The organism is Arthrobacter sp. NyZ413 (genome assembly GCF_049390645.1).
Lineage (GTDB): Bacteria > Actinomycetota > Actinomycetes > Actinomycetales > Micrococcaceae > Arthrobacter.
Window position 1 is genome coordinate 3148827 of sequence record NZ_CP155434.1, and the last position, 56296, is coordinate 3205122.

A 56296-nucleotide genomic window follows, 5' to 3' on the forward strand; every position below is an offset into this window, starting at 1 on the left:
TCCCACCCCCGAGGCCCTCCACGGCGCCCTGGCCACCGTCATCGATCCCGAATTGCGGCGTCCCATCACTGAACTCGGGATGCTGGATTCGGTTGAAGCCAAGACCGACGGAACGGTCCGGGTCACCGTGTTGTTGACCATCGCGGGGTGCCCCCTCCGTGAAACCATCACGGCGGATGCGACGGCGGCCCTCGCCAAACTGCCGGGGGTTACCGGCGTCGACGTTGAACTGAAGGTGATGACTCAGGCGCAGCGCGACGCCCTCAAGGAGCGCCTCCGCGGTCCGGGCGGCCAGCGCGGCATCCCGTTCAATGAACCCGGTTCACTCACCAAGGTCTTTGCCGTTGCCAGCGGCAAGGGCGGGGTGGGGAAATCATCCGTGACCGTCAATCTGGCGTGCGCCCTCGCGGCGCAGGGCCTCAGGGTGGGAATCGTCGACGCCGACGTCCATGGCTTCTCGGTCCCGGCCCTCATGGGCATCACGCAAAAGCCGACGCCCGTGGACGACATGATCCTCCCGCCGGTGGCATTCGGCGTCAAAGTGATTTCCGTCGGCATGTTCGTCGCCGGCAACAAAGCGGTCGCGTGGCGGGGTCCGATGCTGCACCGCGCATTGGAGCAGTTCCTCACCGACGTCTATTTCGGCGATCTTGACGCACTCTTCCTCGACCTCCCGCCGGGCACGGGCGACATCGCGATCTCCGTGGCCCAGTTGCTCCCCAAAGCCGAAATCCTCGTGGTGACCACTCCGCAAGCGGCTGCCGCCGATGTTGCCGAGCGCGCCGGCACCATCGCTACGCAGACCGGCCAGCACCTCGCCGGGGTCGTGGAGAACATGTCCTTCCTGGAAATGCCCGACGGCGGCAAGATGGAATTGTTCGGAAGCGGCGGCGGGCAGGTGCTCGCCGAGAGGCTGAGCGCGGCCGTGGGAACCGAAGTGCCGCTGCTTGGCCAAATACCACTCGATATCCGCCTACGCGAAGGCGGAGACGCCGGCCGGCCGGTAGTGTTGGGCGCTCCGGAGACTGCAGCCGCCCAAGCGCTTCAGGCGATCGCGGATAAGTTGAGCGCGAAACCGCGCGGCTTGGCCGGTATGTCGCTGGGGATACAGCCTAAATAGCCTCCAGGTGGCTAGGTGGCCTCGGAATCGAATGGAGCCAGCTCTCCGGCCGCGAGCCGTTCGACCACGCGTTCAGGCGCTTTGGGGGCCGGCTCCCCCACGGCCGACGCAGCAACGGGAGCGCCCGGGCTGACGGGCTTCGCGTCCTCCTCGAGCAACGCCTCCCGGATGATCCGGCGGGGATCGTACTGGCGGGGATCGTATTTCTTCCAGTCGACTTCGTCGATGTCGATGCCGACTTCTTCCCTGATCTGGTCCCGGGCGCCTGACGCCATGCGCCGCAATTCCTTGACCAGGTTAGCCAGTTTCCGGGTGTATTCGGGCAAGCGGCTGGGACCGATCACGATGACGCCAATGATCAGCAGGATCAGAAATTCCGGGCCGTTGATTCCAAGCACGTATCGAAGATTACCTTGTCCTTTGGCCCGCTCAGAAACCTGCGAGCCCGGCAAGGGTACGCAGCCCGCGCTGTACGCGCTCGTTCCATGATTCGCTTGTGTCCTGTGCGGGCCGGGCGAGCAAGCCGTCCCCTGCCTTGACGAGCTCAGGAAGGGCGCTTGCGGCTTGTTCGGGAGGCATGTCCGAGGAGTAACGCAGGACAGCCACTGGCGAGGTATACACGGCCTGCCACGGCGTTCCGGGGCTGGTGGAAAGCCGTGTGCCTGTTGATCCGCTGCCCTCCAAGTGTTCCTCAGTCAGTGTGGCGTGATGCGCTCCGTTGTCGAGCTGCAATTCCACTGCCGGATGGCCGTCCTGCATCATGGCCCGAGCCCCGACTACGTGGAACCCCATGCTGTCCAGCTCGGGACATGCCCATCCTTCCTTGCGGAGCTCGGACAGCTGTTGCGGGTTGAGCGCGACAGATGCGGAAACGGTGACGGGCAGGTTCGCTTGTGGGCTTGTCATCGGCAACTGGTCCGGCAAATTGGCGGCGGACGTTGAACTGACGAGGGTCCGGACTTCTTGCTCGCCGGCATTCGACGCTTGCGGAGTGGCCTCGCCGCCGAGGACGTAGGCCGCGACCGCCAGGATCCCGGCACTCACCGCGAGTCCGCCCGCAGCCGCACCGGCAATCCGCATGTTTTGCCAAGGCCGCCGCTCCGACGCCGGTTGGCCAGCGTCATCCGACTCGGCCAGCCTTCGGGTGTGCTCGATCAAGCGATTCGTGAAATCCTGGCTTGCTTCAGGCACGGAGGCACGCCGAAGACGCTCCAGGTATTGCCGTTCCCGGAGAACTGCCGCCTGGCACTCCGAGCACTCCTCCACATGGCCTTCGGCACGGCTATGCCGGAAGTTCACCCTCTGCAAACCGCCACGACGTCCGTTCAACAGACCCATCGGCGAACTAGAGAAGCCCGGCGATCCGCGGCATCTTGAGGCGCGGCTTGCGGGATTGGACCGGGCGGGGGTCGCGGTGCGCCAGCTTTTCACGCAGCATGGTCCGGCCGCGGTGGATACGGGACCGGACGGTCCCCAGTTTTACGTCGAGCGCTTCAGCAACTTCGTCGTAGGAGAGGCCTTCGAGGTCGCAAAGAACGACGGCGGCACGAAAGTCCGGGGGAAGTTCCTCCAAGGCGCGCTGAACGTCGAGGTCCAGGTTGTTTAGCTCGAAGCTCTGTTCAGGGCCTGGCTCGTGCCCGGGCAAACGGGATTCGGCGTCTTCGGCGAGCGCATCGAAACGGATGCGGCTCTTCCTGCGGGCCTGGTCGAGGAAGAGGTTGGTGGTGATGCGGTGCAGCCAGCCGTCGAGGGTGCCGGGCTTGAAGTTGTCGAGCGACCGGAAGACCCGGACGAAGACTTCCTGCGTGAGGTCCTCCGCGTCGAACTTGTTGCCGGTCAGGCGGTAAGCAAGGCGGAAGACCTTCGCCGAGTGGTTTTCCACCACTTCTTCCCAGCTGGGCCTGACCCATTCTTCCGCAGGCGGAGCCGCGTCGGTGGAACCCAGGACTGCTGCCGTTGACTGGACTGGCGCAGCACTTGATGCCCGCATCGTCCGCTCCCCTCAAACTGGTGGTCGTCCTGCCTGTTACTCAGGACTTCGATGCCGGCCGCCGCTTGGATGGCCGGATCTACATCATCCCAGTGTTGCCTGTGTTTTTGCTGGTCGAGGGCTTCCTGTTCCCCCAGAGCGAACAATGGCGGAAGGACGGCGGCGGACAGTGCTCCGGGACACAGAATTCCGCGGGCCCGGGCGTCCGTTCCCGGTGGTCCGGAACCAGTAGTCTGGAACCATCACCCCTCTGTCTGGAAAGCGAACCCCCATGAGTGCCGACAAGTCAACAAGCTGGTCCTACGCAGAAGGTCTTCCTGCCGAGGACGACGTGTTGCTTCGTGCCCGTGAACGGTCCTTCGACCTGGGCGTTACTCCTGTCAGCGCCGGCGTCGGCGCGGTCCTCACCGTGCTGGCCGCAGCCTCGAAGGCCCAGACAGTTGTTGAGGTAGGTTCCGGAGCCGGCGTCTCCGGCGTTTGCCTTCTGCGTGGGCTGGGTCCGCAGGCGGTCCTCACCACCATCGATGTCGACGTCGAACACCTCAAGGCCGCCCGGGAAGCCTTCCTGGAATCCGGCAGCCCTGCCAACCGTACGCGGACCATTTCCGGCCGCGCGGCCGATGTCTTGCCCCGCCTCACGGATTCCGCGTACGACCTCGTTTTCATCGATGCGGACAAGCCGAATTTCCCGGGTTACGTTGAGCAGGCGATCCGCCTTCTGAAGTCAGGCGGAACCCTGGTCATCAACGACGCCTTGGACAAGGACAAAGTGTCCAATCCTGCTGCCCGGGACACCACCACGGTGGTGCTGCGCCAGATCGGCAAGGCCATCCGGGACGACGAGCGGCTCTCCTCGGCAATGCTTCCGACCGGCGATGGCTTGTTGGTGGCGGTCAAGAAGTAGCTTAAACATGAAAGCAGGGCACCGGCTCTCTTGCCGGGCCCTGCCCAGTGAATCTATTCGGTAACGCCTACGAGGCATTCCTTGAGGTTCGCCGCTTCTGCTGCGTTGAGCTCGACCACAAGCCGTCCTCCGCCTTCGAGCGGCACACGCATGATCAGGCTGCGTCCCTCTTTGGTTACTTCCATAGGGCCGTCGCCAGTACGTGGTTTCATAGCCGCCATTAGGAAAATCCCCTCCAGTTTGTCCCAGATCCCGCCAACCCGGCCGGGCTGGCTCCGCGTGGAATGTACGGCGTTGACAGTTCGGGCTTCCAGCCGTCTTCACCGAGCACCCGGGGGTGCCGTCTAGTCCTTGCTTACATCTATTATCCCGTAATTACCCGCCCGTAGCTAATTGATGGATTTTTTCCCGTGCCCCGCGATCCCGCGCCAATAGGCGGCAGAGCCGCGGCGTCACGGTGGATAGTCGCCCCCGCCGGGCAGGGGTGCCCACGCCCACAACCAGACGATCCACACGATCTGGAGCAAGAGGAACATCACCACGACGGTGCCCCGATACGCCCTGGACCGCGAGAGCCACGCGGCACTGAGCGCCAGCGGGAACAACGGCAAGAGCATCCGGAAGGTGCTCGTTTGCGGTTGCAGGAAGACCAGGAGATAGCCCATGTAGCACGCACACCACAGCCTCAACTCCGTACCCAGCGCCCGGACCGGCTTGCTGAACATGAGCAGTGCGAACAGGACCACAAACACCAACGGCGCGAACGGTCCGATGACCGGCCCGAAAAGCATCGTCCCGGTATCGAACCACGGCTTGAACGGAACGAGGTCGTCGCCGCGCCACACTGTTTCGGTCTTCGTGTAGGCCGACGGATCACCGGTCACCGCCCAGGCAATGGCCGGCCAAGCGAGGGCTCCCGCTGCGCTGACCACAACCAGGGCGGCAAGGGAGGCAAGTTGGCGGATGGTGGGCGCTATGCCGTCCACGCCCAGCCCGGGCCGGCGCCGCCGGCCGAACCTTTGCCAGAGGTGGACCAGGAAGAGGATGCCGGTCATTGCCGAGAATGGAACGCCTGTGGGCCGGGAAAGGCACATGAGCACGACGACGGGCATCGCCAGGAGATATTTTCGACGTAGGACAAGCAGGAGCGACGCCGCGATCAGCAGGATGTTAAGGGACTCCGCGTAGGGCACCTGCAGCACGGGCGAGACCGGGAACGTGGAGAAAAGGACTACAGCCCACAGTGCGGTGTGGCGCCCTGAAAGTTCGCGGAACAGCTTATAGGAAAGCAGTGCCGCCCCGAGTCCTGCCACCATGGCAAGGGTTGTCAGGGCCGGAAGGGTCGCCATTCCCGTGAATGTGCTGAGGGCCCGGGCCAGGAACGGGAACAACGCGTAGAACGCCCACGTATTTTCGGCAACGCCGCCGCCTGAGTTGAGCGGAAGCGCCGAGGGATACCCGTTATCGGCCGCGTTGGCGTACCACCGGCCGTCCCAAATGGTGATGAAATTCCAGTAGTCGGGGGCCGGCGGAAACCACGGATTCACGCCTTGCTGCAAGGCAGCGGCCATGAAGATGCAGGCGCTGACCAGCCGTGCGGCGAGGTAGATGAGGAATACGTGGACCCACCATGGCCACCCCGCGGCATGCCTTGCGAGGCGGCCAAGCGCCAGCCTTGGCGATCGCGATTCGACTGACTGGGTCACGCGTCCGGTTCCGGTTCTTCCGATTTCGCAGACTCCACAGACGATCCGGGATTCGCAGGTTCCTCCTGCTTCCCCGGAGATCCTTGCACCTCCAAGGCCCGTTTCAGCTGCTCGATCTCGGCTTCCCGCGCGGTCAACTGGTCCCTCAGATCATCAAGCACCTCGTCAACCTGGTCCATCCGGTAGCCCCTCAGGCCGAGCGCGAACCTGACGTGATCGACGTCGGACGCTTTCGCTCCGGCAGGCAGCAGAACCGGCGGGAGGTTCGGCACCGGATCATCGAGACCGGCCCCGGGGTTTCGCCCGGAGCGGGTCATCCCGCTACCGATGAACAGGACGACCCCGACGACGACGATCGCGAGGAAAACCAGAAAGAAGCTCACAAACCCATCGTGCCAGACTGGGACGCGAGCCTGGCACGGAAGCTACTCCGGGCGCTGGTCTCCGTTGGGCTCGGGCGGAAGCGGGACGCCGTGGAGCACCCGGTGCACCGCATCCGCGGGGTCGTCCACCAACTGGATGAGGTCCAGGTCCTTCGCGGACACCATTCCTTCGGCCACCAGCGTCCCCTTGATCCACTCGATCATAGGGCTCCAGAAAGCAACGCCCAGGAGGACGATCGGGAACGAGGTGACCTTCCGGGTCTGCACAAGGACCATTGCTTCAAAGAGCTCGTCCAGCGTTCCTAGGCCACCCGGGAGGACGATGAATCCCTGCGCGTACTTTACGAACATCGTCTTGCGGGCGAAGAAATACCTGAAGTTGATGCCGAGGTCCACCCAACGGTTCAATCCCTGCTCAAAAGGCAACTCGATGCCCAGGCCGACGGACACTCCGTTGCCTTCGACCGCGCCCCTGTTTGCCGCTTCCATCGATCCCGGTCCGCCGCCGGTGATGACGGCGACCCCGGCTTCGGCGAGGTGCCGGCCGACGCGGACCGCCATGTCGTAAAAATCGGAACCTGGTTTGGTGCGGGCAGAGCCGAAGACGCTCACTGCCGGGCCGAGTTCCGCGAGCGCGCCGAAGCCTTCGACGAACTCGCTCTGGATGCGCAGGACGCGCCAAGGATCCGTGTGGATGAAATGTTCGGCCCCGCGGGTGTCGAGGAGCCGTTGATCGGACATCGGTACGGCAGCCTGTTTACGCCGGAGTTCCAACGGTCCTTTGTGCTTGGCGGGCGCTTCCGCGGTGATCGCGGAGGTGGACGTCGCTGCTCCGTTGCTGGAGGCATCGCCATGGGCGTCTGGACGTGGAACGTCGGGCTGGCTGGTACTCATTGACCTAGGCTAACGCGGATAACGGGACTTACATTCGCAAGGTGCCAGTGTTGTTTCTGATGTTGACGTGATTGAAGTGTCGGGCCGCGCGTGGACATCAGCACATTTAGCTGACTGTCAACTGCAAGTCAGGTTTCTGTTGAATCACGATCTGCCCAAGTTCCTGTGATCGCCGTCATCTTGAGTCGTTTCTTCGCTAGATTCGACCCATGACTATTCAAGCCTCCAGCGATGCCCTCGTTTCACTGAATGGCGTCAACAAGCATTATGGTCAACTGCATGTCCTGAAGGACATCAACTTGCAGGTCAAGAAGGGTGAGGTCGTGGTGGTGATCGGGCCTTCGGGCTCGGGCAAGTCAACCCTCTGCCGGGCCATCAACCGGCTGGAGACCATCGATACCGGAGTGATCTCGATCGACGGCAGGAAGCTCCCCGAAGAAGGCAAGGAACTCGCTACCCTCCGTGCCGACGTCGGGATGGTCTTCCAGTCTTTCAACCTGTTTGCCCACAAGACGATCCTCGAGAACGTCACCCTGGGCCCCATCAAGGTCAAGAAGATGGACAAGGCAACCGCGGACAAAGACGCAATGGCGTTGCTGGAGCGGGTGGGGGTAGGGCAGCAAGCGCCCAAAATGCCCGCCCAGTTGTCCGGCGGCCAACAGCAGCGCGTGGCCATCGCGCGCGCCCTGGCCATGAAGCCGAAGGTCATGCTGTTCGACGAGCCGACCTCCGCGTTGGACCCCGAAATGATCAACGAAGTCCTTGATGTCATGGTTCAGCTGGCCAGGGAAGGCATGACCATGATCGTGGTGACACACGAAATGGGGTTCGCCCGAAAGGCCGCGGACCGCGTGGTCTTCATGGCGGACGGCCAAATCGTCGAGGACGCCAAACCCGAGGAGTTCTTCACGAACCCCCAGAGCAACCGTGCCAAGGACTTCCTCTCCAAACTCCTGACCCACTAGTACGCCCGCACCCAAGCCGCGGGGGGGCGGCCGCACAATGAAAGGAATGTCATGAAGGCTTTTATCACCCGGAGGAAATCCCTCTTGGTCGCCGCCAGCGCCGCGATTGCGCTTTCGCTCAGCGCGTGCGGCGGCAGCGGGGGCGGCGGTGCAGGCGCTCCGAGCACCGACGCAGCACCCTTCACCGTTGCGCAGAACGTGTCCATCACGGGCAGCCCGACGTTCGACACGATCAAGTCGAACGGAAAAGTCCGGATCGGCGTAAAGCAGGACCAGCCCGGCCTTGGATTCAAGGATGCCGCCACCGGCGAGTACAGCGGCTTCGACATCCAGATCGCGGAATGGATCGCGGCATCCCTCGGATACTCGAAGGACAAAATCGAGTACAAGCCGATCCCGTCGGCCAACCGCGAGTCGGCGATCACCAACGGCGACATCGACTACTACGTGGGCACCTATTCCATTACCGACAAGCGCAAGCAGCTCATTGACTTCGCGGGACCCTACTTCGTGACCGGCCAGGGCCTGCTCGTCAAGAAGGACAACAGCACGATCAACAGCGAGAAGGACCTTTCCGGAAAGAACGTCTGCTCGGCAACCGGATCCACCCCCATCCAGAACATCAAGGCCAATTTCCCGGGTACCAAGACCACCGAATTCGACACCTACTCCCAGTGCGTCGAAGCCCTCAAGAGCGGCCAGGTGGACGCAGTTACCACCGACCAGGCAATCCTCATCGGCTACGCCTCACAGGACACGGACAACCTCAAGGTGGTCGGCCAACCGTTCACGGTTGAGAAGTACGGCGTAGGCCTGAAGAAGGGCGACACCGCCCTGCGCACCTTCGTCAACAAGATGTTCACCGACGGCGGCTCCACGTGGCAGAAGATCTACGACTCCACGCTGGGGCAGTCCGGCACCAAGGTCACCCAGCCCGCAGTAGACAACTACTAAATCGCTGGTGAGGGGGCGGCCTACTGCCGCCCCCTCAAACATCGGCTGAAAGCGACCATTCCATGAATACGCTGCTGAACAACCTGGACCTCTTCACGACGGGGTTCCGGAACACCCTCATCCTTTTCGTTGTCTCGGGAATCTTCGCCCTGATCCTGGGGACCATAGTGGCAACGCTCCGGGTTTCCCCCGTCCCCGCCATGCGGGGTGCTGCCACGCTGTACATCAACGTCGTCCGCAATACGCCCCTGACGCTCGTCCTGTTCTTCTTCGCGCTCGGCTATCCAAAGCTGGGGCTCGTGGAAATCGACTTCACCACCGCCGCGATCATCGGACTTAGCCTCTACACCGCAACCTACGTGGCCGAGGCCGTGCGATCCGGAATCAACACCGTTCCGGTCGGCCAAGCCGAGGCGGCGCGCGCAATCGGGCTTCCGTTCACGCAGACCCTGACCTTGGTGGTCCTCCCTCAAGCGTTCCGCGCGGTCATCCCGCCGATGTTCAGCGTGTTCATCGCGCTGCTGAAGAACACTACGGTTGCAGCGGGTTTCTCGGTCCTCGAAGCCGGTGCCATCCGTTCGAACCTGTCCGAACGCGGCGAACCTGCGATGGCCGGCCTGTTGTGGGTCGCTTTGGTGTTTGTCCTGCTTGTTTTCATCCTTTCCTTCGTGCAGCGCAAGCTTGAGAAGAAATGGAAGGTGGCTCGATGACTTCGGTCCTCTTTGACTCCCCGGGGCCAAAGGCCCGCGCACGCTACAGGATCCTTGGCGTGGTCACCGCGTTGGTCATCATTGCCATCGTCGGCTTCATTGTCCTGCGGTTCGCCGAAAGCGGCCAGTTCGATGCGAAGAAATGGCGTTTGTTCACGTTTCCGCTGGTGCAGCAGACCATCGTCCAATCGGTCGGCGCCACGCTTTCCGCATTCGCCACGGCCGCGGTCCTGAGCTTGGCGCTGGGCATCCTCCTGGCCTTCGGACGTCTTTCCGACCGCCGCTGGATCAGCCTGCCGTGCTACGGATTCACGGAGCTTTTCCGTGCCGTTCCGCTGCTGATCCTGATGATGATCTTCTACTACGGCCTCCCTCCGCTGGGCGTCCAAGGCATCACGCCCTTCACCGCCGTCGTGGCTGGCTTGGTTCTGTATAACGGCTCTGTCCTCGCGGAGGTCTTCCGTGCCGGCATTGAATCGCTTCCACGCGGACAAAGCGAAGCAGGCTACGCGATCGGCCTTCGAAAGGGCGCGGTCATGACCAACATCCTGCTCCCCCAGGCGATCCGCTCCATGCTTCCGGTCATCATCTCGCAGCTCGTCGTGATCCTTAAGGACACCGCGTTGGGCTTCATCGTGACCTACAACGAGATCCTGTTCCAGGCGAAGTACTTCGGAAGCCAGGCCCAGTATGGTTCACCGATCATCCCGTCGGCGATCATCGCAGGCGTGCTGTACGTGGGCATGTGCTTGATCCTCGCAGGCATCGCAAAATGGCTTGAGAGCCGGATGCGCCGCAGCCCGAAAGTGGTGAAGGTCGCCAAATCGGACATCATCGCCGCGGAAGCCTGAGCTGACGTCGCATGACTGAGGGCCTGCAAGCCACGGCTTGCAGGCCCTCAGTCATACCCGGCTTCAGTCGGCCGTTTCAGTCAGCCAGCCACAGGCGCAGTACCCGCAGGCACTCACGGATGGCGTCGGCGTCGACATGTTCGTTGTCCTTGTGCGCCAGCAACGGGTCTCCCGGGCCGAAGTTGACGGCTGGAACTCCCAGCTCGCTGAAGCGCGCGACGTCGGTCCACCCGTATTTGGGTTTGGGTTCCGCGCCGACCGCCGCAACGAAGGACGCGGCGGCAGGGTGCTTCAGTCCGGGACGCGCTCCGGCAGCAGCGTCAGTGCGGACGACGTCGAAGCCTTCGAGCAATTCGCGGACGTGGGCCTCCGCCTGGTCCGGAGACTTGTCCGGAGCAAAGCGGTAATTGATCTCGACGACGCAGCGGTCCGGGATCACGTTGCCCGCGGTTCCGCCATTGATCCTGACGGCGTTCAGGCTCTCGCGATAGTCCAGCCCGTCCACATTGATCGTCTTGGGCTCATATGCTGCCAAACGGCCCAGGATCGGTGCCGCCGCGTGGATCGCGTTGCTTCCCATCCATGCCCGGGCCGAATGGGCGGCCTCCCCCACGGTGGTCGCTTCGAAACGGCTCGTGCCATTGCAGCCGCCTTCAACGGTGCCGTCGGTTGGTTCGAGCAGGATCGCGAAGTCACCCTCGAGGAGGTGCCCGTGGTTCCGGACCAGGCGACCGAGGCCGCTCTTGGCCGCTTCCACTTCCTCGTGGTCGTAAAAGACGAACGTGACATCCTTGCCCGGCTCCGCACCGCCGTCGAACATTGTTGCCGCGAGCGCCAGCTGCACCGCGAGGCCGCCCTTCATATCGGTAGCGCCGCGCCCGTAGAGGACGCCCTCGCCCGGGACGCCGGACTCCCACGTGGAGGGCACCGTGCCAAGTGATCCCTCAACAGTGGGCAGCGGCACAGTATCAAGGTGGCCCGCCAGGATCACCCGTTCCGGGCGGCCGAGTTCGGTACGGGCGATGATGGCGTCGCCGTCGCGCACGAGGTTCAGGCCGGGGATGGTCCGAAGGGCTGACTCGACGGCGTCGGCCAAGGGGGTTTCGTTGCCGGACACGCTGTCGATGTCCATAATTGCGGCGGTGAGCAAGGCGACGTCTTGCCGGAGGTCGAGGGGAATCGGGGAGGGTTCAACGGTCACCCGTCCACTGTATCCGAGCCGAATGCGACCTTCCGGGCCCATTCCCGGTTTCAAAGGAGCCAATTGCTCTCGATAGAATTGCGCTATGACTGAAACCGCTGCTTCTGCCGTGCTCTCCGGCGCATCCTCAAACCATCGTTCCGCCTTCGGCTTCGGCCTGGCAACCATCGCTACCTCCGACTCCGGTGAAGCGACGGTTCTCGACGCATGGTTTCCGGCACCGGCCCTGGGGGTAGCGGCCGAATCCCTGCGGGCGGTGGAAAACGCGGACGAGTCCCTCACCGCGATTGCCGCCGATAGCCGCGACGCCGACCGCGGTACCGAGCAGAAGGTGGTCTTCGCGCAGATCAACCTTGACGAAGCGCCCGCGGACACCGTGGACGCCTACTTGCGCCTGCACTTGCTCTCCCACCGCTTGGTCCAGCCGAACAGCATTAACCTGGACGGCATCTTCGGCAAGCTCCCCAACGTCGTATGGACCAACTTCGGGCCGGCGGCAGTCGAAGGCTTCGAGCTGACCCGCGCCCGCCTGCGCAAGCGCGGCGCGGTGACCGTCTACGGCGTGGACAAGTTCCCCCGCATGGTGGACTACGTGGTTCCCACCGGTGTCCGGATCGCCGACGCCGACCGCGTCCGCCTGGGTGCCTACCTCTCCGAAGGCACCACGGTCATGCACGAAGGCTTTGTGAACTTCAACGCAGGCACCCTTGGCACCTCCATGGTCGAGGGCCGCATTTCCGCCGGCGTCGTGGCCGGGGACGGTACCGACGTCGGAGGTGGCGCCTCGATCATGGGCACCCTGTCCGGTGGCGGTAAGGAGAAGATCGCGCTCGGTGAGCGCGTGCTCCTCGGTGCCAACTCCGGCGTTGGCATCAGCATCGGCGACGACTCCGTGGTGGAGGCCGGCCTGTACGTGACGGCGGGAACCCGCGTGCGCGTCCCCGGCCCCAAGGACGAGAACGGCGAGGACACCAGCAACATCATCAAGGCCGTTGAGCTCTCGGGTGTCCCCAACCTGCTGTTCCGCCGCAATTCAACCACCGGCGAAGTCGAGGTCCTTCCGCGCAAGGGCCAGACGGTAGAGCTTAACGAAGCCCTCCACGCCAACTAGCCCGACCATCTGGATGCGCCGTCTCCGACGCACCATCATCCTGTCGCTGGCGCTTGCCTTGGTGGCCGGCGCCATCGTTACCGTGGTGACTGTACTGCAGCGCTCCGAAACCCTGGTTACGGAGCGCTGCGTCGCCGTCGTCGGCTCCGATTCATACGAGTTGGCGACGGACCAGGCAGCGAATGCCGCCCTCATTACCGCAATCTCGGTCCAGCGCGGCCTGCCGCCGCGGGCGGCTACGATCGCCGTGGCCACGGCGATGCAGGAGTCGAAGCTGCGCAACATCGGCCATGGCGACGAGGTCGGCCCTGATTCACGTGGCCTGTTCCAGCAGCGGCCCTCGCAAGGTTGGGGCACCGAGGCGCAGGTCTCGGATCCCGTGTATGCCACGAATGCGTTCTACGACCATCTGGTGAAAGTGCCCGGCTACGAAACCATGGCGATCACGGACGCCGCACAGGCGGTCCAGCACTCGGCCTACCCGGAGGCGTACGCGCAGCACGAACCAATGGCCCGGGCATACGCCTCGGCCCTGACGGGGAACTCCCAGAGGGCTTTGGACTGCACCCTCCGCCAAGCGGATACTGCCGGCGATCCGAACGCAGTGATGGACGCAATGACGGCAGTGTTCGGTTCGCTCCCGGCCGACACCCAAGGCCGCGCTGTGGAATTGAACCTCACCGGGACCCAAGCCTGGGCCGTCGCCCAATGGGCGGTCGCGAACGCCAAGGCCCTTTCCATCACCGAGGTGGACGTCGCGGGATCGAAGTGGAACAGGCAGGACCGGAATGGCTGGCAGGAAACCGGGGGCACATCCGGACCCGTGACCATCACGGTTTCCGCACCGAAGACGTAGCGCAATTCCCGACGGCGGTCGGCCGCCGGTCCGGGCCCGCGACGGCTGGGCGCGCTGGGCCGGTTTTCGGCCGCCGGTCCGGTTTTCGGCCGTCCCCCTAGGGCCCGGCCGTTAGACGAGCAGCTCCACCACAGGCTGCACGTAGCTCCGGAAAATCTCGGGCTGGGACAAAAGCCTGTGGCTCATGATCATCTTGTCCGGCTCCAGGTACCACGCCCGGGGTTCGTTGAGGGGCAGTTCGATAATGCTCAGTTTGAAGTCCCGTGAACTCCGGCCGACTTCGAGCAATCGATCCTCCACCATGTCCCCCAGGAGCAAGGTGGCCCCGCTGGCCTCGCGCTCGGCTTCGAGTTTCTCGTACTCCTCAAGCCGCTCGCGAGCCCACGTCAGGGCAGCCCCGAAGTGTGCTTGGAGCACCTTGCGGAGGGCGGGCGAGTTGCCAAAGGCGTTGAAGCCCGGGGGCGAAAGCTCGGGGGCCGCATCCGGGTAAGCCTTCAACAGCTTCTCCCACCACGCTTCCCACTCCGTTTTAAGCGCCGTTACCCCGCCCACTTCGGCGGTGAGGTGCGTATGGTCCGCATGCCTGACTTTGGGGGCCGCATGGGACAGGGTGGGTGTTCCGGCTCCGTCCAATCCAGCGACGTCTCTGAGATACAAGGCAATAAGCATTGGTCCTGAGGTGTCCATGGTAATCCGCCACCCCTGGCCGCCTGTGTCATGCATCCGAATGCCTCCCTTTGCAGGTGCCCGCTCAGAGTTCCAGTCTATTCCCGATGGGCCGCGACGTTAACGGTTACTCGGGAGTCGTCCAAGCGTGGCCAAATGGGCCTGCAGGACATCTCCGCACACCTCGGCCGTCATCCATTCCGGTTGAAGGAGCGCATGCATGCAGAGCCCGTCCATCGTCGCCAACAGCCGCTCCGCTTCGGTGACGAGGCGCTCCTGGCTCGTTCCGCCGTCGGGCATCATCCGCATCACCAAGCGGCCGACGACGGCGGCCACCGCGCGGTGGCTGCGCCCGGCCTCCTCGGCGAGCACGGGCTTGATCCGGGCGGCATGGCGGAAGGCCATCCACACGCAAGAGTCGACGGCGAGTTCCTCGTCCAAGGGCAGGAATTGGCCCAGAAGAGTTAACACGGCACGGTCGTGATCCGGCGAGTCCCGTTCCACGGATTCGACCGTCGCGAACGCGTCCTCGAGCCGCCCGACAATCCGGTCGATGACCACGGCGAAGGAATGGACCAGCAAGTCATCGCTGCTGGCGAAATAGTGCCGGACCGAACCGACGGCAAGGTCCGCCTCCTCGGCCACTTCCCGCAACGAAGCGCGCTCCAAGCCATCGCTTGCAATGATCCTGAAGACGGCGTCGACGACGTCCTGGCGCCGGGCTTCGGCATCAACAATCTTGGGCACAGATCTTTTTAGCACGAACGTGCTTGAACGGCGCCGGCGGCGCACCCGAGCCGCACGGTTGTGGTCAATGCAACACACAGCGTGGCTCCACAAAAGTTCGCTAGCGTTGGTCCCATGAGAATTCTTGTCACGGGTGGCACCGGCTACATCGGCTCGCACACCGTTCTGTCCTTGTTGGAAAGTGGACACGAAGTGGTGGTGGTGGACAACCTCGTGAACTCCAGCGAAGAATCGCTGCGCAGGGTGGGGGAACTTGCCGGCAGGACGGCGGCTTTCCATGAGGTGGACCTGGTCGATGAATCTGCGCTCGAGTCCGTGTTCGATCAGCACAGCATCGACGCCGTCATCCATTTCGCCGGCCTCAAGGCGGTGGGTGAGTCAGTGCAGGAACCGCTCAGCTATTACTACAACAACATCGTGGGCACCTTGAACCTGCTCCGGGCCATGGACAAGCACGGCGTCCGATCCATCGTGTTCAGTTCCTCGGCGACCGTGTACGGGGAGCACAATCCGATCCCCTACGTCGAGAAGATGGAGATCGGTGCGAACAACCCCTACGGGCGCACGAAGGAACAGATCGAGGACATCCTTACGGATCTGGGGGCCGCCGACGAGCGCTGGCATATCGCCCTGCTCCGGTACTTCAACCCGGTCGGCGCGCACCCCTCGGGGAAGATCGGCGAGGATCCACAGGGCATTCCCAACAACCTCGTGCCATTCATCGCCCAAGTGGCGGTCGGTCGACGCGAAAAGCTCATGGTGTTCGGCGGCGATTACGACACGCCTGACGGGACCTGCCTGCGCGACTACATCCACGTCGTCGATCTCGCCCAAGGGCACGTGGCCGCCCTCGACTACGTCTCAGCCCGCCCGGGCGTGCACCGCTGGAACCTTGGCTCGGGGAAGGGCACCTCCGTGCTCGAGATGCTCCATGCCTTCGAACGCGCCGTGGGCCGCCCCTTGCCCTACGAGATCACCGGGCGCCGCTCCGGAGACCTTCCCGCATTCTGGGCCGACGCGTCATCGGCCCTCGCCGACCTCAGCTGGTCCACCACGAAATCGGTGGAGCAGATGTGCGAAGACCACTGGCGTTGGCAAAAGAACAACCCGTTCGGCTACAGGCAGTCCTGACAGCAACGCGGGGTCATTTACGGCCCATTGTGTCGCCGCAGAATCATACGGTCGTTGCAACATTCTGAGTTTTGGAGGTTGCCATGCCGAGTGGTTATCGGGCGCCCGATGCGCTGAAGGATGAGTTCTTTTCTCTTCTGCGGCAGGGGGTGTCGGTCAAGGAAGCCTCTGCCCGGATTGGGGTGTGGCGCAGTAATACGCAGCGGTGGTTGGGCAAGACTGGCGGCATGCGGATGCGTAGGGGTGTTGACGGCGGTGTTGAGGCGGGCCCGGTGCCGGCTGTCCGGGCCGGGTCGAACCGGCTCAATCTGGTGGACCGGGCGGTGATCATGATCCGGGTCCGCGGGGGCGCCAGGGTCGCGGCGATCGCCCGGGAAATCGGCCGGGACCGGTCGGTGGTGTGGCGGGAAATCCGTCGGAACCGGGGAGCTGACGGGTCGTATCAGGCCGATGTGGCGCAGATACTCACCCATCAGCGCGCCCGGCGCCCCAAGGCGTTCCGGCTTCAGAACCCGGAGCTGGTCAAGTACGTCGAGGACGCGATGGATGATGGCTGGTCCCCGAAGCTGGTCTCCTTGGTTCTGAGGGAGACCTTCGGTCACGATGAGAGCATGCAGATCAGCCACGAAACGATCTATCAGAGCCTCTACGTCCAGGGCCGGGGCGAGCTGCGCAAGGATCTTTACCGGTGCCTGAGCACCAGCCGGAGCAAACGAACGCCCCGCGGTGAGCGACCCCGCGGAAACGCAGGCCAGCACTACAAGGATGCTCCGAAGATCTCCGAACGCCCCGCCGAGGCCGCTGACCGTGCCGTGCCCGGGCACTGGGAAGGCGACCTCATCGTGGGCAAGGACGGCCGCAGCGCCGTCGGCACCCTGGTCGAACGCAGCACCCGGTACACGATCCTGCTGCACCTGCCCGGCCGGCACACCGCCCAGGAAGTCGCCGATGCGATGATCGCCCAGATGCGCCGGCTCCCGGATCAGCTGATCAAAACCGTGACCTGGGACCGCGGCTCCGAAATGGTCCAGTACCCCCGCATCCAGATGGCATTGGACGCGGGGGTGTACTTCTGCGACCCGCACTCACCCTGGCAGCGCGGAACCAACGAGAACACCAACCGGCTGCTGCGCCACTGGTTCGAGAAAGGCACAGACCTCTCGGTTTTCACCGCCGACGACCTCGAGACCATCGCCGAGAAACTCAACAACCGGCCCCGCCCAACACTGAACCTCGAGACCCCAAAGCAACGCATGCGCCAACTCATCGCCACCGCAGCCTAAACCCCATTGTTGCAACGACCAGTTGACTTTGAGCGCCCGGGACGGGCCGTAAATGACCCCGCGTTGGAAACGACGGCGGCCGCTCACCTCGCGAGGTGAGCGGCCGCCGTCGTCATGTCAGTTGGTGCGCACGGCGTTAGACCGCCGGGTAGTTGCGCTCAGGTTCCCCTGTGTAGAGCTGCCGCGGACGGCCGATCTTGGTCTGGGGATCGTTGATCATTTCGCGCCACTGGGCGATCCAGCCGGGGAGGCGGCCAATCGCGAACAGGACGGTGAACATCTTCTCCGGGAAGCCCATGGCCTTGTAGATCAGGCCCGTGTAGAAGTCGACGTTCGGGTAGAGCTTGCGCTGGATGAAGTAATCGTCCGCCAGGGCCTTCTCTTCGAGCCGCAGCGCGATGTCCAGGAGTTCGTCGTTGCCGCCAAGCTTGCCAAGGATCTCGTGCGCGGTGGCCTTGATGATCTTCGCCCGGGGGTCGTAGTTCTTGTAGACACGGTGCCCGAAGCCCATGAGCCGGACGCCGTCTTCCTTCTTCTTGACCTTCTCCATGTAGTCCTCCGGCTTGATGCCCTCGGCCTGGATTTGGCGCAGCATCTTCAACACAGCTTCGTTGGCGCCACCGTGCGCGGGACCGAAGAGTGCATTGATGCCGGCCGAAACCGAAGCGAAGAGGTTCGCGTTGGACGAGCCCACCAGGCGGACGGTGGACGTGGAGCAGTTCTGCTCGTGGTCTGCGTGCAGGATCAGGAGGAGATCCAAGGCCTTGACCACAACCGGATCGAGTTCGTACTGCTCTGCCGGCAGGCCGAAGCTCAAGCGCAGGAAGTTCTCCACCAGGTTCATGGAGTTGTCCGGGTACAGCATCGGCTGGCCGATGGACTTCTTGTGCGCGTAGGCCGCGATGACCGGAAGCTTGGCCATGAGGCGGATCGTGGACACTTCCACGTGTTCCGGGTTGAACGGATCCAACGAGTCCTGGTAGAAGGTGGACAGCGCGGAAACGGCCGAAGAAAGCACGGGCATCGGGTGCGCGTCACGCGGGAAGCCGCCGAAGAAGCCCTTGAGCTCTTCGTGCAACAGGGTGTGGCGGCGGATCTTCCGGTCGAACTCTTCCAGCTCCACGGGGGTGGGAAGGTCGCCGTAGATCAGCAGGTAGGAAACTTCCAGGAAGCTGGAGTGCTGGGCAAGCTGCTCGATCGGGTAGCCGCGGTAGCGCAGGATGCCGGCGTCGCCATCGATGTAAGTGATTGCCGACGTGGTGGCGGCGGTGTTCATGAAGCCGGGGTCATAGGCGACGGCGCCCGTCTGCTTCAGCAGCTTGGAAACGTCGTATCCTTCGTTCCCTTCTACAACCTTGATCCGCGGGAGCTCGAGCTCTCCGCCGGCATGGCGCAGGGTAGCGCTGGTGGTCTCAGTCATGGAGTCCCCTTCATGAGGCTCTTGGCCTCGGTCGAAAGCTTGATCCAACCACCATCTGGTGACACCGCCCTTGGCCTGCGGGTCCGCAGGAGTGATGGGCGGGACTGCTTTCGCGGGGAAAGCCACCATTGATAGTCAGTTAAAAGCTACCGCCAGTAAGCGGGACAAACTAATTCACTAGCTCCGATTACTGGCGGAATGACGCGCCCTGTGCCACAAGTCACAGGATTGTTACTGAGCGGCGTTGAGGCGCTCGACGGCGGCATCGATGCGTTCGTCGGTACCCGTGAGCGCCACCCTGATGAAGCCGTTGCCGGCTTCGCCGTAGAACACGCCCGGGCCGACCACTATGCCGAGATCAGCGAAACGCTGGACGGTATCCCAGGTCTGCTCCCCCGCTGTGGACCACAGGTAGAGGCCGGCTTTGGATTCCTGAATCACCAAGCCGAACTTTTGGAGCGCCGGCAGGAGCCGTTCGCGGCGGCCCCGGTAGAGATCCTTCTGGTCCAGGACGTGCCCGGCGTCACCGAGTGCGACGCGCATGGCTTCTTGGACCGGGAACGGAACGATCATGCCGGCGTGCTTGCGACTGTTGACCAGATTCGCCACGATCGACGAGTCACCGGCAACGAAAGCCGCCCGGTATCCTGCGAGGTTCGATTGCTTGCTCAACGAATAGACGCACAGCAAGCCGTCCGTGGAACCGCCTGAAACGCGGGGGTCCAGCACACTGGGGACGGCTTCGCCGCCACGCTGGGCGTCCCATTCGCCCCAGCCGAGTTCGGCGTAACATTCATCCGAGGCCACCACCGCACCGACTTCCCGGGCCTGGGCGACGATCTCCCGAAGGGACTCAACGTCCCGGACGCTTCCGGTGGGGTTGCCCGGAGAGTTGATCCAGACCAGACGAACCTTCGCGCGGGTCGCGGCATCCAGCTCGTCCAGATTGTCCGCTGCTACCGGCGTAGCCCCTGCGAGCATGGCCCCGATGTCGTAGGTCGGGTACGCCACAGTGGGCCGGACGACGACGTCTCCCGCGCCGAGTCCCAGGAGGAACGGCAGCCAGGCCACCAGTTCCTTGGATCCGACGGTCGGCATGATGTCCCGCGGGTCAAGGCCAGGGACACCGCGGCGGCTGGCAAACCAGCCGGACACGGCTTCGCGCAAGGCCTCCGTGCCGTGAACCGTCGGGTAACCGTGGGCATCAGCGGCCCCGGCGAGCGCGGCCCTGATCAACGCCGGCGTAGGGTCCACGGGCGTGCCGATGGAAAGGTTCACCACGCCGTCCGGATGTTCCGCAGCTTTGGCCACATAAGGTGCCATGGCTTCCCACGGGTAATCGGGCAGGTTGAGTCCAAAGGCGGGGGCCGCGGAAATCAAGAGGGGCAACCGTCCTTAGTGGTCTTGGTTCTGCGGGGGCAGGGCCGCGATGAACGGGTGGTCCTTCCCGGTGTTGCCGATCTTGGCTGCTCCGCCAGGGGAACCGAGGTCATCGAAGAACTCGACGTTGGCCTTGTAGTAGTCTGCCCATTCCTCAGGAGTGTCATCTTCGTAGTAGATGGCTTCCACGGGGCAAACGGGCTCGCACGCACCACAGTCGACGCATTCGTCCGGGTGGATGTACAGGGACCGTTCACCTTCGTAGATGCAGTCGACAGGGCATTCTTCAATACACGCCTTGTCCTTGACGTCCACACATGGCTGCGCGATTACGTAGGTCACGTCCCTTGCCTCTCCACAGTTGCCCCGGAAATCCCCGGGTAGTACCACCGGCGTTGTTGCCGGTACATCGAATTCTGAGCCTATTATCCACCAGCCCGAACTCGCCAACCTACTCGGGCGTCCTACTATGAACTGGTGACCTTCCTCCATCCCCAGGATTTCCTGCTCAACGCTGCCTCCGGGACCCGGGTAGTCGTGCGTTACCGGGTAGATGGCGGCTTCACCGACGCCCTCGGCTACTTGTTATCCGCCACCGCTGTTTCCTGCACCGTCCGCACCCGTCAGTCCGACGTCGAGATCCCCCTGGCGCTCGTGGTAGCGGCCAAAGAAGTCCCGCCCCCGCCCCCACGCCGCGAAGCCCGGACTAGTCGAGCGTAGGCCCCCCCTCCCAATGGACATGCGCCCCCGCCCACACCCCAAGGGAGCATGCGCCTCCTTCAGGCCAAGGAATGCGCATATTCCCCATATGTCCATTCCTTGCGCCTAGCAATGAGCATGCTCCTCGGCGGCAAACGCTCCGCTAAGGAGCATGTCCATTTTTCGCGGACAGAGCTGGGCATGTCCTTTGCCAGCCCGACTCGTTTCGCTCATCCGGGCCAACACATTTCTATAGCCCGACGCTCGCTCTAATCCGGGATGCGTACGCTAATCCGGCTCGACGCTGTTCTTTACTCGACGCGAATCTATAGACGCGATGCTTTAGTGGAGTCGAGTTTTGTATCTAATCCCGGCCATTACCTCGAAATCCCCAGTGCTCCCGTCATGCCCGTGGGCTAAGCCGCTTGTGTCGTAAGGCCGCGATCGAGGGATTTCAACGTTTCCCTGACCATCCACACAAACTCTCGAGGCCTTTGGACCAATAGGGCATGGCTCACCACCAATGTGGGTACGCCGAGCCTGGTGGTGACGTTCCAGCGGCGTCGGTCTTCTTCGAAACTCGCCTTGTCCATGTGGAAGCCGGTTCCGTCGGTTTCAATTCCCAGCCTCCCATCCACCATGAGATCCAGATGCCCCATGCCTGGAATGTTCACTTGCGACTCGACGTGAAATCCGGCTTGACGCAGCAGGAACCTCGCAATGCACTCAATGATCGACTGGGATTGCGGCACGATCATTGACACCAGCCGGCGCTCGCGCGCATCGTTCCGTCCGGTAAGTCGGGTGCGCAATGCGGACAGCTCGACTTTGCCTAGCGCCACTGCGGACTCGGCTATGACGAGGCCGTCCAAATCCGGCATGCATCGCAACGCTTGGACAACCGAATCCAGCAGTGTGGGAGGAGCCGCAGATCTGTGGCATATGAATCCGGGATATTTTCGGCTATGCGGGGCGGCAACATGCGGCACGCGTGGCCTTTCGACGACCCACAATCCTGCAAATTCAGCGGCCGAGATACAGGCTGGTTCGGCCGGGAGGGAACGGATAGCTACCAGGGTGGGATTCGCTCCCTGCCTCGCATAAACTCCGCGGGCCACCCGGCTGACCTGTCCCGTGGCCAGCGCTGCCCTCAGCTGAAAATCGGAGATTCCAGCCGCCGCAAAATGTTTGGCGCGTGCAACGCCGTCGAACTTCGAAAGTACGCCATCGATCTTGTGCATGCCGCCATCGTCTCCCGCCTCGGGAAGTCGGCAGAAGGCACGTTTTGCCGTATGTGGACAACGCGGAAGTCCATTCCTGGGCATCGGCAATGAGCATGCTCCGCGATGACCAATGAGCATGCGCGGCGCGGAGGCCAAGGAATGCGCATATTGCCAATATGTCCACTGTTGAGCACCAAGAATGGGCATGCTCCGGGGGTCAGGGGTGGTGGACGGCGTCGGGGAGCGTACGCATTCGCGTCAGCGGGGAGAACAACACCGGCACCACGCTGAGCACGCTGCCGGCCAAGGCAATCCAGAGCGTGGGGACGAGTCCCAAGTTCTCCGCGAGCAGGCCCGAGGCAAGCGCCGAAACGGGCATGACACCCCACACCACGAATCGGATGGAAGCATTCATTCGCCCGAGGAGGCGGGGCGGGCACACGCGCTGCCGCATGCTGAGCTGCATGATGTTGTACACCAGGACACCGAAGCCGAAACCGAAGTCGGAAACGATGAGCATCACCAGCGACATCCAACGCTCCGGGGCGAATACGCTCAGCGGGACAAGGAGGACGAAGGCCGAGCTGATGATGGATGCCACCGGGATGGCGGTGCCTTCGCCGATCCAGGCGGCGAAACGCGGCGCGGCAACAGCTCCGATCAATCCACCGACGGCACCCACCGCCATGATGAGGCCCATGCCTTGCGGTCCCAATTCCAATTCCCGCAACACCAGGATCGGCATCAGCGTGAAGGCAATGGTCGTGAAGAAGTTGACTCCGCCGGTGCACGCGGCGATCCTGCTGATCAACGGGTGCTTGGCAACAAAGACGAGGCCCTCCTTGATCTCGCTGCCCAACGGACACCGATCCGCCGTCGGGATCCGCTGTTCGGCATCCCGTGTCCGGAACAGGAAAACGGCGGACAAGAGATAACCGGCGGCTTCTCCGACAAAAAGCACGGGTGCCGAGACAACTGCCAGGAGTGCGCCACCGGCTGCGGGACCGCCGATGCGTGCAATCTGCGAGGTAGCCTCAAGCTTCGAGTTGGCTTGTGGCACCCGTGCGGCGTCAACAAGCACCGGGACGTAGCTCTGGTAGGAGACATCGAAGAAGACGGTCGCTGCCCCCACCACGGCGGACACCGCGTAGAGGTGCCACATCTGGAGCGCACCCGACCACCACAGGACAGGGACGCTTGCCATCGCAACGGCACGGACGAGGTCGGCCAGCATCATGGTCCGGCGCTTCAACCAGCGGTCAACCCATGCCCCGGCCGGAAGTCCGATCACAAGGAACGCCGCCAACCCCGCAGCATTGAGCGCCCCGACTTCGAATTCGCTTGCCGACAGCAGCGCCACGGCAAGGACGGGAAAGGCGAGTTGCCCCAGTTGCGCACCCAACTGGCTGACCGCCTGGCCCGACCAGAAAGTTACGAAGTTCCTGTCTCGCCAGAGTGATGCGGCGAACTGGTCTGTGCGCGTGGTCCCGGCAGTCACGCGCCCAGTTTCACGCACTGATTGGGATATGTCAATCACTTATGGATGGCTACACTGGCGTCCATGACCGAACAAGGGCGGACCGATGCCGATCTTGTCGCCAAGGGGCGGGCCCTCAGCTCACCCCTGCGCTTGAGGATCCTTCGGCTGTGCCTGCACCAAGCACGTACCAACAAGGAAATTGCCGGTTTGCTGGGTATCAATCCGGCGTCCAGCCTGCACCACGTCCGGACCTTGGTCCGTACCGGTTTCCTCGCTCCGCAGGAGGGCCGCAAAGGAAAACGCGGCGCTAAGGAGGTACCGTATATCGCCACGCGAACGTCGTGGAGCACTCCTGTAGACAACATTTCGCCGGTCCTGATTGAGACTTTCGTTCAGGAAACCCGCGGGCTCGCTCCGGAGGATATCGACGTCTGGCGGCTCGGGGTGAAGTTCAACGCCGCCCGCCAACAGGAGATGATGGCAAAGTTGCGCGCCGTGGTGGAGGAATACATGCAACTGCCCGCGGACGACGACGGCGAGGCCACCTCGCTGCTGATCGCCCACCACCGGGATCCGACGGCGGATTAGCTACTCACGTCGGCGGCGGTACCGGTGGCACCACAAGAGCATGACGACAGTCACTGCCGCGATCCCGAAGACCCACACATTTCCGGGCAGGTCCGCGACGATCAGCTGCTTGCCCGTCCCGCCGGTCGACAAGAACCCGACCGTTGCGTAGCAGCCAATCCCGACCACCGCCGTCGGGATCAAAGAACGCGACCATGCACCCAACAGCAGTTGGAGCGCCGCCAGCAAGAGCAGCGCGGCAGCGCAACCCCAGAAGATGTCGACGCCGGATGCCTTAACGGATTGCCTGTGCAACGCCGTGCCGGCCAAGGCAGCAAAAAGAGCCGCCGGAACAGCTACGGCAATTCCACGTAGTGTTCCAGCGGCTCTTCTATTCATTTCATTTATCCGTGTGATGCGTCAGGCTGCAGGCAGGGCCTGATTAGGCCTTGGCGCGCGCACGGGTCGCCTTGGCACGCTCGTTGGCGTCCAGGATCACCTTGCGGATGCGGATGTCTTCCGGGGTGACCTCCACGCACTCGTCTTCGCGGGCGAATTCGAGGGACTCTTCGAGGGTCAGCTCGCGCGGCGGGGTCAGGTTCTCGAAGGAATCCGAAGACGCCGCACGCATGTTGGTGAGCTTCTTTTCCTTCGTGATGTTGACGTCCATGTCGTCGGCGCGGGAGTTCTCGCCGACGATCATGCCTTCGTAGACCTCGGACGTGGGCTTCACGAAGAAGGAACCGCGCTCCTGAAGGTTGATCATGGCGAACGGGGTGACCACACCGGCACGGTCGGCGACCATCGAACCGTTGGTGCGGTATTCGATGGGGCCGGCCCACGGCTCGTAGCCCTCGGAGATCGAGGACGCGATACCGGCGCCGCGGGTGTCCGTGAGGAACTTGGTACGGAAGCCGATGAGGCCACGGGCAGGAACGATGAATTCCATGCGGCACCAGCCGGTTCCGTGGTTGGCCATGTTGGTCATGCGGCCCTTGCGGGCAGCCATGAGCTGCGTGACGGCGCCGAGGTATTCCTCAGGAACGTCGATGGTCATGTGTTCCATCGGCTCGTGGAGCTTGCCGTCGATGGTGCGGGTGACCACCTGCGGCTTGCCGACCGTCAACTCAAAGCCTTCGCGGCGCATCTGCTCGACGAGGATGGCCAGCGCGAGCTCGCCACGGCCCTGGACTTCCCAGGCGTCGGGACGCTCGGTGGGCAGAACCTTGATGGAGACGTTACCGATCAGTTCCTTGTCCAGGCGGTCCTTCACCTGGCGGGCCGTGACCTTGGCGCCCTTGACCTTGCCGGCCAGCGGCGAGGTGTTGATACCAATGGTCATGGAGATCGCGGGGTCGTCAACCGTGATGAGCGGAAGCGGCTGCGGGTTCTCGACGTCGGTGAGGGTCTCGCCGATGGTGATTTCCTCGATACCGGCGACAGCCACGATCTCGCCCGGGCCGGCGGACTCTGCCGGGACACGGTCCAGGGCCTTGGTGGCGAGGAGTTCGGTGATCTTGACGTTCTTCAACTCACCGTTGGCGCGCGCCCAAGCGACGGTCTGGCCCTTGCGGAGCGTGCCGTTGTAGATACGCAGGAGGGCAAGGCGGCCGAGGAACGGCGAAGCGTCGAGGTTGGTGACGTGAGCCTGGAGGACGCCCTCGGGGTTGTACTTCGGAGCGGGGATGTGCTCGATGATGGTCTTGAAGAGGGGTTCCAGGTTTTCGTTATCCGGAGCGGCGCCGTCAGCCGGCTGCTCGAGGGACGCGCGGCCCACCTTGGCGGCCGCGTAGACCACGGGAACTTCGAGGACCTTGTCGAGGTCAAGATCGGGAACTTCGTCCGCGAGGTCGGATGCCAGGCCAAGAAGCAGGTCCATGGACTCGTGGACAACCTCTTCGATGCGGGCATCGGGACGGTCCGTCTTGTTGACGAGCAGGATGACGGGAAGGTGCGCGGCGAGGGCCTTGCGCAGCACGAAGCGGGTCTGCGGCAGCGGACCTTCGGAAGCGTCCACCAAGAGGACAACGCCGTCAACCATGGACAGGCCGCGCTCCACCTCGCCGCCGAAGTCGGCGTGGCCGGGGGTGTCGATCACGTTGATGGTGATGGTCTCGCCGTTCGACGACGGGCCGTTGTAGGCAACCGTGGTGTTCTTTGCGAGGATCGTGATGCCCTTTTCGCGTTCCAGGTCACCGGAGTCCATGACGCGGTCTTCGAGGTGGTTGTGCTCGGCAAAGGAGTTGGTCTGCTTGAGCATGGCGTCGACCAGGGTGGTCTTGCCGTGGTCAACGTGCGCCACAATCGCGACGTTGCGCAGGTCGCTGCGCGAGGCAGTGGCCGCAGCGATGTTGGTAGTGGTTTCAGACATGCGTTATGGCTCGATTCAGTGGTGAAGTCAGCTGTGGTATCGCGACATCCCCAACCGGAACGCACGACGGATCAGACCCTTTGCACAGGGCACCTTATTAGAGTCTAAACGCTGCGGTATTTGTTGGCCTAAAAATCGTCTTGACGGGCACTATTTTGTGCTCTTCATCACAGGGTTGGGCGGTTCCAGACAAACCGAAAGGCCGGCATCCCGCGGGGGACACCGGCCAATCGGCAGCTCGCACGGCGGCCCAGGCCGCACCTCAGCTCAATGCTGCGGCTCAGGCCACCACCGGCGGAAGCATGAGGCTCGCGCCCGGGATCGCATTGAGCAGCGCCTTCGTGTAGTCCTGCTGCGGCGAATCGAAGACTTCGTCCGTGCTTCCGGTTTCAACGAGCTTGCCCTTCTGCATGACGCATACGTGGTCGGCGATCTGCCGGACCACAGCAAGGTCGTGCGTGATGAAGAGGTAAGTCAGGCCGAGGTTGGCCTGCAGCTCAGCCAAGAGGTTCAGCACCTGGGCCTGGACCAGCACGTCCAAGGCCGAGACGGCTTCATCGCAAATAATCACCTCGGGGTCCAAAGCCAAAGCCCGGGCAATCGCGACGCGCTGCCGCTGGCCGCCGGAGAGCTCGTTGGGGTACCTCTGCATGGTGCTCTGCGGCAACGCCACCTGGTCCAGCAGTTCCCGGACCTTCTTTTCGCGGCTGGCTTTGTCCCCGATCTTGTGGGTCCGGAGCGGTTCCTCGATGGTCCTGAAGATGTTGTACATCGGATCAAGGGAACCGTACGGATCCTGGAAGATCGGCTGGACGCGGCGACGGAAAGAGAAGATCTCCCGGCTCTTCAACGTGGAGGTGTCCACGCCGTCGAACACGATCCGGCCGGATGTGGGCGAGAGGAGGTTGAGGACCATCTGGGCCACTGTGGACTTGCCGGATCCCGACTCCCCCACGATCGCCGTCGTCGTACCGCGCTTGACGTTGAACGAAACGTTGTCCACCGCGGTGAAGTCCGTGGCCTTGCCGATGCCCGAACGCAGCTTGAAGACCTTGCTCAGGCTTTCGACCTTCAGCACGTCCTCGGTCAGGGCCTTTTCCACGATGGTCTCGGCGGGCGCCAGGAGCTCTTCGGCCTGGATGCCCTCGGCTTTGGCCGCCTGGATCCGGCGCGAAGCCAGCGACGGCGCCGACGCGACGAGCCGCTGGGTGTACGGGTGCTGCGGGTTGCGCAGCAGTTCCAGGGAGGGTCCGGCTTCCACCACGTTTCCGCGGTACATGACCACTACCTTGTCCGCCCGCTCGGCGGCGAGCCCGAGGTCGTGGGTGATGAGCAGGACTGCCGTGCCAAGCTCCGACGTCATGGTCTCGAGGTGGTCCAGGATCTGCCGCTGCACAGTGACATCCAACGCCGACGTCGGTTCGTCCGCGATCAGCAACCGGGGTTGGCAGGACAAGCCGATGGCGATCAGGGCGCGCTGGCGCATGCCGCCGGAGAACTCGTGCGGGTACTGCTTCGCGCGCCGCGCCGAGTCCGGCAGGCCCGCTTCGGCCAGGACCCTTGCGACGTCGGCCGGGGCGTTGGGCTTACCGTTGGCCCGCAGCGTCTCACGAACCTGGTAGCCGATCTTCCACACCGGGTTGAGGTTGGACATCGGATCCTGGGGAACCATGCCGATCGTGTTGCCACGCAGTTCGATCATCCGCTTTTCGGGTGCGTGCGAGATGTCTTCGCCGTCGAGGAGGATCCGGCCGCCGGAAACCTTGCCGTTTTCCGGCAGGAGGCCGATCGCCGCGAGCGCCGTCGTCGACTTCCCGGAACCGGACTCCCCCACGATGGCGACCGTCTCACCCGGCATGATGGTCAGGTGCGCGTTCTTGACGGCCTGGAATTCCCCGTTGGCCGTTTGGAAGGAGATGGCGAGGTCCCTGATTTCCAGGAGCGGCCGCTCTTCGGTATCGGCCTCGTTGATGGTCACGTTGGACGTTGTCATTATTGCCTCCTTCATCGCTTGCGGCTCTTGGGGTCAAGGGCGTCCCGCAGCGCATCGCCAAGCATGATGAAGCTCAGGACCGTGATGGACAGTGCGGTCGCTGGATACAGCAGCACTTCGGGGTTGGTGCGCAGCGTGTCCTTCGCCGCGGAAATGTCGTTGCCCCAGGACATGATGCTTCCGGGCAGGCCAATGCCGAGGAAGGAAAGCGTTGCCTCCGTGACAATGAAGACGCCGAGTTCCATGGTGGCCAGGACGATGATCGGCGCAAGGGCGTTCGGTACCACATGCCGGACCAGCGTTCCGATCTTCGAGACGCCCAAGGAGCGTGCGGCGGTGACGAAGTCTGCGTTGCGGACCTCGATGACCGCGCCGCGCGTGATGCGCGCCATTTGCGGCCAACCGAGCATCACGATGACCATGACCACCGTGAAGACGCTCTTGTTCTCGCGGAAGAACGGGAGCTGGGTGACGACCAGGGCGCCAAGGACCAGCGGAAGGGCAAAGAAGATATCGCCGAGGCGCGCAATGACCGTGTCGATCCAGCCGCCGAAGAAGCCGGCAAGGGCGCCCAGCGCCACTCCGATGATGAGGACGAAGATGACGGACACGACGCCGACAGTCAGGGACGCCTGGGTGCCATGGATGATGCGGGAGTAGATGTCACAGCCCTGGAACGTGAATCCGAGGGGGTGCCCGGCCGATGGGCCCGCGAGGGAGTCGCTTAGCTGGCAGTTGTCGTTCGGCGGAGTCTGGGTGAACACGCCCGGGAAGAACGCGACGACGAGAAGCAGGCAGATCATGAGTGCCGAGATGATGAAGAGCGGACGACGGCGGAGCTTCCGCCACGCATCCGCCCACAGGCTCAGCGGTGCTGCGTCTACTTTGAGCGTATCGGTCGCCAGCAGGGGCGTCTCGTCGATGGGGGCAACATAGTGCTCGATCTGGCGGTTACTTTTCATAGCGGATCTACTTTTCATAGCGAATCCTGGGGTCAAGCCAGGCGTACAGGAGGTCGACCAACAGGTTGGCGGCGACGAACACCAGGACCAATACGCTCACGATGGCCACGACGGTGGGGCCTTCGCTGCGGATCACCGCCTGGTAGAGCTTTTGCCCGACGCCGGGCACGTTGAAGATTCCTTCGGTGACGATGGCGCCACCCATGAGGCCGCCGAGGTTCGCACCCAGGTAGGTGACCACGGGAATCATGGAGTTCCGCAGGATATGGGCCAGGACCACCCGGGGGCGCGAGAGGCCCTTCGCGGTGGCGGTGCGGACGTAATCGGCGTTCATGTTCTCGATGACCGAAGCACGGGTCAGGCGCAAGACGTAGGCGAAGGACACCAGGCCAAGAACTGTCGCCGGCAGGATCAGCGTCCCCCAGTCAGCGCTCGAACCGACCGTTGGCTTGGCCCAGCCGAGCTGGACGCCGACGAGCAGCTGGAGCACGAAGCCCAGGACAAAAGTGGGAACGGCAATGACAACAAGCGATGCGACCAACACCGTGGAGTCGAACAGCTTTCCCTTGCGCAGGCCGGCGATCAGGCCAAACGCAACACCGAAGACCGCCTGGATGGCGAGGGCTTCGATGGCGAGCATGGCAGTCACCGGGAAAATGCGGCCGAGGGTGGCAGCGATCGGCTGTCCGGTGAAGTCCACGCCGAGGTTGAAGGTGAACAGGTTTTTGAGGAACAGCCCGTATTGGACCCAGAACGGCTGGTCCAGGTTGTATTGCTGGCGAAGCGCGGCAATGACGGCTTCGCTCGGCGGCCGGTCGCCGAACAGTGCGCGAATGGGGTCGCCGGGGAGGGCGAAGACCATGAAGTAGACGAGCAGGGTGGTGCCCAGGAAGACAGGAATGACCTGCAGCAGACGCCGGAGGATGTACTGGATCACAGCAAGGTTCCCTCGAGGCTCGTGGAAATGTGGGATTTCATGTGGGACAGCTTTCGTGCCGGTGCAAGCCCGTTCGGGGGCCCGGGTGTGACACCGGACCCCCAAATGCGCTAGCGAGCTTGGAACAGGTCCAGTGGACTACTTAGCGGTGATGTTGTAGTAGAGCAGGTCGCCGTTCCAGCCGGAGTCGACGTTGCTCACGTTCTGGCTCCAGACGACCTGGCGGGCCTGGTACCACAGAGGCAGGTTGGGCAGGTCCTGGAAAAGGATCTCCTGTGCCTGGGTGAACTTCTGGTTTGCATCCGCCGTGGTCTTGGAGGCAAGGCCTTCCTGGAGCAGCTTGTCGAAAGCCGGGTTGCTGTAGCCCTCGTAGTTGGCGCTGGCGCCGGTCTGAAGGACGGGGCCCAGGAAGTTGAACAGGGACGGGTAGTCTGCCTGCCAGCCAGCGCGGGTGAAGCCCGGAAGGGTCTTTGCCTTGCGAAGGTTCAGGATCTCGGCAAACTTTGCGAACGGCTGGCCTTCGGCCTGGATGCCGAGGTTGTTCTTCAGGTTGTTGGCAACGGCGTCGATCCATTCCTTGTTGCCGCCGTCGGTGTTGTAGGCGAGCTGCAGGACCTTGCCGGCGGGCCACGGGCTAATGGCGTTTGCCTTTGCCCACAGGTCCTTGGCCTTCGCAGCATCGAACTTCAGGACGTCGGATCCGGGGACGTTGTCGTTGTAGCCGTCAATCGACGGAGAGGTGAAGTCCTTGGCCGGGATGCGGGTTCCGCTGAAGACAACCTTGGTGATTTCGTCTCGGTTGATCGCCATGGAAATGGCCTGGCGGCGGAGCTTGCCGGCCTCTCCCTGGAATTCAGGCAAGTAGTTCGGGATGTTGAGCGTCGCGTTACCGGCGTAGGCCTTGTTCAGGTTGTGGTCCGGGAAGTCCGTGGTGTAGGTCTTCAGGGCGTTGGTCGGCAGGACATCGGTGACGTCGAGGTTGTTGGCCTGGATATCGGTGTAGGCCGGTGCCGGATCGGTGTAGAACTTGAACGTCACGCCGCCGTTTTTGGCAGTGCGCTCGCCTTGGTAGTCGGCGTTCTTGACGAGGGCGATCTGGCTATCGTGCTGCCAGGCGCCCTTGGCTGCCATCTTGTAGGGGCCGTTGCCGATCGGGTTTTCGCCGAATGCCTTCGGGTCCTTCAGCGCCTCGGCCGGAAGCGGCATGAACGCGGAGTAGCCGAGGCGCTGGGGCCAGTCGGCTTCCGGCTGCGACAGCTTCACGGAGATGGTGTAGTCGTCCTTCAGGACCAGGCCGGACATCGTCTGGGCGGTCGGCGCAGGCACGTCGTTGGACTTGCCGTCCGCTCCGGTTTCCTTCTTGGTGGCGCTGACGGCGTCATAGCCTTCGATCGACTCGAAGAAGCTGCTGCTCGCCTGGGCATTGGTGCTCAGCGCGGCGAAGTTCCAGGCATCGACAAAGCTCTTGGCGGTGACTTCCTCGCCATTGGTGAACTTGGTGCCCTTCTTGACCTTGATCGTGTAGTTCTGGCCATCGGTGGTGTCAATGGAGTCCGCGAGTTCGTTCACGGTCTTTCCACTGGCGTCGTAGCTGGTCAGGCCCTCGAAAAGGAGCTCGACGACGCGGCCGCCATACACCTCGTTGGTGTTGGCCGGCATCAGGGGGTGCTGGGGTTCATTGCTGTATGCGGTGATGATCTTGTTCGGATCGCCGGCGGCCTGGCCGCTGCCTCCGGTGCTGGCGCCGCCGCCGCAACCGGTAAGGGCAAGCGCGGCAACCGCCAGCAAGCCAAGAGCTGTGGAAGTGCGCGAAAAACGCATTCCGCCTCCTATGGAGTCAGGGGGATTAGTCACGGCAACTCACGGTTGCCGCTGGGCCAGGCACAGAGATGTCCTGTGACGAGGCCTACATGGATGTGTAATCCTAACCACAGCTTGTCCGAAATATGGAATCCTCTTGGCACTTTCAAGCGATTATGCATATGACAGTTTTAGTAATGAAGCAGTCATTTCAAGTAAATGAAGCAGTCACTTCACGTAACAGGTTACTCGCTGGTACACTCGTCATGCCTGACCCTTGTTTTCCCGCGGAAATCAGGGGTTTTTCGCAGTACCCGAAACACCGCGGAGATGGATTCAAGCATCAGCGCCACAGGCGCAAAAAAGCCCCGAAGCCGGTTGGCTCGGGGCTCCTTCGTCATTCAGGGCAGGCTATGCTGCCACGCTGGAAGTGGGCGCTGGAGGGCGCTACTCGATCCCGGCGGCCAGCAACTGTTCACGCAATTCCCGGCGCTCCCGTTGCTTCTCGGGGTCCGGAAGGGGAACAGCAGCCAACAGCCGCTGCGTGTACGCTTCCTGCGGGTTGCGCAGGATCTGGTCCCGGGTTCCCTGCTCCACGATCCGCCCGCGCTGCATCACGCAGATACGGTCCGCCAGCACGTCCACCACGGCGAGGTCGTGAGTGACGAAGAGGCACGCGAACCCCAGTTCCTTTTGGAGGCTCTGGAAGAGTTCCAGCACCTTGGCCTGCACGGAAACATCAAGCGCCGACGTCGGCTCATCCGCCACCATCAACTTGGGCTGGAGCGACAACGCCCGGGCGATTCCAACCCTCTGCTTCTGGCCGCCGGACAGCTCGTGCGGGTATCGGTTGCGATAGCTCCGAGGAAGTTCCACTTGGTCGAGGAGGTTCTCGATCCGCTTCTGCAAGTCGCCGCCCTTGGCCACACCGGCAAGGTACATCGGCTCGCCAATGCTCTCACCAATCGGCAAACGCGGGTTGAGCGAGGACGACGGGTCCTGGAAGACCATGCCGATATCGCGCCGGACCTGGTGGAGTTGCTTGCCGTTCCGCTTGGCTGCTGAAATATCCTGCCCCACCACGTGCATCTTGCCTGCGGCTACCGGCAAGAGCCCGACGGCGGCACGTCCAATGGTCGTTTTGCCGGAACCGGATTCGCCGACCAGCCCTACGACCTGCCCGGGGTAGATCACGAGGTTGGCGCCTTCGACCGCGCGGAAGGCGGGGACGCGGCCCTGCTTCGGGTACTCGATGGCGACGTCGATCAATTCGAGGACCGGGTTGCCTTTGGGCTGTGCCGCTTCCTCGGCGGCAGCCTTCAGGGCTTCCTGATTCTCGCGCTCGCGACGCAGCAACTCGTCGTGCTCAACGGAGTCCAGCTCCGTCTTGGTTGCGGCTGCCAAGGCAGCGGTGACGTCAACATCCGCGGACTCCGCGCTTTGGCCGAGGTGCGGGACGGCGGCCAAGAGCGCCTGGGTGTATTCGTGCTGCGGATTGCTGAAGATCTGCTGCGCCGTTCCGGTCTCCACGATGACGCCTTTGCGCATGACGGCGATGCGGTCCGCGAGGTCGGCAACCACGCCCATATCGTGCGTGATCAGCACGATCGCACTGTCCAGCTTGTTCCGGAGGTGCCGCATCAAATCCAGGATTTCGGCCTGCACCGTGACGTCCAGGGCGGTGGTCGGTTCATCCGCGATCAGGAGCCTGGGGTCGCAGGACAGCGATTGGGCGATCATGGCGCGTTGCCGCTGCCCGCCCGACAACTGGTGCGGGTAGGACTTGAAAGCTTTTTCCGGATCGGGGAGTTCCACGAGCTCGAGCATCCGCAGGGCGCGTTGCTTCGCTTCATCCGGCGAGATTGCGTTGTGCAGCCGCAGGGTCTCCACAATCTGGGCGCCTACGGTGTAAACGGGGTTAAGTGCTGTCATCGGCTCCTGGAAGATCACCGCCACGTCCTTGCCGCGGACTTCCCTGATGGCCGAAGCCTTGGCCCCGAGCAACTCCTTGCCCCCGAGCTTGACGCTGCCCCTCACGCGGCTGTTGCTTGGCAACAGCCCCAAGAGTGCCATGGAACTCGCGCTCTTCCCCGAGCCGGACTCGCCGACAATCGCCAGGACCTCACCTGCCCGGACCTCGTAGTTCAGCCCAATCGCGGCCGGCACCCATTTCTTCTCCACGCCGAAGTCGACGCTGAGGTCGCGCACTTCCAGGACCACGCGTCCCGGCTCAACCCTGTCCGAAGCGGTTTCCAGCCTGTCCGAGGCCGTTTCCAGCGGTGTGGCTTCCGGTTCGGGAATAGCGTTGTCAGTCATCGTGGGTCTTCCCTTCCACCCGGGCCACCCTCCACAAGGTGATTAGTGAAGTAGCCCGGAATCCTGAATTATTAGGGGCATGAGCCCTGAGCCGCATGCCGGAAATGTCGAAATCTTCAAGGCGCGAACCAGCAAGCTGCTCGCTTGGACGTGCTGGGCGGTTGCCGCGATTGGAATCATCGTCACGCTCGCCGTCGGCGGACCACGGAACCTTCCGGGAACTGCTCCCCTGTTGCTGCTCGCATTCCTTGGATGGCTGCTCTTCTGGCGGCCGGCCGTGCTGGTGATGGACTCGGGCGTGACTTTGGAAAATCCGTACCGAACCATTGACGTCCCTTGGGATGCCTTGGTGCAGGTCGATACGCGGTACGCCCTCACCCTCATGACCCCGCACAAGAAGTACCCTGCTTGGGCAGCTCCGGCCCCCGGCATCTGGGGTGGCCGGAACGCCCGCCCGGAGCACCTGCGGGGGCTTCCGGAAACTACGTACGGTCCAGGCAGCTCGGTCCGTCCCGGAGACCTCCGGAACACGGATTCGGGGGCCGCCGCGGTGCTGGTCCGCGCCCGCTGGCGGGACTTGGTGGAATCCGGACGCGTCGAGCCCGGCCGCGCCGAAGACACGGCGGTGGCCGTGAGGATCGAATGGCTCCGCCTCGGTGGCACCATAGTCCTCGCCGCGGCGAGCTACTGGGCGATCTTCATCCAATGAGGCCCCTCGGGCCTCAAGGAGCCCGATATCCCTGACGGGACTCACTCACTGTTCCTTCGGCACATTGGGGACTACCGGCGTCGTACTTGAATGCCGAGTGCTTTCAACGGCGCTCTTCGCCTTGAACTTCTTCTGGCGCGGGTCGAAAGCGTCCCGCAGTCCGTCGCCGATGAAGTTGATGCTGAGGCAAATCAAGATGATGAACAGGCCCGGGAACCAAAACAGCCAGGGGCGCGTGGCGAAGGCTTCCTGGTTTTGCGCCACCAGGAGACCCAACGAAATATCCGGTGCGTGCACGCCGAGTCCCAGGTAGCTCAACGCCGTCTCAAGCAGGATTGCCGCGGACATAGTCAGGGTTACGTTGACGATCAGGACGCCGACGGCGTTCGGCAGGATGTGCTTGAAGATGATCCGTGCGTTCGATGCCCCGGAAATGCGGGCAGCGTCCACGAATTCCCGCTCGCGGAGCGTCAGGAATTCGCCGCGGACCAAACGCGCAAGGCCAACCCAGCTGACGAAGCCGAGGAAGATGCCAAGAATCACGACGCCGTTGCTGGACGCGAAGCTCGCAAACCAGCTGCCTTCGTCCCTTCGGTTGGCAATCTGGCCAACAACGGCGGCGAGAAGGAGCACGGGAATAATGATGATGACGTCCGTGAGGCGCATCAGCACTGCTTCAACCCAGCCGCGGAAATACCCGGCAAGGCCTCCGACAATCGCGCCCACAGCACCGGCGATCGCCCCGATGAGGACCATGACAGTGATGGACTGCTGCGCACCGCGCATGGTCATGGCAAACAAGTCGCGGCCGATGCGGTCCTGGCCGAAGGGGTGTTCGCCCCAGGCAAGCGGCCACAACGACGCCGTCGGGGCGCCGTCGTTGACCAGCGGCGAAACGTCGAGGTAGTTGTACTTCCACCATCCCGGAAGGCCCCAGGCCCCGACGGAGGTGAAGGCGAGGACAAGGATGATGGCGAGGACGGCCAAGCCGACCAAAGCGCCTGTGTGGCCAAAGAACCGTTTACGGACAATCTGGCCTTGGCTCAGGCCACTGGTCTCTTCGCTGCTGGCTTCGGTGGCTGCAGCCTCGGCAAGCGCTTGTTGCGCGAGGAGTTCTTCCTCTTGTGTTGGCTGGCTCATGCTTTGATCCTTACGCGTGGGTCGAGGGCGGAGTACGCGAGGTCCGCTATGAGGTTGAACGCCATGGCCGTGATGGCGACGCACACGAAGACGCCCATGACAGGGTTGGGATCGGTGTGCAGCAGTCCGTCGATAAACAGGAAGCCCATCCCGTGGACGGAGAACACCGTCTCGGTAATGACTGCACCACCGATCAAGGCGCCGATATCGAAGGCAACAATCGTCGCGATGGGAATCAAGGCGTTCCGGAAGGCATGGCCCATGATCACGGAGCGTTCGCTGAGGCCCTTGGCTCGGGCTGTCCGGATGTAGTCCATGTTCATGATTTCCAGCATCGACGAGCGGGTGAAGCGCGTGTAGCTCGCCAACGAAACAAGGATCAGGGCAATGGTCGGCAGCACGAGGTGGGTCATCGTGTCCGTTGACAGGACCCAGAAGTCCCCCTGGATGTTGGGAGTCCCCGCGCCGATGGTCGCGATGGGACGCCCGCGCACCCTGCTGTTGTCGAAGTACGACGGCCATGCCTGCATGTACCTGTCAGCCAGGACAAGCGCGCCGACGAGGAACGCGGTGATTCCGGCGGCACGCATCGACTGTCCGCGGTCGTAACCGCCCATGAAATAGCCGACCGCAACGCCGATCAGGATGGTGGCGACGGCGAGGATGAAGATCATGATTCCAGTGGCTTGATTGAGCAGCGGCTGCACGGCGAAGTAGGCAATGACCCCGAGGGCCACGACGATCAGGCTGGACTGCAACGCCTTGCGGTTCTTGAGGCCGGACACCAGAACGGTGATTCCGACGGCGATACCCGCGCCCAGGATGGCGATCACTACCGGCCCCAGCCCGGGATTGCGGAACCAGAGCGTGATCGAGAAGTAGATGAGGATCAGTGTGACCACAGCGAAGACGGTGCCGCCCACGATCAGTCGGCGCTTGGCCGCCCCGCCAACCACGACGGCGGCGATCACGCCGAGGACCGCCCCTATCCCGAGCGCCACTCCCGGTGGTATTTGCGGATTTCGGAGGAAGTCGTTGAAGCCGATGGCACCGAATTCCTTGAGGAGCACGGCGACCCAGAAGATCGGCAGGGAGAAGAACAGGAATGCCATGAAGGTCACCCCGTAGTCCAGCGCGCTGTACTGCCGGAGGGCGGTGACGATACCCAATGAGATGCCGATGAGGATGGCAAGGACTGTAGCCCCGGTAACCAGGGTGAGGGTCTGGACCAACGCGAATCCGAGGGCCTCGGTAATCGGCTGGCCGGCGATGTTCTTACCCAGGTTGCACGCGTTCCCGAAGGGGACCAGGCATTGAGCGGCTCCCCCCAGCCATTTGAAGTATCGCACCGGAGCGGGGGTGTCCAGGTCAAGGAGGGAGCTGCGTGCGTCCATGAGCGCTTGCCGGTTGGGCGCACTGCTGGCGCGGAGGTCTGCCAGCGGATCTCCGGACAACGCTGTCAGGAGATACACCAGGAACGATGCTCCAAGAAGAATTAAAGCGGCGGTCACTAGTCGCCGGACAACATAGGTCAACATTTGTGAGGAACCTCGAAATCCAGGCCCGGGGTCGCCGGTGCCCATTGCAGTTGCCGATCGACCAACCGAAAGCGCCGGGACCAAGTTACGTCGGTCCCGGCGCCTCGGCTGGTCATGTGCTCAGTGAGCGGGGTCTACTTCTGTGCCCACTCCCAGAAGTTCCACCAGACACCCGTCTGGTTCGGCATGAGCTTCACGCCCGTGATGCGGTCACTGTACGCGTCCACGTTCACGGACTGGAAGAGCGGCAGGCCGTACGAGCTGTCCCAGATCTTCTTGTCGATCTGCTTCTCGAGGTCGTCCTGCTTGCTGCGGTCGGTGGTGACCACAAGGTCTTCCATCAGCTTGTCGGCATCCGGGTTGCTGAACTGGTTGAAGTTGTTTCCACCGCCGGTCTTGAAGATCTGCGGAACTCCGGAAACACCGACGCCCGGGTTGATCCAGCCGAAGATCGTGGCATCATAGCCGCCCTTGCCGAGGGCCTTGCCCCAGTCAGAGGCGCCCAGTCCGCCGTCGACGATCTTGAAGCCGGCCTTCGTGGCGGATTCGCGGATCAGCGAGAAAGCATCCACGCGGTTCGGGTTGTCCTTGTTGTACATGATCCGGATTTCCGGAGTAGCGCCGTTGAGGAGCTTCTTGGCGCCGTCGATGTCAACATCCTGGTAGGTCGAGGAGCCGTTGTTCTTGGCCGAGTCCGCGTAGGCTGCCTGCTGCGGTACGAAGACCTGCGAGTCGAGCGGCTTGGCATTGGGGTCGAGCTTGCCGACGATCTTGTTGACGATGTCCTTGCGCGGAACCGTCTTCATGAAGGCCGTTCGGACGTTCTGGTCAGCGAATGGACCCGTGTAGTTGAGGTCGAGGTGGTCGAAGGCCAACTGGTTGCCCTGGTCCACCGTGACGCCTTGGCTTTGCAGTTGCTTCAACTGGTCAAGGGTGTCAGCCGAAGCCTGCGGTGCAATGATGTCCGCTTCACCGTTCTTGAGGGCCTGGACCTGCGCAGGTGCCGAGCCGATGTAGCGAACCGTGATTTCGTCGAGGCTCGGCATCGGTCCCCAGTTGTAGTCCTTGTTACGGACCATCGTGAGGGACTGGTCCTGGTTCATGCTCTTGACGATGTAAGGACCGTTGGAGAGGAACAGTGTGGGATCCGCGGGAAGCGTCTTGGTGTCAAAGCCGGTGTTCCACATGTCCGACATTGCCTTCAACTTCGGATCGGCAGGCTGGGGATTCTTGGAATCTCCACGCGGCTTGCTCTTCATGAAATCGATCATTGCCTGGGTGTCCTTCAGGCCGGCTTTCTGGGCCAGGACGTGCGCAGGAACGTCGATACCCGGTCCGCCGAGGGCAATCTCCCAGTCCGCGAAGGGCTTGGAGTACTTGAGCGTCAGGGTCTGGTTGTTGTCACTGATTTCCGGGAAATCGGTGAGGCTGAGTCCGGTGTTGTCGCCAGCATAGGAGAAGTAGGACGTTCCGGTCTTTGCCTTCGGATCGGCGTCGTCGTAGTAACCGGAGAAGGCGGCCCATTGGAGGAGGAGGTCGGCTGCCGTGACAGGCGCGCCATCGGACCACTTCACGCCGTCATTGATGGTGTACTTGACGGTCAGCGGGTTGTCCGAGACCTTTTCCATCTTGCCGAATTTGTCGTTATGGACAACGTTCAGCTTGTTGTCGATGTAGTAGAAACCCGAGTGCGTGGCATAGCTGACCTTGGAGTTGATGTCAGTATTGCCGTCGGCCGTGTTGGGGTTGAAGGTATTGAGTGCGTTGACCTCAACGACAGTGGCCGAGCCACCTTGCTTGGATGCTCCTGTGGAAGGTGTGTTGCCACCGGAATTGCCGGCGCAGGCACTCAGCGCGAGAGCGGCGATTGCCGCTATACCCACTGCTTTGGAAATACGTCCGAAACGCATTCCGCCTCCTATTTTTAGAGTGGAAAAAGCCGGCGCGGTTGACTCCGGCAGACTGCCACAAATCCCCTCAGCAGGCTTGTGGCTAGTCTCACATGAGCAGTAGCCTAGCGTCCGGAACGGACGTTTGGGCGCAAAGTTTCCGGCGAGTAAAGTTTGTTACCGAGATGCAATCTTTGCGGGTTGCACATGGCTCTACGCGATCAGGCCGACATGACAAAACGCCCCTATTCTCAGCGAATCCGGGCGTCAGTCAGTTAATTCTCCATCACTGAAGATGGATTGTCCTACACGTTGAAGCGGAACTCCATGACGCCGCACCTGCGCCCTTACCGCGGGGCTGCGAAAATACAAAGACTCCGCGACCACGACGGGCTGTTGGGCTCATCGCTAGCCAATCAGGTAGACCATGCCGCGCCCCTCGTCGGCAAGATTCGTTGCGAAGGCCCGCGCCCGTCGAAGATAGCTAACTGCGTACTCGACATCGAGGTCCCGATCGACACAGGGCGAAACCGGCAACCGCAGCCTCGCCTCGGCGTCAGAGAGATCGTCCAAGTCCTGGGCAATCGCCAAAACCTCGGACGGAGTCAAGACCCGAACCCACGGCTCCCAACCTTCGTTATGCATGGTCACGTTGCCCTCAAACATACGAAAAGCGGGCCGCGCCGCCATGCCCGCCCCTAATGGGGCTGTCAGAACCTGCAGGTGCCGCCACGCCTTGTCCAAGTAGAGCATGTCGCGCTCGGATATCAATTGCCCGAAGGTGGTAATACTGGTCCCGGCACCAGGTTCAAGGCCCCAAGCATCAGCTAGCGGATCGGCCGAGACGACGCTCTTCGGGTCGGCAAGCACCTGTTCAGTAAAGTCGCCGTCGAATGCATATGCGTAATATCTGATTCCCATTCACCAAGCATTGCCGAGGCGCGCGGCGCGGAGGACGGCCGTGTTGCGTTATGTGGAAAACCCGCGAAATAAACCGAACTCTTCACTCCACCTTGAGGGGCGTGACGCCCTCGATCTGCCCGGCCGCACGATAGGATAACGCTAGACGTTGAACCTAAACTCCACGACGTCGCCGTCGGCCATCACGTATTCCTTGCCTTCAATACGGACCTTGCCGCGGGACTTCGCTTCCGCCATGGAGCCGGCGTCGATCAGGTCCTCGTAGGAGACAACTTCGGCCTTGATGAAGCCCCGTTGGAAATCCGAGTGGATGACACCGGCGGCCTGGGGGGCGGTATCGCCCTGGTGGATGGTCCAGGCGCGCGCTTCCTTGGGGCCGGCCGTCAAGTAGGTCTGGAGGCCCAGCGTGTGGAAACCGACGCGCGCCAATTGGTCCAGGCCGGACTCATCCTGCCCGTTCATCTCGAGCATCTCGCGGGCTTCTTCCTCGTCAAGTTCCACCAAGTCCGATTCGAGCTTGGCGTCAAGGAAAATGCAATCCGCGGGAGCAACCAGGGTGCGCAGCTCTTCCTGCTTTTCAGGGCTGCCGAGGATTCCTTCGTCAGCGTTGAACACGTAGATGAAAGGCTTGGCCGTCAGGAGGCTGAGCTCCTTGAGGTGCTCCATCTCCAGTTTGTCGCTCTTGATCGAGGCAAAGATGGTGTCTCCGCGCTCAAGAACCACCTTCGCAGCCTCGATGGCCTTCAGTTCGGCGGCCTCGCGCTTCTTGATCTTGACTTCTTTTTCGATCCGGGGAATCGCCTTTTCGATCGTCTGGAGATCGGCCAGGATCAGTTCGGTATTGATCGTTTCAATGTCCGAGCGCGGATCGACCTTGCCATCGACGTGGACGACGTCCGGATCATCGAAAACGCGAATGACCTGGGCGATGGCTTCTGCTTCGCGGATGTTGGCGAGGAACTTGTTGCCCAGGCCTTCGCCTTCGGAGGCGCCCTTCACGATTCCCGCGATGTCCACGAAGGAAACCACGGCCGGCAGGAGGCGCTGCGAGCCGAAGACCTCGGCGAGCTTCTGCAGCCGCGGATCCGGCAGGTTGACGACACCGATGTTGGGCTCGATCGTGGCGAACGGGTAGTTCGCAGCGAGCACCTGGTTGCGCGTCAGGGCGTTGAAAAGGGTTGATTTGCCGACGTTGGGCAGTCCGACGATGCCAATAGTAAGAGCCACGAGCGTTAATTCTACCTGCTGGAATCAGCTGCCCCACCGTGAGCAGGGGCCGGCATACGCCCGCCCCGCACCCCGCAGGGGCACGCTGGGATCCGGCTTCCTTATATTGTCGTGGCCCTGTGCCAAGGTTGGGGCATGGATGGTTTTGCAGTGTTGTTGGCGTTTTTCATGCTTCTTCTCGGGGCCGCCGCTGGCCTCGTGGCGGGGTTCCTCCTCTTCCGGCGCCGGAGCGCCGCCTTGGAAGAAGATTTCGACGGCGTTTCAGCCCGCCTTGCGGAGGTGAACGCGCAGTTCGCAGCCGCCGACGCCGAAAGGCGGCTTCTGTTGTCGCAGAACCGGGAACTCAGCGAATCAAGGACCCAGGACGGCAGTGTGCTCCGCGCGCTCGCGCCGGTCGCCGAAAAGTTGAGTGCTGTCCAGCAACAGGTTTCCCTGCTGGAGCGGGACCGGCTGGAGCAATACGGCCAATTGGCGCAACAGCTTCAGGAAGCCCGCTTGTCGGATGAGCAATTGCTCCGCTCCACCCACGCCCTGGCCTCGGCCTTGCGGTCCAATAGCGCACGTGGCCAATGGGGCGAGGTCCAGTTGCGCAGGGTCGTGGAGGCCGCGGGCATGTTGCGGCACGTCGATTTTCTCGAGCAAGTCCATTCCGCCTCCGCGGATAACGCCGTGCGTCCGGACTTGGTTGTCCAGTTGCCCGGCGGAAAGCAACTCGTCGTGGATGCCAAAGTTCCGTTGGCCTCGTACTTGGCCGCCCAGGACAGTGCGAACCAGTCGCAAACGAACGCGACACAGGGAAATGCCGCCCCGGCTGCCGCCCAGTTCAACGCCGTCCAGGCCGACGGGCCGTACGGGTCAGATTCGAATTCCTTGCTTCTGGCTCACGCAAAAGCCCTCAAGTCACATGTGGATGCCTTGGGTTCCAAGAAATACTGGGACATTCCCGGCAACTCCCCCGAGCTGGTCATCTGCTTCCTTCCGGCTGAATCCATCCTGGCTGCGGCATTGGAAGCGGACCCTGCGCTCCTTGACCATGCCTTGTCACGGAATGTGGTGCTGGCCTCGCCCGGAACGCTCCTGGCTGTCCTGAAATCGGTGGCCTTCACATGGCGCCAGGATGTCTTGACGGACAACGCCCGCGAACTCTTCGATCTCGCCAAGCAGTTGTATGAGCGCATGGGCACCCTCGGAGAGAACGTGGGAAAGCTCGGCTCGTCGCTTAAGACCTCAGTGGATCGCTACAACGCGCTGGTGGGCACCCTTGAGGCCCGTGTCTTGCCGACAGCGCGAAAGCTCAACGCCATGGACACAGCCGCACTCGCCTCACCGGCTGCGGTGGAAGCGGTGCCTCGAGCCCTTTCAGCGCCCGAACTGCTTGAGGAGGACCCGGCGGCCTGATGGCGCGTGCCCAGGGGACTATGATGTAGGCCGGTTCCCGCGTCCACCCAGGGCGCGGGAAACGTCGCCGGCTTCCTTGAGCGTGGCGCGCAGTTCCTTGGGGAGGGAGAACAACAGGTCTTCCTCCGCAGTGACTACCTCTTCAACAGCTCCGTACCCGTAGTCAGCCAGAAGGCGAAGCACATCCTGAACCAGGACCTCAGGGACGGACGCACCGGACGTCACACCCACGGTGGCAACGCCTTCGAACCAGGACTCGTCTACTTCATTCGCAAAGTCCACCCGGTGGGAAGCCTTGGCCCCGTATTCCAGTGCTACTTCCACGAGCCGTACCGAGTTGGAGGAGTTCGCCGATCCAACCACGATCACGAGGTCTGCCTGCGGAGCGATCTTCTTGATCGCGACTTGGCGGTTGGTGGTGGCGTAGCAGATGTCGTCGCTGGGCGGATCCTGGAGGGTGGGGAACCGCTCCTTGAGCAGCCGGACCGTCTCCATGGTCTCGTCCACACTCAGCGTGGTTTGCGAGAGCCAAATGGTCTTTTCCGGGTTGCGCACGGTGACTTTGTCCACTTCGTGCGGTCCGTTGATGATCTGGATGTGGTCCGGCGCTTCGCCGGCCGTGCCTTCGACTTCTTCGTGGCCGTCGTGGCCGATCAGGAGGATGTCGTAATCATCCTTGGCGAAGCGCACGGCTTCGCGGTGGACCTTCGTGACAAGGGGACACGTGGCGTCGATAGTGCGCAGCCCGCGGTCCTCGGCGGACTGGACCACCGCAGGGGACACGCCATGGGCGGAAAAGATGACGAGTGCGCCCTCCGGGACCTCGTCCGTTTCATCGACGAAAATCGCGCCCTTTTCCTCCAACGACGTGACCACATGCACGTTGTGGACGATCTGCTTTCGGACGTAAACAGGAGGACCATAGTGTTCGAGGGCCTTCTCGACGGCGATAACTGCACGGTCCACCCCGGCACAGTATCCACGGGGGGCGGCAAGCAGGACACGCTTGGGACCGGAGACCGGGGCGGCGGCCAGCACCTCTTCCGGTGTCCGACGCCTGCGGGGGACGGTGGGCATCGGAATGGAAACTACTGAGCTGCTCATGCTTCCATGCTACCGGCAGCGGTCAGCTGGCTGACCGGCGTGCCTTCGGCGCAAGGATCAGGATGAGTACGCCGAGCACCGCGAGGACTCCCCCGGCCACCGCGGCTGTGACAATCCAGCTGGAAAAGTCAGACACTGCGGCCGCCACCAATTGCTTCACGAAAAGCGCTCCCGCTGCTGTTCCTCCAAAACCCACGTCTCCCGCGCCCTTGGCGATGGTGGAGAGCGCTCCCCACAGCCCTGCAACCGCTGCCAAGCCCAAGCCGGTGAACAGCACAACCGCGCCCCTGCGCCGCGCGAGAAGCAAAGCCAGGGCGAAGAACAGCACGGCTCCGAGCGCAGGAACCCACCACAGCGGCGCGTATGCCGCCACACTGTCAACCTGCTGGCGTTGCGTGGGGCCTCCAATATTGATCGGTACCGATTCCGGCGGGGTGACCGGAATTCCGGTGGTCGACGCCAACCGTTTGGCCACAAGCGCCGTCAGGGGTCCGACGTCGAGCACCAGAGAGGTTGACGCGTTCGCCTGGCCCGCCGCGGCGCCGCCGCCGAAATTCAGCCGGTGGCTTTGGCGCACCGTGTCGTTCCAGGCTTGGGGGTACTCGGGCCACGTGGTCATTGACGTTGCCGCTTTCTTGAGGAGCGAGGCGCCGACTTGTTCCGCTGGCCCGGGCAAGTCGACTTTGGATTCAAGGCTTCCGACGGCGGCAGCCGCCAGGCGGGACTGGAAGGCCTGGTCTTTCCCGAGGGGAGCCGTGAGGGCCACGAACCCGTCCTCGCGTACGACGTTTTGGTTGGTCCACGCCATCGGACCGGCAACTCCCGTCAGCAGGAGGGAAAGGATCACTGCCAGGGCAGAGACAACGGAGCGCAATTTGTTCCTCACATATTGGCGACTGGTGGTCCCGGGAGCAGCCCGGACGACTGAATGTCAGTCATGCATGCTACAAGGTATGGATAGAGTGGTAAGCCTGCCGGCAACCCCCAAACGTACTGGATACGTACTAGCAACGTATCAGCACTTAGCAGCGAGGACGGATCCATGCACCAGCCACGTGAAGGAGGCTTCACGCGTGTCACATGATGCCGCCCATGGCGGCACTCCAGCGGCGTTCCCATTCGCGGCTTCCCCTGAAGCGGAATCCCAAGGCACTGAATCCACGTTGCCCGCCACGGCGGCAGAAACCAGCCCGGACAATCCATGGCCGCTGCAACTGCTGTCCCGGAAGCTCAAGGTGCACATCGAACGCGCGCCGGCCGCGTGGATCGAAGGCCAGGTCATCGAACTCAACCGGCGCGGCAGCAGCGCGTTCGTGACATTGAGGGACACTGACGCGGAAATCTCCCTGCCGGCCTCGCTCTGGTCCAACGTGCTGGACCGCCAGAAAGTACCCCTGGAGCGTGGCTCGCGCGTCGTGGCCTTGGTGAAACCGGAATTCTGGCTCAAGACGGGCCGGCTCAACATGTCGGTCAAGGACATCCGGCCCGTTGGACTCGGCGACCTCCTCGCAAGGATCGAACGCCTCCGCCAGGCCTTGGGCGCCGAGGGCCTCTTTTCGGAATCGCGGAAAAAGCGGTTGCCGTTGCTCCCCCACCGTATCGGCCTGATCACCGGACGCGATTCCGACGCCAAGAAGGACGTCCTCCGCAACGCTGCCCTTCGGTGGCCGGCGGTCAAATTCGATGTCCGCGAAGTCGCCGTCCAGGGAGTCTCGGCCGTGGGTCAGATTGTGGCTGCCCTCAAGGCCCTCGACGCCGATCCCCACATCGATGTCATCGTGATCGCTCGTGGGGGCGGCGCATTGGAGGACCTCCTTCCTTTCAGCAACGAAGGCTTGGTCCGCGCCGTGTCCGCCGCCGCAACGCCCGTTGTCAGCGCAATCGGCCATGAAGCCGACCATCCGATCCTTGACGACGTCGCAGACCTCCGGGCCTCCACTCCAACCGACGCCGCCAAGCGGATCGTCCCGGACGTCGCCGAAGAATTCGCACGTGTGCGGCAAGCACGCGAGCATCTCCATCGCAGCGTAGGGCGTCTGGTGGACCGGGAGACGGACCGCCTCCACGCGCTACGCTCCCGGCCGGTCCTGGCTTCGCCCGAAAGGATGCTCACGGCACGGGAAGAAGACGTGGAACGGCTCAGGAAGCACGCCCACAACGCCGTCAGCTCCGCCGTCGTGAGGGCATCGGACCAAGTGCGCCATCTTCGTGCCCAAGTGAGGGCACTGTCTCCGCAAAAAACCCTGGACCGCGGCTACGCCGTGGTCCAGGTCGCGGGAGCCGACGGAACCGGCCACGACGTCGTGCGCAATCCGGGGCAAGCGCCGGAAGGCACCAACCTGAGTGTCCGCCTCGCCGAAGGCCGCCTCGGCGCTGTGTCCACCGGAGGAGCTGTTTCTACCGGAGGCGCTGTGTCCACCGGAGGCGCTGTGTCTACCACAGGAGCGGCGCCAGGCGGAGACCACCCTGGAGCCGCACAACCAAGCACCCAACAGCAGAACGAGGACTGAGGAATGACCGCAGAGAACAACGCTGCCACCGGTAATTTGGACGCGCTCAGCTACGAGGAAGCCCGCGAAGAGCTGATGAACGTGGTATCGCGGCTTGAAGCCGGCGGGGCAAGCCTTGAGGAATCGCTCGCTCTGTGGGAGCGGGGCGAGGCCCTGGCCACGCGCTGTGAGGAGTGGCTGGAAGGGGCCCGGCGTAGGCTGGCGGCTGCCCGCGGCAACGGCGAGGACAGCGGCAACGGCGGGGACAGCGGCGACGCCAACTGACGCACGTATCCGTCTTTCGGCCCTTGTCCGGAGGGGACCCGGGGCCTACGACTGAACGGCCCGCGCCCTTTCAGCAGGCACGTTGAAGGTTGCCTTCGGCCATGCGAGGTCCATTTTGGCGAGCGTCTCCAGGAGGAGTTCCTGGACCGCGATCCGCGCGTACCACTTCTTGTTCGCGGGAATCACGTGCCAGGGCGCTACTTCGGTTGACGTCTTGTCGAAAACGATCTGGTAGGCGTCCATGTAGGAATTCCAGAACGCTCGTTCCGTGAGGTCTACCGGGCTGTACTTCCAATGCTTGGACGGGTCGTCCAAGCGGGCCAGGAGCCGCTCTTTCTGTTCGTCGCGGCTGATGTGCAACATCACCTTGACGATCGTGGTCCCCTCCGCGGAAAGGCGCGCTTCGAACTCGTTGATGGCCTTGTACCGCCGTTCCAATTCAGCGGCGTCGGCCCATCCGTGCACCCGGTGGATCAGGACGTCTTCATAGTGGGAACGGTCGAAAACACCAACGAAGCCGGGGCCGGGCAAGGCCTTCTCGATGCGCCAGAGGAAGTCGTGGGCCTTCTCCTCCTCGCTCGGGGCTTTGAAGGGCGCCACCTTGACGCCTTGCGGATCCATCGAGCCCACCACGTGCTCGACGATTCCGCCCTTCCCGGCGGTGTCCATGGCTTGGAGGATCAACAACAGCCGCTGTGGGTTGCCGAACAGGCCCTGGGCAAAGAGCATCTCTTGGAGAACGTCCAAGCGGTGGTCCTGGCCGGCCAGCAAGGCGACGCCGGCTTCCTTCTTCCCGGGATATCCAGGCGTCGACTGAGGATCGACGCCGGAAAGCTCGAAACCGCGTCCGACTTTCAGTATTTTCGACGGACTCTTCTTGAACTCCACAACCGCGCCCATTCGACACCCCTTCGGCAACGGCCGCTCTCCTGGCGGCGATGCTCTACAGGCTAGTTGCCCGGGTACCGCCCAAGGAAGTCTGCCATGCGGCCAATCGCCTCTTCGATATCTTTGACGTTCGGCAGCGTCACCATGCGGAAGTGGTCCGGGCGCACCCAGTTAAAGGCCCGTCCATGCGAGACCAGGATTTTCTGTTCCTTCAGCAAGTCCAGGACGAATTTCTCATCGTCGCGGATGTGGTAGACCTCTGGATCCAGTTTCGGGAACAAGTAGAGGGCTCCCCTGGCCTGTTGCGTGCTGACCCCGGGAATCGCGTTCAGCAGATCGTAGGCTTTGTTCCGCTGTTCGAGGAGCCTGCCGCCGGGGAGGATGAGGTCGTTGATGCTTTGGTAGCCACCCAAGGCCGTCTGGATGGCATGCTGGGCAGGCACATTTGCGCACAGCCGCATGTTGGCCAACAGGTTGATGCCTTCGAGGTAATCGGCTGCATCCTTCTTGGGGCCGGATATGGCCATCCAACCGGCACGGTAACCGCAGACACGGTAGGCCTTCGACAGGCCGCTGAAGGTCAAGCACAAGACATTCTCGCCCGTGAGTCCGGCGAGGTTCACATGGACGGCGTCTTCGTAAAGGATCTTTTCGTAGATTTCGTCGGCGAAAACCACGAGGCCGTGCTTTTCGGCCAAGGCCACGATTTTCTTGAGGGTTTCCTCCGGGTAGACCGCGCCTGTGGGGTTGTTGGGATTGATGACCACGATGCCCTTGGTGCGCGGCGTGATCTTCGCTTCCATATCCTCGAGGTCCGGCTGCCACCCGGAATCCTCATCGCACAGGTAGTGGACCGGGCGTCCGCCCGCGAGGGATACCGAAGCCGTCCACAAGGGGTAGTCCGGGGTGGGAATGAGGACTTCGTCGCCGCTTTCCAGCAGCGCCATGAGGGACATGGTGATGAGCTCGCTGACGCCGTTGCCCAGGTAGATATCGTCAACGTGGATGCTTTGGATGCCGCGGGTCTGGTAGTACTGCGAAACCGCCGTGCGGGCCGAGAAAATGCCGCGGGAATCGCTGTATCCCTGGGCGTTGGGCAGGTGGCGGATCATGTCCACCAAAATCGCGTCCGGGGCTTCAAATCCAAACGGTGCCGGGTTTCCGATGTTCAGTTTGAGGATGCGGTGACCCTCTGCCTCCATTTGCTGGGCGGCCTGAAGAATCGGTCCACGGATGTCGTAAAGGACATTATGAAGCTTGGTGGACTGCTTGAATTCTGCCATTCATCAAATATGCCACACCGGTGATGCACTTCCGTTGAGACATCACTCACATACAACGACGGCGGCGAGGCCCCCAAAAGGTTCCTCGCCGCCGTCGGGCATTTCCAGTTTGATGGTCCCGGCGGGACCTTACTTCACGATCCCCTTGTCCTTGAGCCAAGCGATCGCGGCATCCTTCGGGTTCTCCTTCTGGTTGCCGCTCACTGCACGGTTGAGGTTGACGAGATCGTCCGTGGTCAGGACCTTCGAGACGGCGTTGAGCGCGTCTTTCGCCTTGTCCGTCATCTTGGCCGTGTTGTAGAGCGGGAGGACCTGCTGGGCCTTGAAGTTGTTCTTGGGGTCATCCAGGACCACCAAGGCGTTGTCCTGGATGGAGGGCGTGGTGGTGAAAATATCCGCGACCTGGACGTCGTTCGTCAGGAGCGCCTGCAGCGTGAGGTTACCGCCGCCGTCGCTGAACGGTTTGAGGCCCTTTAGGACGCAGTTGTAGTTCGTCTTCAGCCCGGGGAAGCCGTACGCGCGGGTTTCGAAGGTCGCCGGCGCCGCCATGGTGAACTGGTCGCAAACCTTCGCAAGGTCGGTAATGGACTTCAGGTTGTACTTCTCGGCAGTGGCCTTCGTGACAACCATGGCGTCCTTGTCCTCGGCCTTGGCGGGGTCAAGCACGCCAAGTCCCTGGGGCAGCTTTCCGGGAAGGGCCTTGTAGACGTCGTCAGCCGAGACCTGCGTGGCGTTCGCGTCCAAGTAGGACAGCAGGTTGCCGGAATAGTCCGGGGCGAGGTCGATCGAACCGTCCTGAACGGCCTTGAAGTAGATCTCGCGCGATCCGATGTTCGGCTTGGTGGTGGCCGTGACACCGGCGGCGTTGAGTGCGCCTGCGTAGATCTCCGCGATGATCTGGCTCTCAGGGAAGTCGGCCGAGCCCACCACGAGGGAGCCGCCGGATCCCGAAGGCGCGTTGGTTGACGGGCTGGACAGGGGGCTGCCACCGCAAGCGCTCAGGGCCAGGGCGATGCCGACGCCGGCCGCTAGGCCGCCGAGCGTGCGGCGGGTCAGGGGGACGGGGTGCTTCATACGGTACCTCCTTGAACGGCAGCCCCGGCTGGTGCGGCTGCGAGATCTCCGGCGGCCTTGTGGCCGCCGCGGGAATCGATGGAAAGCCCGGGCGGGAGGACCAGCCTCTGCGCCGCGGCCAGAACGAGGTCGACGGCGATGGCCAGCGCCGCGATGAGCAGCGAACCGCCGAGCATGCGGGGAAAATCCTGAAGGACAAGTCCGTCAAAAAGGTAGCGCCCCAAACCCCCCAAGGGAAGATAGGCCACGACGGAAACAGTCGCGATGACCTGGAGGACGGCGGTGCGGAACCCGCCGAACATGACTTGGAGTCCGTTGGGCACTTCCACCCGGAACAGGACCTGGAGTTCTGTCATTCCCATGGCGCGGGCAGCGTCCACAACGTTCGGCTCCACGCTGGAAATCCCGGCGTAGGTCCCGGCAAGGAGCGGCGGGACCGTCAGGATCACCAGTGCCCAGACCGGCGGCATGAGGCCAGTGCCGGCAAGCAAGGCGAACAAGACCAGCAAGCCGAGGGTCGGAAGGGCCCGCAGGGCGCCGGCCACAGCGACGGCCACTACGCGCCCGTGTCCGGTGTGCCCTATGAAGAGTCCGACCGGCACGGCGATCGCCGCGGCAATGACCAGGACCAGAGCCGAATACTGCAGGTGTTCCAACAGCCGCGTCGCGATTCCGTCGCTTCCAGACCAATGCGCCGGGTCGGTGAGCCACGCGACGGTATCGGTGAAAATGTTGCTCATCGTTCCACCTCCACGTGGACGCCGGTGTCTGCGATCATCTTTCCCGCTTTGGCCTCTTGTTTCGCGGCGAGCTTGGTGTCCTGCCTGGCCGCGAGCGCAGAGGCCCGGGTCCACGGCGTCAGGAGTTTTTCCAAGAGGACCAGGACCGTGTCCATGATGAGCGCCAACAGGAGGATCGCGACGATGCCCACCACCACCTCGGTGACGAACGTCCGCTGCAGGCCGTCCGTGAACAGGATTCCGAGGTTGCCCACGCCGAGGAGGGCGGCAACGCTGACCAAGGAGATGTTGCTGACGGACACCACGCGCAAGCCGGCGAAGAGGACCGGCAGGGACAACGGAAGGTCGATCTGCAGGAACCGGGCGGCCGGCTTGAATCCCATGGCGACTGCGGCCATCCGGAGGTCGTCGTCCACGGAGTCAAAGGCATCCATCGCTGCCCTGACCAACAACGCAACGGCGTAGATGGTCAGGGCCACCACCACGTTGAGGGGGTCGAGGATCCGGGTTCCAAGGATCGGGGGCAAGATGATGAAAAGTGCCAGCGAAGGGATGGTGTAAAGGAGCGAACTCGCCGTGACCACGATGGTCCTGAGGGCCCGGTTCCTGCGGGCCAACTGGCCGAGGGGCACCGAGATGAACAGGCCCAGCACCATGGGGATCAAAGCCAGGACGAGATGTTCGCCTGCCCGCGAGAAGACCATACCGCTGTTCGCCAGGAACCATTCCATCAGGTGGCGTCCTCCCGGTAATGCCGGGTTTCCTCGATGAGCGCCAGGACCTCTTCGGCTTTGAGCACTCCGGCCAGCTTGCCGTCGTCGTCCACCACCACGCCCAAACCGGACGGTGAGGACAATGCGGCGTCCAGTGCCCGCCGCAAGGTGTCTCCGCGACGGAACAGTGAGCCTCCGGGGATCAGGCCGGCCCCGTCGCGCGGCGAGGCCCAGCCCAAAGGCCGGGAGCCGGCGTCGAGCACTACCGCCCACTCGCGGTTCTCCGCGGCGAGCTCCGGCGCCTCGACGGTCTTGACCGGATGCACGCGGATGGATTCGGTGGCGTTGAAGGCCAGGTGCCGGAATCCCCTGTCGCGCCCCACGAAAGACGCCACGAAATCATTGGCCGGCGCGCGGAGGATCTCCTCCGGCGCGGCGTATTGCGCGAGTTTCCCGCCGACGGCGAAGACCGCCACCTTGTCTCCGAGTACCGTGGCTTCGTCGATGTCGTGGGTCACGAAGACGATGGTCTTTGCCAATTCGCGTTGAAGCCTGAGCAGTTCTTGTTGGAGTTCGTCGCGGACCACGGGATCGACGGCACTGAACGGCTCGTCCATCAGCAGCACGGGCGGATCAGCCGCGAGCGCACGGGCCACGCCGACGCGTTGCTGCTGGCCGCCCGACAGTTGCGAGGGGTACCGTTTGCCGAGCGCGGACGCGAGCCCGACGACGTCGAGCAGCTCGGCGGCGCGTTTCCTCGCAGCGGCTTTGGAGACGCCGTTAAGCCGCGGGACGGTGGCAATATTGTCCAGCACCGAGCGGTGCGGCATGAGGCCGGACGACTGCATGACGTACCCCATGGAGCGGCGCAGCCGGGCCGCCGGCTCTTTCGATACGTCCCGGCCGTCCACAGTGATGGTGCCCGAGGTCGGTTCCACCATGCGGTTGATCATGCGCAGCGAGGTGGTTTTCCCGCAGCCGGAAGGACCAACGAATACCGTGATGGCGCCTTTGCGGATGGACATGCTCAAGCCGTCCACAGCGGGCTGGCCGCCCTGATACTGCTTTGTGACGCTCTGGAACTCAATCATGGCTTCAGCCATTCCCGGGCTTACCTATCTCTAGGGCGGCAATATCAACGTTTCAGATGAATCAACAGCGGTCCAATATTGCTCCAGCCTAGCCAGCACCACAAGCGATGTCAGCGCAGGAGCGAAGACCGTAATGAATCGGCAACCCTCAGGTGGCGGCCAGCTTGCCGTTGAGGGGACGCTCGCGGTGCAGGCGGAGGCCGACGTCCACCAGGGAGACCCGGTTCAGCGTGGGCACCGTGTGCAGCGGTATCCAGGCGGCGTGGGTGGTGCTGCCGCCGATCTCGTGGGCCAATTCACCGCCGATGATGTTGGCTTCGTAGATGAGCCGGAACGCCTGGAAATCGCGGTCCAATCCGTCGAAGCGGTCTTCTCCCCGCCAGTGGCCTACGTCGGCGCCAAGCATGATTCCGATCTCGGCGTCGTATCCGGTTTCTTCCTGGATTTCGCGGCGGCAGCCGTCAACAGGGTGCTCGCCGAGGTCCAGGCCTCCGCCGGGAAGGGTCCAGCCTTCTTTGCCGTTTTCCTTCCAGTAGGCCAGAAGGATTTCTTCGTCGCGGATGACCACTCCGTAGGCGGCAGCGCGGGTGTCGAACTCAATGCTCATGAAGCCAGCCTAAGCGGGCAGCAGCGCCTCCGCGATCTCCGCGTTGTCCGCCTCGCCGAGATCGGCGCTTTCCCGGAGTTCGACGACGGTGCCCGGCTTTTCGAGTTCGAGTACCTTGATGGTGTTGCGGCCGGCCCGGATCAAAGGGGCGGGGACGTAGAGGGTGCGCTGTGGGCCGACGCTCCAGTAGCGGCCGAGAAGGAAGCCGTTGATCCAGAGGAAACCTTTGCCGGAGTCGGGAAGCGCCACGTAGGTGTCGGCCGGCGTCTCGGCGGAAAATTCGACCCCGGGCAGCTGCTCGACTTCCGCCGGTCCCCAGGTCGCGATGGGCAGCGGCGTTTGTGTCCAGTGGAAGGTGTAGCGCTGGTTGACGAGGACACCGCCGAGGATCCCCTTGCCGTGTCCGGTCAACGGCCCGTAGTTGATGCGGCCGAGGTTTTCCACGAGGATCTCTACGCGCACGGGTACGCCGGTGCCCTTAATCGTCAAGCCCTCCGGTGCCGTGCTGTCGTCAAGGACGCCGGCAAAGACTCCGTCCAGCCAGACGTACGCGCGATCATTGAGGCCCGTGATGCGGAGCGCGGATTCACTTGGGGCCTCTGGTTGGCCGGGAAAGACGGTCTCGGCCGCATACAGGACCATCCCGGCGTCGAGTCCCAATTGTTCGAAGCTCAGCGGACGGACGCTGGAAACCGGATTCGCGGCCGCCCTGGCGAGGGCAAGGAGCTCGACTCCGGCGGAAAGCGGCAGCGACCGGGCCGGGAGGACGGGCGGTTCCTCGAGGAACCGCAGGGCGAGTTCCGGGACCTCCTGAATCCCTTGCGCCCGGAGGAATTCGCGCCTGAGCGCGTGGAACTTTGGCGTGAGGGTTCCGTTTTCCGCGATCGGAGCGTCCGAATCGTAGCTCGTGACCGTGGGCTGGATCCGTTTGCCGTCGTGGTTGCAGCCGGACCCCAGCCCGAAGTTCGTGCCGCCGTGCGCCATGTAGATACACACGGAGGCATCCAGGTCCAGCATTTTGCGGACCTCAGCGGCGGCGTCCCCGGCGTCCCGCACGTGATGGCGTTCGCCCCAATGGTCGAACCAGCCGCCCCAAAACTCGACGTTGAAGAAGGGCTCTCCCGGGCGGCGGCGCTGCCAGGTCGCCACGGCGTCGTCGCCGCGGCTGCCGAGGGTCGCCGTCGCCCACGTCCCCTCGATGGCGCCGCCGTCGAGGTAGTAGTCGGTGCCGCCGTCGGCCGTGAACAGCAACTCAGCGATGCCGCGCTGTTCGAGCGCGCGGCGGTTCCAGCGGAGGTACTCGTGGTCGTCTCCGTAGCTGCCGTATTCGTTTTCAATCTGCACGGCCACTACCGGCCCCCCGAGTGATGCCTGGCGGCCGGCGATGATGGGGAGCAGGTGGTCGAACCATCGCTCCACCGCGGCGGTGAACACGGGATCCAGGCAACGCAGCCCGATCCCGGGCATCCCCGTGAGCCAGGCGGGGAATCCTCCGTTGTCCCACTCGGCGCAAATGTAGGGGCCCGGGCGGACAATGACATCAAGGCCTTCCTCGGCCGCGAGGTCGATGAACCGTCCGAGGTCCCGCCATCCGCTGAAATCCGGGGCGGCGTCAGGATTAGGCTGGTGGAAGTTCCACGCGACATAGGTATCAACGGTGTTGGCGCCCATCGCTTTGAGCTTGCCCAGCCGGTCCCGCCAGTGGTCCGGGTGGACCCGGAAGTAATGGATGGCTCCGGCCAGGATGCGGTAGCGTTCCCCCGAGCGGTAAAGGATGGCGTCGTGGTAGCTCAAAACGGCACTGTTCACGCGGAACAGAATAGTACATTTTCCAACATTTCAGCACATGGAGATGCATCGTGACCAACCTGGAAACGGCCCCGGCCGAGGAAGTCTGCCCCGCCGGCCATGTAGGCACGGGACCGTGCGTCCAACTATGGCCATCCCGCGACGTTCCGCTAGGCGGCGTCCGCGCGATGACGGTCTCCCGCACCCTCCCCCAGCGCGGCCTGCCGACCGTGGGCGCCTGGTGCTTCCTCGACAGCTTCGGCCCCGACCGCGTGGCAATGAGCGTCCTCCCCCACCCCCACACCGGTCTCCAGACCGTCACGTGGCCGCTCCAAGGCGAAGTGCGGCACCGCGACAGCGTGGGAAGCGACGTCGTGGTCCGTCCCGGCCAGTTGAACATCATGACGGCGGGCCGCGGCATTTCGCATTCCGAGTTCGCCGTTCTCCCGGCCGCCCTTCCCAAAGCGCCCGACGGCGGAGACCTCCTGCCGCTGTCCCGCGGGCTGCAGCTTTGGGTTGCCTTGCCGGACGCCGAACGGCACCGCGCGCCGTCGTTCCAGCAAGTCGTCGACTTGCCAAGGGTCATCACGGACACCTACACAGCCACGGTGCTCGTTGGCGAATTCGCGGGGCAACACTCCCCCGCCGTCATGTTCAGCCCGATCGTCGGCGTCGAAGTCTCGGCATCAGGCAGTATCGACGTGCCGCTGGACCCCACCTTCGAACATGCCGTCCTCGTCCTCGACGGCTCCGCCGTGATCGATGGCCAAACGGTCGATCCCGGCCCGCTGG

At 63.2% G+C, this 56296-nt stretch carries 54 protein-coding genes (2 of these 54 only partly in view); 17 read left to right on the forward strand and 37 right to left on the reverse strand.

What is annotated here, in order from left to right:
- Nucleotides 1-1120: the 3' portion of an Mrp/NBP35 family ATP-binding protein gene (locus tag ABCW42_RS14635; protein ID WP_423181899.1), read on the forward strand. It extends 8 nt beyond the left edge of the window; the window shows 1120 of its 1128 coding nt (coding positions 9-1128); its start codon lies beyond the left edge, outside the window; the stop codon is at nucleotides 1118-1120.
- A gap of 11 nt (nucleotides 1121-1131) precedes the next feature.
- Here the strand turns inward: ABCW42_RS14635 and ABCW42_RS14640 are convergent, their stop codons facing one another.
- Genes ABCW42_RS14640 through sigE form a run of 3 tightly spaced genes read right to left on the reverse strand, consistent with a single transcriptional unit; the run spans nucleotide 1132 to nucleotide 3110 of the window.
- A complete protein-coding gene (locus ABCW42_RS14640; protein ID WP_423181900.1) occupies nucleotides 1132-1518 on the reverse strand; it encodes a twin-arginine translocase TatA/TatE family subunit in 387 nt (128 codons plus the stop codon).
- 31 nt (nucleotides 1519-1549) lie between these two features.
- Nucleotides 1550-2458 (reverse strand): hypothetical protein, encoded by a 909-nt coding sequence (locus tag ABCW42_RS14645; protein ID WP_423181901.1) that lies wholly within the window; start codon nucleotides 2456-2458, stop codon nucleotides 1550-1552.
- A gap of 7 nt (nucleotides 2459-2465) precedes the next feature.
- Entirely contained in the window at nucleotides 2466-3110 is a 645-nt protein-coding gene (sigE, locus tag ABCW42_RS14650; protein ID WP_423181902.1) for an RNA polymerase sigma factor SigE, read from the reverse strand.
- Between the two features lie 271 nt (nucleotides 3111-3381).
- Here sigE and ABCW42_RS14655 point away from each other — a divergent pair, with 271 nt between their 5' ends.
- The gene (locus ABCW42_RS14655; protein ID WP_423181903.1) at nucleotides 3382-4014 is read left to right on the forward strand and encodes an O-methyltransferase; all 633 of its coding nucleotides are present in this window, start codon (nucleotides 3382-3384) and stop codon (nucleotides 4012-4014) included.
- A 53-nt stretch (nucleotides 4015-4067) separates the two neighbouring features.
- Here the strand turns inward: ABCW42_RS14655 and ABCW42_RS14660 are convergent, their stop codons facing one another.
- The 4 genes from ABCW42_RS14660 to ABCW42_RS14675 form a co-directional block, all read right to left on the reverse strand.
- Nucleotides 4068-4235, reverse strand: coding sequence for a DUF3117 domain-containing protein (locus tag ABCW42_RS14660; protein WP_009357720.1), 168 nt, complete (start codon nucleotides 4233-4235; stop codon nucleotides 4068-4070).
- A gap of 231 nt (nucleotides 4236-4466) precedes the next feature.
- Entirely contained in the window at nucleotides 4467-5720 is a 1254-nt protein-coding gene (locus ABCW42_RS14665) for a hypothetical protein (protein WP_423181904.1), read from the reverse strand.
- Nucleotides 5717-6103, reverse strand: coding sequence for a DivIVA domain-containing protein (locus ABCW42_RS14670; protein WP_423181905.1), 387 nt, complete (start codon nucleotides 6101-6103; stop codon nucleotides 5717-5719). The genes ABCW42_RS14665 and ABCW42_RS14670 overlap by 4 nt, the downstream gene beginning before the upstream one ends.
- A gap of 42 nt (nucleotides 6104-6145) precedes the next feature.
- Nucleotides 6146-6997: a TIGR00730 family Rossman fold protein gene (locus ABCW42_RS14675; protein ID WP_423181906.1), complete on the reverse strand. Its 852-nt coding sequence runs from the start codon at nucleotides 6995-6997 to the stop codon at nucleotides 6146-6148.
- 209 nt (nucleotides 6998-7206) lie between these two features.
- On the opposite strand from ABCW42_RS14675, the gene ABCW42_RS14680 reads away from it, so the two are divergent.
- The 4 genes from ABCW42_RS14680 to ABCW42_RS14695 all read left to right on the forward strand — a co-directional run bounded on the left by ABCW42_RS14680 (nucleotide 7207) and on the right by ABCW42_RS14695 (nucleotide 10477).
- Nucleotides 7207-7962 (forward strand): amino acid ABC transporter ATP-binding protein, encoded by a 756-nt coding sequence (locus ABCW42_RS14680; protein ID WP_423181907.1) that lies wholly within the window; start codon nucleotides 7207-7209, stop codon nucleotides 7960-7962.
- Between the two features lie 51 nt (nucleotides 7963-8013).
- Nucleotides 8014-8916 carry a glutamate ABC transporter substrate-binding protein gene (locus ABCW42_RS14685; protein WP_423181908.1) on the forward strand — a complete coding sequence of 301 codons (903 nt, stop codon included), beginning with the start codon at nucleotides 8014-8016 and terminating at the stop codon, nucleotides 8914-8916.
- A 62-nt stretch (nucleotides 8917-8978) separates the two neighbouring features.
- Nucleotides 8979-9626: an amino acid ABC transporter permease gene (locus ABCW42_RS14690; protein WP_423181909.1), complete on the forward strand. Its 648-nt coding sequence runs from the start codon at nucleotides 8979-8981 to the stop codon at nucleotides 9624-9626.
- Nucleotides 9623-10477 (forward strand): amino acid ABC transporter permease, encoded by an 855-nt coding sequence (locus ABCW42_RS14695; RefSeq protein ID WP_423181910.1) that lies wholly within the window; start codon nucleotides 9623-9625, stop codon nucleotides 10475-10477. Before ABCW42_RS14690 ends, ABCW42_RS14695 begins: the two co-directional genes overlap by 4 nt.
- A gap of 76 nt (nucleotides 10478-10553) precedes the next feature.
- Here the strand turns inward: ABCW42_RS14695 and dapE are convergent, their stop codons facing one another.
- On the reverse strand, nucleotides 10554-11678 hold the full coding sequence (dapE, locus tag ABCW42_RS14700) for a succinyl-diaminopimelate desuccinylase (protein ID WP_423181911.1): 1125 nt from the start codon (nucleotides 11676-11678) through the stop codon (nucleotides 10554-10556).
- A gap of 85 nt (nucleotides 11679-11763) precedes the next feature.
- On the opposite strand from dapE, the gene dapD reads away from it, so the two are divergent.
- A complete protein-coding gene (gene dapD / locus ABCW42_RS14705; protein ID WP_423181912.1) occupies nucleotides 11764-12789 on the forward strand; it encodes a 2,3,4,5-tetrahydropyridine-2,6-dicarboxylate N-succinyltransferase in 1026 nt (341 codons plus the stop codon).
- Between the two features lie 13 nt (nucleotides 12790-12802).
- Nucleotides 12803-13645 (forward strand): hypothetical protein, encoded by an 843-nt coding sequence (locus ABCW42_RS14710; RefSeq protein ID WP_423181913.1) that lies wholly within the window; start codon nucleotides 12803-12805, stop codon nucleotides 13643-13645.
- Between the two features lie 111 nt (nucleotides 13646-13756).
- Here the strand turns inward: ABCW42_RS14710 and ABCW42_RS14715 are convergent, their stop codons facing one another.
- Together ABCW42_RS14715 and ABCW42_RS14720 are read right to left on the reverse strand one after the other, a co-directional pair.
- Nucleotides 13757-14368, reverse strand: a complete 612-nt coding sequence (locus tag ABCW42_RS14715) for a hypothetical protein (RefSeq protein ID WP_423181914.1) — start codon at nucleotides 14366-14368, stop codon at nucleotides 13757-13759.
- A gap of 63 nt (nucleotides 14369-14431) precedes the next feature.
- The gene (locus ABCW42_RS14720; RefSeq protein WP_423181915.1) at nucleotides 14432-15058 is read right to left on the reverse strand and encodes a TetR/AcrR family transcriptional regulator; all 627 of its coding nucleotides are present in this window, start codon (nucleotides 15056-15058) and stop codon (nucleotides 14432-14434) included.
- A 114-nt stretch (nucleotides 15059-15172) separates the two neighbouring features.
- Between ABCW42_RS14720 and galE the strand changes: the two genes are divergently transcribed.
- Entirely contained in the window at nucleotides 15173-16189 is a 1017-nt protein-coding gene (gene galE / locus ABCW42_RS14725; RefSeq protein WP_423181916.1) for a UDP-glucose 4-epimerase GalE, read from the forward strand.
- 83 nt (nucleotides 16190-16272) lie between these two features.
- Nucleotides 16273-17472: an IS30 family transposase gene (locus tag ABCW42_RS14730; protein WP_423181917.1), complete on the forward strand. Its 1200-nt coding sequence runs from the start codon at nucleotides 16273-16275 to the stop codon at nucleotides 17470-17472.
- A gap of 136 nt (nucleotides 17473-17608) precedes the next feature.
- On the opposite strand, the gene ABCW42_RS14735 is transcribed toward ABCW42_RS14730, so the two are convergent.
- The 3 genes from ABCW42_RS14735 to fdxA form a co-directional block, all read right to left on the reverse strand.
- Nucleotides 17609-18892, reverse strand: coding sequence for a citrate synthase (locus ABCW42_RS14735; RefSeq protein ID WP_423181918.1), 1284 nt, complete (start codon nucleotides 18890-18892; stop codon nucleotides 17609-17611).
- Between the two features lie 231 nt (nucleotides 18893-19123).
- A complete protein-coding gene (gene dapC, locus ABCW42_RS14740) occupies nucleotides 19124-20272 on the reverse strand; it encodes a succinyldiaminopimelate transaminase (protein ID WP_423184911.1) in 1149 nt (382 codons plus the stop codon).
- Nucleotides 20273-20287: 15 nt separating this feature from the next.
- The gene (fdxA, locus tag ABCW42_RS14745) at nucleotides 20288-20614 is read right to left on the reverse strand and encodes a ferredoxin (protein WP_018776555.1); all 327 of its coding nucleotides are present in this window, start codon (nucleotides 20612-20614) and stop codon (nucleotides 20288-20290) included.
- 135 nt (nucleotides 20615-20749) lie between these two features.
- Between fdxA and ABCW42_RS14750 the strand changes: the two genes are divergently transcribed.
- Nucleotides 20750-20992 (forward strand): hypothetical protein, encoded by a 243-nt coding sequence (locus tag ABCW42_RS14750; RefSeq protein WP_423181919.1) that lies wholly within the window; start codon nucleotides 20750-20752, stop codon nucleotides 20990-20992.
- 395 nt (nucleotides 20993-21387) lie between these two features.
- On the opposite strand, the gene ABCW42_RS14755 is transcribed toward ABCW42_RS14750, so the two are convergent.
- Both ABCW42_RS14755 and ABCW42_RS14760 read right to left on the reverse strand, forming a co-directional pair.
- Nucleotides 21388-22401, reverse strand: coding sequence for a hypothetical protein (locus tag ABCW42_RS14755; protein WP_423181920.1), 1014 nt, complete (start codon nucleotides 22399-22401; stop codon nucleotides 21388-21390).
- 10 nt (nucleotides 22402-22411) lie between these two features.
- On the reverse strand, nucleotides 22412-23692 hold the full coding sequence (locus ABCW42_RS14760; protein WP_423181921.1) for an MFS transporter: 1281 nt from the start codon (nucleotides 23690-23692) through the stop codon (nucleotides 22412-22414).
- Nucleotides 23693-23755: 63 nt separating this feature from the next.
- Here ABCW42_RS14760 and ABCW42_RS14765 point away from each other — a divergent pair, with 63 nt between their 5' ends.
- Nucleotides 23756-24262 (forward strand): helix-turn-helix domain-containing protein, encoded by a 507-nt coding sequence (locus tag ABCW42_RS14765; RefSeq protein ID WP_423181922.1) that lies wholly within the window; start codon nucleotides 23756-23758, stop codon nucleotides 24260-24262.
- On the opposite strand, the gene ABCW42_RS14770 is transcribed toward ABCW42_RS14765, so the two are convergent.
- The 7 genes from ABCW42_RS14770 to ABCW42_RS14800 all read right to left on the reverse strand — a co-directional run bounded on the left by ABCW42_RS14770 (nucleotide 24263) and on the right by ABCW42_RS14800 (nucleotide 34620).
- The gene (locus ABCW42_RS14770; protein WP_423181923.1) at nucleotides 24263-24640 is read right to left on the reverse strand and encodes a hypothetical protein; all 378 of its coding nucleotides are present in this window, start codon (nucleotides 24638-24640) and stop codon (nucleotides 24263-24265) included. It abuts the gene before it with no gap.
- 43 nt (nucleotides 24641-24683) lie between these two features.
- A complete protein-coding gene (gene typA / locus ABCW42_RS14775) occupies nucleotides 24684-26612 on the reverse strand; it encodes a translational GTPase TypA (protein ID WP_423181924.1) in 1929 nt (642 codons plus the stop codon).
- Between the two features lie 280 nt (nucleotides 26613-26892).
- Nucleotides 26893-28605 (reverse strand): dipeptide ABC transporter ATP-binding protein, encoded by a 1713-nt coding sequence (locus tag ABCW42_RS14780; RefSeq protein ID WP_423181925.1) that lies wholly within the window; start codon nucleotides 28603-28605, stop codon nucleotides 26893-26895.
- 11 nt (nucleotides 28606-28616) lie between these two features.
- Nucleotides 28617-29567, reverse strand: coding sequence for an ABC transporter permease (locus ABCW42_RS14785; RefSeq protein WP_423181926.1), 951 nt, complete (start codon nucleotides 29565-29567; stop codon nucleotides 28617-28619).
- Between the two features lie 7 nt (nucleotides 29568-29574).
- Nucleotides 29575-30504: an ABC transporter permease gene (locus tag ABCW42_RS14790; RefSeq protein WP_423181927.1), complete on the reverse strand. Its 930-nt coding sequence runs from the start codon at nucleotides 30502-30504 to the stop codon at nucleotides 29575-29577.
- A 138-nt stretch (nucleotides 30505-30642) separates the two neighbouring features.
- Nucleotides 30643-32325 carry a peptide ABC transporter substrate-binding protein gene (locus ABCW42_RS14795; RefSeq protein WP_423181928.1) on the reverse strand — a complete coding sequence of 561 codons (1683 nt, stop codon included), beginning with the start codon at nucleotides 32323-32325 and terminating at the stop codon, nucleotides 30643-30645.
- A 426-nt stretch (nucleotides 32326-32751) separates the two neighbouring features.
- Nucleotides 32752-34620: an ABC transporter ATP-binding protein gene (locus ABCW42_RS14800; RefSeq protein WP_423181929.1), complete on the reverse strand. Its 1869-nt coding sequence runs from the start codon at nucleotides 34618-34620 to the stop codon at nucleotides 32752-32754.
- A gap of 79 nt (nucleotides 34621-34699) precedes the next feature.
- On the opposite strand from ABCW42_RS14800, the gene ABCW42_RS14805 reads away from it, so the two are divergent.
- The gene (locus ABCW42_RS14805; RefSeq protein ID WP_133202231.1) at nucleotides 34700-35329 is read left to right on the forward strand and encodes a PH domain-containing protein; all 630 of its coding nucleotides are present in this window, start codon (nucleotides 34700-34702) and stop codon (nucleotides 35327-35329) included.
- A 45-nt stretch (nucleotides 35330-35374) separates the two neighbouring features.
- Here the strand turns inward: ABCW42_RS14805 and ABCW42_RS14810 are convergent, their stop codons facing one another.
- The 5 genes from ABCW42_RS14810 to ychF form a co-directional block, all read right to left on the reverse strand.
- The gene (locus tag ABCW42_RS14810) at nucleotides 35375-36469 is read right to left on the reverse strand and encodes an ABC transporter permease (RefSeq protein ID WP_423181930.1); all 1095 of its coding nucleotides are present in this window, start codon (nucleotides 36467-36469) and stop codon (nucleotides 35375-35377) included.
- Nucleotides 36466-38007 carry an ABC transporter permease gene (locus ABCW42_RS14815; RefSeq protein ID WP_423181931.1) on the reverse strand — a complete coding sequence of 514 codons (1542 nt, stop codon included), beginning with the start codon at nucleotides 38005-38007 and terminating at the stop codon, nucleotides 36466-36468. Before ABCW42_RS14815 ends, ABCW42_RS14810 begins: the two co-directional genes overlap by 4 nt.
- Nucleotides 38008-38141: 134 nt before the next feature.
- Nucleotides 38142-39917, reverse strand: a complete 1776-nt coding sequence (locus tag ABCW42_RS14820; RefSeq protein WP_423181932.1) for an ABC transporter family substrate-binding protein — start codon at nucleotides 39915-39917, stop codon at nucleotides 38142-38144.
- Between the two features lie 387 nt (nucleotides 39918-40304).
- Nucleotides 40305-40817 carry a DUF1877 family protein gene (locus tag ABCW42_RS14825; protein ID WP_423181933.1) on the reverse strand — a complete coding sequence of 171 codons (513 nt, stop codon included), beginning with the start codon at nucleotides 40815-40817 and terminating at the stop codon, nucleotides 40305-40307.
- Nucleotides 40818-40958: 141 nt separating this feature from the next.
- Complete coding sequence (ychF, locus tag ABCW42_RS14830; protein ID WP_423181934.1) at nucleotides 40959-42044, reverse strand: redox-regulated ATPase YchF; 1086 nt, start codon at nucleotides 42042-42044, stop codon at nucleotides 40959-40961.
- A gap of 135 nt (nucleotides 42045-42179) precedes the next feature.
- On the opposite strand from ychF, the gene ABCW42_RS14835 reads away from it, so the two are divergent.
- A complete protein-coding gene (locus tag ABCW42_RS14835) occupies nucleotides 42180-43442 on the forward strand; it encodes a DNA recombination protein RmuC (protein WP_423181935.1) in 1263 nt (420 codons plus the stop codon).
- Between the two features lie 18 nt (nucleotides 43443-43460).
- Here ABCW42_RS14835 and ABCW42_RS14840 read toward each other — a convergent pair whose 3' ends face one another.
- Together ABCW42_RS14840 and ABCW42_RS14845 are read right to left on the reverse strand one after the other, a co-directional pair.
- Complete coding sequence (locus ABCW42_RS14840; protein WP_423181936.1) at nucleotides 43461-44546, reverse strand: 4-hydroxy-3-methylbut-2-enyl diphosphate reductase; 1086 nt, start codon at nucleotides 44544-44546, stop codon at nucleotides 43461-43463.
- Between the two features lie 22 nt (nucleotides 44547-44568).
- Nucleotides 44569-45420, reverse strand: a complete 852-nt coding sequence (locus tag ABCW42_RS14845; RefSeq protein WP_423181937.1) for a hypothetical protein — start codon at nucleotides 45418-45420, stop codon at nucleotides 44569-44571.
- A 289-nt stretch (nucleotides 45421-45709) separates the two neighbouring features.
- Here ABCW42_RS14845 and xseA point away from each other — a divergent pair, with 289 nt between their 5' ends.
- Both xseA and ABCW42_RS14855 read left to right on the forward strand, forming a co-directional pair.
- A complete protein-coding gene (gene xseA, locus ABCW42_RS14850; protein ID WP_423184912.1) occupies nucleotides 45710-47056 on the forward strand; it encodes an exodeoxyribonuclease VII large subunit in 1347 nt (448 codons plus the stop codon).
- Nucleotides 47057-47059: 3 nt separating this feature from the next.
- Nucleotides 47060-47320, forward strand: a complete 261-nt coding sequence (locus ABCW42_RS14855; RefSeq protein WP_423181938.1) for an exodeoxyribonuclease VII small subunit — start codon at nucleotides 47060-47062, stop codon at nucleotides 47318-47320.
- Nucleotides 47321-47365: 45 nt separating this feature from the next.
- Here the strand turns inward: ABCW42_RS14855 and ABCW42_RS14860 are convergent, their stop codons facing one another.
- From ABCW42_RS14860 to ABCW42_RS14895, 8 genes are all read right to left on the reverse strand, one after another.
- Nucleotides 47366-48220: a polyphosphate kinase 2 family protein gene (locus tag ABCW42_RS14860; RefSeq protein WP_423181939.1), complete on the reverse strand. Its 855-nt coding sequence runs from the start codon at nucleotides 48218-48220 to the stop codon at nucleotides 47366-47368.
- Between the two features lie 50 nt (nucleotides 48221-48270).
- On the reverse strand, nucleotides 48271-49491 hold the full coding sequence (locus ABCW42_RS14865; protein ID WP_423181940.1) for a pyridoxal phosphate-dependent aminotransferase: 1221 nt from the start codon (nucleotides 49489-49491) through the stop codon (nucleotides 48271-48273).
- A 129-nt stretch (nucleotides 49492-49620) separates the two neighbouring features.
- Nucleotides 49621-50565 (reverse strand): ABC transporter substrate-binding protein, encoded by a 945-nt coding sequence (locus ABCW42_RS14870; RefSeq protein WP_423181941.1) that lies wholly within the window; start codon nucleotides 50563-50565, stop codon nucleotides 49621-49623.
- Entirely contained in the window at nucleotides 50562-51305 is a 744-nt protein-coding gene (locus ABCW42_RS14875) for an ABC transporter permease (RefSeq protein ID WP_423181942.1), read from the reverse strand. The genes ABCW42_RS14870 and ABCW42_RS14875 overlap by 4 nt, the downstream gene beginning before the upstream one ends.
- Entirely contained in the window at nucleotides 51302-52036 is a 735-nt protein-coding gene (locus ABCW42_RS14880; RefSeq protein ID WP_423181943.1) for an ABC transporter permease, read from the reverse strand. The genes ABCW42_RS14875 and ABCW42_RS14880 overlap by 4 nt, the downstream gene beginning before the upstream one ends.
- Nucleotides 52036-53121 carry an ABC transporter ATP-binding protein gene (locus ABCW42_RS14885; RefSeq protein WP_423181944.1) on the reverse strand — a complete coding sequence of 362 codons (1086 nt, stop codon included), beginning with the start codon at nucleotides 53119-53121 and terminating at the stop codon, nucleotides 52036-52038. The genes ABCW42_RS14880 and ABCW42_RS14885 overlap by 1 nt, the downstream gene beginning before the upstream one ends.
- Nucleotides 53122-53257: 136 nt before the next feature.
- Nucleotides 53258-53716 carry an NUDIX hydrolase gene (locus ABCW42_RS14890; protein WP_423181945.1) on the reverse strand — a complete coding sequence of 153 codons (459 nt, stop codon included), beginning with the start codon at nucleotides 53714-53716 and terminating at the stop codon, nucleotides 53258-53260.
- Between the two features lie 9 nt (nucleotides 53717-53725).
- Entirely contained in the window at nucleotides 53726-55525 is a 1800-nt protein-coding gene (locus ABCW42_RS14895; RefSeq protein ID WP_423181946.1) for a glycoside hydrolase family 35 protein, read from the reverse strand.
- Between the two features lie 50 nt (nucleotides 55526-55575).
- Here ABCW42_RS14895 and ABCW42_RS14900 point away from each other — a divergent pair, with 50 nt between their 5' ends.
- On the forward strand, nucleotides 55576-56296 hold the 5' portion of the coding sequence (locus tag ABCW42_RS14900) for a pirin family protein (RefSeq protein ID WP_423181947.1). The gene runs 332 nt beyond the window's last position; only the first 721 of its 1053 coding nucleotides appear in the window; the start codon lies at nucleotides 55576-55578; its stop codon lies beyond the right edge, outside the window.

What these genes read in the sequence shown, in the direction of transcription:
- ABCW42_RS14860 (WP_423181939.1), bottom strand. Translation starts at nt 48,220, where the DNA reads ATGGGCGCGGTTGTGGAGTTCAAGAAGAGTCCGTCGAAAATACTGAAA.
- ABCW42_RS14875 (WP_423181942.1), bottom strand. Translation starts at nt 51,305, where the DNA reads ATGAGCAACATTTTCACCGATACCGTCGCGTGGCTCACCGACCCGGCG.
- ABCW42_RS14780 (WP_423181925.1), bottom strand. Translation starts at nt 28,605, where the DNA reads ATGACAACGTCCAACGTGACCATCAACGAGGCCGATACCGAAGAGCGG.
- dapD (WP_423181912.1), top strand. Translation starts at nt 11,764, where the DNA reads ATGACTGAAACCGCTGCTTCTGCCGTGCTCTCCGGCGCATCCTCAAAC.
- ABCW42_RS14735 (WP_423181918.1), bottom strand. Translation starts at nt 18,892, where the DNA reads ATGACTGAGACCACCAGCGCTACCCTGCGCCATGCCGGCGGAGAGCTC.
- ABCW42_RS14890 (WP_423181945.1), bottom strand. Translation starts at nt 53,716, where the DNA reads ATGAGCATTGAGTTCGACACCCGCGCTGCCGCCTACGGAGTGGTCATC.
- ABCW42_RS14680 (WP_423181907.1), top strand. Translation starts at nt 7,207, where the DNA reads ATGACTATTCAAGCCTCCAGCGATGCCCTCGTTTCACTGAATGGCGTC.
- ABCW42_RS14795 (WP_423181928.1), bottom strand. Translation starts at nt 32,325, where the DNA reads ATGCGTTTTTCGCGCACTTCCACAGCTCTTGGCTTGCTGGCGGTTGCC.
- ABCW42_RS14820 (WP_423181932.1), bottom strand. Translation starts at nt 39,917, where the DNA reads ATGCGTTTCGGACGTATTTCCAAAGCAGTGGGTATAGCGGCAATCGCC.
- ABCW42_RS14715 (WP_423181914.1), bottom strand. Translation starts at nt 14,368, where the DNA reads ATGCATGACACAGGCGGCCAGGGGTGGCGGATTACCATGGACACCTCA.
- ABCW42_RS14815 (WP_423181931.1), bottom strand. Translation starts at nt 38,007, where the DNA reads ATGTTGACCTATGTTGTCCGGCGACTAGTGACCGCCGCTTTAATTCTT.
- ABCW42_RS14695 (WP_423181910.1), top strand. Translation starts at nt 9,623, where the DNA reads ATGACTTCGGTCCTCTTTGACTCCCCGGGGCCAAAGGCCCGCGCACGC.
- ABCW42_RS14660 (WP_009357720.1), bottom strand. Translation starts at nt 4,235, where the DNA reads ATGGCGGCTATGAAACCACGTACTGGCGACGGCCCTATGGAAGTAACC.
- ABCW42_RS14785 (WP_423181926.1), bottom strand. Translation starts at nt 29,567, where the DNA reads ATGAAAAGTAACCGCCAGATCGAGCACTATGTTGCCCCCATCGACGAG.
- ABCW42_RS14835 (WP_423181935.1), top strand. Translation starts at nt 42,180, where the DNA reads ATGGATGGTTTTGCAGTGTTGTTGGCGTTTTTCATGCTTCTTCTCGGG.
- ABCW42_RS14690 (WP_423181909.1), top strand. Translation starts at nt 8,979, where the DNA reads ATGAATACGCTGCTGAACAACCTGGACCTCTTCACGACGGGGTTCCGG.
- ABCW42_RS14865 (WP_423181940.1), bottom strand. Translation starts at nt 49,491, where the DNA reads ATGGCAGAATTCAAGCAGTCCACCAAGCTTCATAATGTCCTTTACGAC.
- ABCW42_RS14810 (WP_423181930.1), bottom strand. Translation starts at nt 36,469, where the DNA reads ATGAGCCAGCCAACACAAGAGGAAGAACTCCTCGCGCAACAAGCGCTT.
- galE (WP_423181916.1), top strand. Translation starts at nt 15,173, where the DNA reads ATGAGAATTCTTGTCACGGGTGGCACCGGCTACATCGGCTCGCACACC.
- ABCW42_RS14885 (WP_423181944.1), bottom strand. Translation starts at nt 53,121, where the DNA reads ATGGCTGAAGCCATGATTGAGTTCCAGAGCGTCACAAAGCAGTATCAG.
- ABCW42_RS14710 (WP_423181913.1), top strand. Translation starts at nt 12,803, where the DNA reads ATGCGCCGTCTCCGACGCACCATCATCCTGTCGCTGGCGCTTGCCTTG.
- ABCW42_RS14730 (WP_423181917.1), top strand. Translation starts at nt 16,273, where the DNA reads ATGCCGAGTGGTTATCGGGCGCCCGATGCGCTGAAGGATGAGTTCTTT.
- ABCW42_RS14675 (WP_423181906.1), bottom strand. Translation starts at nt 6,997, where the DNA reads ATGAGTACCAGCCAGCCCGACGTTCCACGTCCAGACGCCCATGGCGAT.
- sigE (WP_423181902.1), bottom strand. Translation starts at nt 3,110, where the DNA reads ATGCGGGCATCAAGTGCTGCGCCAGTCCAGTCAACGGCAGCAGTCCTG.
- ABCW42_RS14870 (WP_423181941.1), bottom strand. Translation starts at nt 50,565, where the DNA reads ATGAAGCACCCCGTCCCCCTGACCCGCCGCACGCTCGGCGGCCTAGCG.
- ABCW42_RS14805 (WP_133202231.1), top strand. Translation starts at nt 34,700, where the DNA reads ATGAGCCCTGAGCCGCATGCCGGAAATGTCGAAATCTTCAAGGCGCGA.
- ABCW42_RS14765 (WP_423181922.1), top strand. Translation starts at nt 23,756, where the DNA reads ATGACCGAACAAGGGCGGACCGATGCCGATCTTGTCGCCAAGGGGCGG.
- ABCW42_RS14880 (WP_423181943.1), bottom strand. Translation starts at nt 52,036, where the DNA reads ATGGAATGGTTCCTGGCGAACAGCGGTATGGTCTTCTCGCGGGCAGGC.
- ABCW42_RS14770 (WP_423181923.1), bottom strand. Translation starts at nt 24,640, where the DNA reads ATGAATAGAAGAGCCGCTGGAACACTACGTGGAATTGCCGTAGCTGTT.
- ABCW42_RS14800 (WP_423181929.1), bottom strand. Translation starts at nt 34,620, where the DNA reads ATGACTGACAACGCTATTCCCGAACCGGAAGCCACACCGCTGGAAACG.
- typA (WP_423181924.1), bottom strand. Translation starts at nt 26,612, where the DNA reads ATGTCTGAAACCACTACCAACATCGCTGCGGCCACTGCCTCGCGCAGC.
- ABCW42_RS14755 (WP_423181920.1), bottom strand. Translation starts at nt 22,401, where the DNA reads ATGCCCATTCTTGGTGCTCAACAGTGGACATATTGGCAATATGCGCAT.
- ABCW42_RS14840 (WP_423181936.1), bottom strand. Translation starts at nt 44,546, where the DNA reads ATGAGCAGCTCAGTAGTTTCCATTCCGATGCCCACCGTCCCCCGCAGG.
- ABCW42_RS14825 (WP_423181933.1), bottom strand. Translation starts at nt 40,817, where the DNA reads ATGGGAATCAGATATTACGCATATGCATTCGACGGCGACTTTACTGAA.
- ABCW42_RS14855 (WP_423181938.1), top strand. Translation starts at nt 47,060, where the DNA reads ATGACCGCAGAGAACAACGCTGCCACCGGTAATTTGGACGCGCTCAGC.
- ABCW42_RS14685 (WP_423181908.1), top strand. Translation starts at nt 8,014, where the DNA reads ATGAAGGCTTTTATCACCCGGAGGAAATCCCTCTTGGTCGCCGCCAGC.
- ABCW42_RS14645 (WP_423181901.1), bottom strand. Translation starts at nt 2,458, where the DNA reads ATGGGTCTGTTGAACGGACGTCGTGGCGGTTTGCAGAGGGTGAACTTC.
- ABCW42_RS14655 (WP_423181903.1), top strand. Translation starts at nt 3,382, where the DNA reads ATGAGTGCCGACAAGTCAACAAGCTGGTCCTACGCAGAAGGTCTTCCT.